A 45651-nucleotide genomic window follows, 5' to 3' on the forward strand; every position below is an offset into this window, starting at 1 on the left:
AATAGCTGTCGAGACTTTCTCGACAGCCTGGCTGTCGGTATCCGACAGCTTTTCCCACTCTTTATACGTAATCCATTATTCCCTTTTCTTTGTAACGATTTTCAAGGTACCGTAAATGAACAATCCTCGAACATAACTTTAAAGCTGTACGCACAATTACAATTGTCTAATCTCGTACGATAACATCATCATATACATCACAACGTTATGACTTGGCCATCTTCCGGAACGAGGATTTGATCCGCAATCCCTTTCTCTTGAGCATAACTACGCAACTCCTGCCTCGACAGCAAGCAGTGATTCACCGCCTCCATATGCGATGAAATGATGATAGATTCCGGCGATGCCTGATGTGTCCGATAAATATCTTCCTTAGTCATGAGGATTGGGCCACCGATAAGGAATTGAGCTGCACCTCCGTTAACAACAATGGCCTCCGGGCGATGCTGCTGGATCGCAGCGTCCACCTCATCGCACCAGATCGTATCTCCCGCGACATACAAGGTCTTCTCTCCCGAATGTGACAGAACGAAGCCGGATACCCTGCCCATCCGCTCTCCAATTTCTCCTGTGCCATGCCGGCCAGCTGTGCGCTGCAAACGAACTCCTCCTACGGAGGTATGTTCATTCATCGCCTCGGCATGATGGAACCCCGCATCGCGAATAGCTTGAGTATCCTGCTCGTTTTGGGCAATAATGCGAATCTCTTTAGGCAATACCAATTTTGCCGTGTCGTCGAAATGATCAAGATGAAGATGCGTCACAATGACGGCATCCACTTGAATGATCTCATCAATAGGAGTCGACAGCTCAACAAGCGGATTGCGAAGCTCCGCATGCGGTGTATTTGGGAATGCTGGGTAAGTCCCCTTAGGGGCCAAAAATGGATCAACCAGCAGCCTCTGACCTCCGTACTCTATAATCATCGTAGCATTGCGAATCTGTGTAATGTTCATCCAACATTCCTCCTGTGGCAAGCGAGCCTCTTTTGCTCTTCCTATGAATAGGATAATATGATTGAAGATAGGAAGACATATACAGAATCAAGTGTTAGACGTCAAATACTTGATTAATGAAAGAGGTTGTTACGATGCTGGATTCTACGGATCAACGCATTATTGAGGAACTGTCCCGCAATGGACGAGTTTCGATGAAGGAACTGGGACAGAAGATTCATATGACAGGTCAAGCAACGGCGAATCGCATACAGAAGCTGGAAGACGAAGGCGTTATTGAACACTATACGATTCAATTGAATCAAGCCAAGGCTGGGTATCCCGTACAAGCATTTATTCAAATCTATACAAAGCAGCCGGATCATCGCCCATTCTTGTCCTTTGTCGAGACACAGCAGACCTATATTCTTCATAATTATAAAATTAGCGGTGAATGCTGCTATATGATGGAGTGCCGCTTTCCCTCCAATGAGGAACTAGATGCGTTCCTCGTGGAATTGAATCAATATGCAAATTACAAGCTGTCGATCGTCATTAAGAAAAACCCTTAAGTAGAATCTCACCAAACTCCAACCCATCATTTAACGTCAAACATTCTAACCTTCTTCCACCAATGCTGATAGTAACATAAAAAATACAGCCGTCTTTAAGACGGCCGTATTCTTTGTCCTTTTTATCAGACATGACAATGATTATTTACGGCTTATCGATGCCATTGAACTCGGCACGAAAGATTTCATCATGGGGATTAGTCGGGGTTCCTGCAAACTGAAGTATATTGACATTAGCACTCATGACATGCTTGCCGTCAAGCGTCCCCCCGCTTTGCGAACCGAATCCATGAATGCCCCCGCTATGGCCCCATACCGACTCTCCGTCCGCACGCTTCGTTACTTCATAAATACCCAAACCATACCGACCGATAGGGCTCTCCACACCATCCAGCATTTGTGTCATCGATTCTTTTGACAATAGCTTTCCGCCTAGCAGTGCACTGAAAAACGCATTCAGATCCTTGGCGGTTGAAATCATGTCGCCCGCTGCGTTCCCCCATGAAGGATTGAGCTCCGTGAAGTCGACGTATCCTTTGGCTCCCAATGTGATATATCCCCGTGCATGTGGATCTGGCAAAGAGGACAGCGTGCCTGGAACGGAGGTACTTTTCAACCCCAATTTTGCAATAATGCGTGCCTCGATATTTTCGCCGTACGTTTTACCCGTAACCTTCTGGATAATAACTCCCGCCAATACATAATTCGTATTGGAGTAGCTCCATCCCTTGCCGGGCTCGAACAGCGGCTTCTGTTCCAAGCCAAGCCGAATCAATTCATCCGCGGAATACGTTTGATAAGGCTTCTCTACTATGATCCGCTTTATGAAGTCTTCTGATGTATAATTGGCAATGCCGCTCGTATGATTCAGCAACTGCCGAATCGTAATGCTGCTTCCATCATATCCATTCCCTTGAACGACGCCCGGAAGCCACTTTTCCACGGAATCATCCAGACTCAATTTGTTCTCCTCCGCCAATTGAAGCATTACAGTTGCGACGAACGTTTTCGTAATGCTGCCAATACGGTAATGGAATTCCGGATCCATCTTACGATCACTATAAATACTTGCCTGGCCCGCCCCATACGACCACACCTGTCCATCCTTTACAACCTGTGCTAGGATACCGGGAACTTCCTTACGCTTCACAAGGTCATCCATCGTCTGTTGGATAAGTGAATGCTTCTCATTGGGTAGATGGTTTACTTGACTTTCTTGTGTCGAAGCCCAATTGTTTCTCACATCCTGTGCCCGAGCTGCCGAAGTATTCAGCAGCATGGATCCTGCAAGCAGCATAGAAAAACTCGCCAATAAGCATTTTCGAAATAACATAGAATCCTCTCCTCTTCTTTTCTTGTAGAATCGCGGCATACCTCATGCACTCGGTAGATTCAGAAGCTTAATGCCCGCGAATTAATCTCAATCTATCTGAAAAATGTCATATTTCGTAGTAACGAAATGTCACTTATGACAAATTACTAGGCAATATGCTCGCGCAAAGGGGCATGACATGGGGTTCATATGACAAAATGTCATGATATGACAAGCGCTGTATCATCCCGTTCTGCCGTTAAATTCTAGTAACATGGATGACGTAATCGCCTCTTGACTGTCGTCATAGTTGTTATCAATACATTGCAGAATCTATCGGGACTATGAAATGAGGTGCTAACATTGAATATAGCAATGCCGTGGACGAAGCAGCGGGCGTGGTACGATTGGGCGATTCTTGTCACTCGAATCTATTGGCTGTTCAGCGCGTCGGTCATCGTACTAGCGTTCCGTGAAGAGTTCCCTCACGCGATGTGGATGCTCTGTACGCTAGCCTTGTTCGTCTATCCTCTTCCATTGCTGCTGCGCTTCGGAAGACAATGGCACATGCTTGTGGAAATCTTGCTTGTCGGCGTTTTCAGTATTTGGATAAGTGCCTACTTGCCTTTAGCTTCTTGGCAATTTCTTATGGCTGCCTTTGTATTCGGCTTCTTAAGCAGCCGCAATTCGCTATGGTGGACCGCTCCCCTGGTTGTGATCTGTATTCCCTTTAGTCTCGGCATGGCCGTTAATTCAGCAATGGATGAGATTTTACTCCGATACCTGCCGAACAACGGGTTAGCCTACTTTCTAGGCTTTGCTTTTCAATTGCTGGCACTCACTCATAAGCAAAGTCTCATCATTCAAGAGCAGAATCGCGTGCTCGAGCATCATGTGACCCAAGTAGAGAGGCTTACCTTGATCGAGGAGCGGAGCAGGCTGTCCCACGAGCTCCACGATACAATCGGGCACACGTTAACATCCATCATTATGGGATTGGAATCGATACGTCCCGCCATTCCTGAATCACACGGCGATAGATATGGAGAAATAATAGTACGGGCTCGCAAAGGGCTCGATGATATACGTACACATCTGCATGATCTATCCCCCGATCAGATGGATGGAACCCTAAGCGAATCGATAAATCAGCTGTCGAACGACTTCTATACCTCGACAGGCATCAAGGTAAAATTCCGCGTGTTGGGAACAGAGTGCCCTGTAACGAAGCACGTCAGTCTCTGCCTGTACCGATGCTTGCAAGAAGCCCTGACAAATGCTGTACGTCACGGACAAGCCACCTCCATAGATATTTCGCTATATTACGATGAAGAATGGCTCCGTCTGCATATCGAAGACAATGGCCAAGGGATGGAGCAGGTACAATACGGCTATGGACTTTCGGGTATGAAAGATCGCCTGCTTGCATTGAGCGGGAATGTGTCTATTCATTCCATGCCTAGAGAAGGTACGGTAGTCGTATGTAAGGCACCTCTCATCATGCCAGCACCGAACGCTGCAGTGCGAGTTCTTATCGTAGACGATCGGGAATCGATTCTGCATAGCTTGCATGTGTTATTGACCAAGCACCCTGAATTCGAAGTGGTCGGGGCGGCCTCCAATGGGCGGGCAGCACTTGAACAGTGCGAGCGGTTCCATCCAGATCTAGTGCTTATGGATGTAAAAATGCCGAAAATGGACGGGATTACCGCCCTTCAAACGATGAAGCAGCGGTGGCCTGACTTAAAAATTGCATTTCTGACTACTTTTCCAGACGTCGGGCAAGCGATGACGGCCCTTAAGCATGGTGCCAACGGCTATATGCTGAAGTCCGTCCATCCTAAAGAACTGATTGAGGCCATTAAATTGATTAACAACGGCGGGACGTGGATCGCGGAAGGCATTGCGGAGCAAGTATTTGCAGGCATGAAGCAATCAAAGACGAGCAACATAGAAAATAGCGCGGGTCATTTTCAAGACAATCCATATGGACTTACACAGCGTGAACACCAAGTATTGCACCATCTATCATTGGGCCTTAGATACAAGTCAATCGCGAAAAAACTCTTCTTAAGTGAAGGCACTGTACGAAACTATTGTTCTATCCTCTATTCCAAGCTGAATGTAGGCAATCGGGAAGAGGCTGTATTAAAAGGAAAACAGGAGAATCTTTGCTAATGACCCCAGCAACGCGAATGAAGGAGCAATAATTGCCCCTTCTTATTTTACTGTTCGACCTCAACTGCACACCCTTTAGGGGTCAGTCCATTAATCGGGGATGATCGAGAACGCGGTTCGTCCCTGTTCTTCTACTCGTTGCACGGTTGTCAGTCTCTGATCGATCTTGGTAATATCCGTAATCCCTTGTTTGTTCTTCTCAATCGTTAACGATAAGATCATCCCTTGCAGCGTCTTCGGGTTCTTCTTCAATCTCGTTGTCAGGAAATTTCCTAGCGAAGAAGCCGCCACCCGGAGCCGAGTGCGACCGTACCTATCCTTCATTTTCTTGGAGATGACGGGATGAAGGACATGTGGGTGAGCGCCCAGCACAGCATTTACACCGTGTTGGAACAGCAATTGCATGAGCCTGCGCTGCCTTGCCGTCGGCGTTGTTCGATATTCCTGTCCGAAATGCAAACAGGCAATGACCAGATCTGCTTGCTCTCTCAACGCCTTGACATCAGCAAGCATCTTGCTCGGATTCAGGCGATTGACCTGCCACGCCTTCGGGACAGGGATTGAATTTGTACCCAGCGTATACGCAGCAATGCCTAGCTTGATTCCCTTTACAGGTATGATCATGGATGTTTGCGCATCTCTCCTTGAACGATAGGTACCCGTGTGCTTCAATTCATGGCGATCAAGAACATCAAGTGTTCGGGCTAGCCCCTTCCCGCCCCCATCCATGCAATGATTGTTTGCAGTCGAGAAGAAATCAAATCCTGATCGCTTCAGTGCAGGTGCCAATTCATCTGGACAGCTAAAGATCGGATACCGTGTGACAGGATGTCTTTGCTCCTTCCAACGATTGCTTCCCTTCTGTTTCAAGATGCCGTCATCATGCCAGGTTGCACCCGAGAATGTCGTCTCCAAATTGCCAATCGCAAAATCATGCTCCTGTATATAAGGAGCTACTTGTTCGAAAATCGGTTCAAATCGATAGCCGTCAGGCTGCTTCGCTGAGCCAATGATTTCACTCTTCATCAATATATCTCCTACCGCGGCAATCTTGATTACCGTCAAGACGCTCACTCCTTCCTGCCCATAGTTTATTCAGCTACCCAACAATGTGTAAAAAAAACGAACAATACGGGCAAGGTCCCAGTCAGACGAATAGGATAGGGTAAACACCTACAGGAGGAGGATCAGACTCCATGAAGAGAAAGGCGAGAAAGACAGCAGCTAAAACACGTTCTGTAGTCGAGCCAAAGGGACCAAAGTGGGAACATCACCTCGCATTGATGAAGGATCATGAACTGCGCGGGCATTTGCCAGAGACATTGAGGCTGGATAAGGATTCTTTATCATTCATGCTATCTCTGTATCCAACAATCTATGTGAAGCCGAATCAGGGCGCCTTCGGTGAAGGGGTCATGAAGGTAAGCAGGTCAATGGATTCCTCTGGATCAGAACAGTTCCATGTCCATCACGGAACGAAGCAGCATACTTTCCATTCGGAAGAACAATTATATCCCTTCATTCTGGCGAAGAAGACAAGCAAAAAATATATTGTGCAGCAGGGGATTGATTTGATGCAATGGGAAGATCGCCCCTTCGATCTGCGCATTATGGTCAGGAAGCAGGAGGACGATAGCTGGAAGAACGAAGGCATTCTCGGCCGTGTCGCCCAGCCTAACAAAATTGTGACAAATATTCGCAGCGGCGGAAGCTCCATGTCGATTGAGAAGTTATTATCCTCGCATACCAATTGGGTCAGTCTGCGCAATGTGAAAGAGCAATTAAATCGGATCAGTGCGCGTACAAGTGAAGTGATTGAGACCAAATATCCCGGAGTGAAGATGCTCGGTATTGATATCGGTATCGATCAACAATTAAAGCCATGGATCATCGAAGTGAATATGAAGCCAGAGAAAATATGCTGGGATTGCATCGAAAAACTCTACCAGGAAAGTGAATCCGTCTAACCTATGGAAAGCAAAAGAGAGCCGACATAACGTCGACTCTCTTTGCCATTCTACCAGCCAAAATCCAATGTCTTTCCCGTTTCAGCCAATGTCTTAATGTTGCTTAGTATCATCCACCAATGTCCCTTCGTACTCTCATAGGATGGATGTCCTTCCGTCCAGTTGTCATTGACCAATGTTAACCGTGTACAGCCGCCAACCTCGTCAATCGTGAAGGTAATTCGAGTCTCCAGCTCTGCATGATTCTCACGATAAGAGGGCCCTGGATGCTCTGTATAGCTCAACACTTTGTTCGGTTCATAGGCCAAAATGCGTCCATACACATGCAGCGTCTCGTCGCCTTCATTGCCTGGACCTACATATTCATAAGGAGCTCCAATTTCGAAGGTCGATTTCAGTACACAACCGAAGAAAATTTTACGCGTTCCTTCTGGAGACGTGAGCGAATTCCATACACTCTCAGGCGATGCTCCAATATAAAATTCATACTTTAATGCTTCCATTTACCTTCACTCCTTTGCAAAATGACTGACTGCTCGTTCCCAAACTAAGCAGCATTGCGGTGATTCCCATCTATTGCTACTATGATTATAGATATTGCCCGTAAACTTGTATTGTAAAAACACGACAGTCCACAGGAATTAAGCACATTGTAACGGTTGGCACATAACAGGGGCTTGCTCAATCAACAAGTCCATTGTCCTTCAATCTTGATTTCGGGAGTGATTCGCATCGTACTTATGCAGCCCACAATCCATAAGCCTAGCATGGGCATTTTGAACATGAAGCAAGGCGAACAGAAATTCACGCTTGCGCGCCATGTACCCTCTGACCCATTGCGTGATGTTATTAAGCACTTCTGGATCATTCGCTGGGATCTAACCGATCAGCCTCCATACGAACAAGGGATTGTTCCTAACCCTTGCGTTAATATGGTCATTGAGCATGGTCAAACGGCTATCTATGGAGTTGAACAGTACCGATATTCCCATCGTCTGGAGGGCAAGGGAAAGGTATTGGGCATCAAATTCAGGCCAGGAGGATTTTATCCGTTCGCAGGCCAGCCCATCTCTCAGATCACAGGCCGTTCACTGCGTCTTGAAGATGTGTTCCAAGCTGATGCACGTCAACTTGAACAGGCTGTTCTATCCGAGGACGAGGATGAGGATATGGCCGCGGCAGCAGAAGCCTTCTTCCTAGCGCATCTTCCCGCTAGAGACAACAACGTGGCTTATCTCAATCGCATCATTGACCGTATTCAGGGCGATCGCCATATTACGAAGGTCGATCATGTATGTGAACAATTTGAGGTGAATAAGCGCAAGCTGCAAAGACTGTTCCAGCAATATGTGGGTGTGACGCCTAAATGGGTCATTCGACTGTATCGATTGCACGATGCCGCAGAAACAATCGACTACGGTTCCTATCAAGATTTGACGAGACTATCCATAGATCTTGGCTACTATGATCAATCCCACTTCATCAAGGATTTCAAGGGTATCATCGGCGCTACCCCAGAGGAATATACGAAGCGTGTTCTCCACGCAACATAGGAAAAGGCCGGATCCCCTCTCTGTATGGGTCTCCGGCCTTCTGTTATTGATTTATGATTCCAATGATTTCATTCCTGCTTCTAGCTTTTGTTATCCAGCTACATATCCTCTACTATCAAATGAACCGGGCAATGATCACTGCCCAAGATATCCGAGTCAATACGAGCATCTACCAAGAAATCGTTCAATCTCGAAGATACGAGGAAGTAATCAATGCGCCACCCGATATTCCGTTCACGCACCTTCGGCATGTACGACCACCAGCTGTACGCGTCCGCCCGATCCGGATAGAAATGCCGGAACGTATCTGTGAAGCCTGCGTTTTGTAAGATGGTCATCTTCTCCCGCTCTTCTGCTGTGAATCCGGAATTGCCCTGGTTTGACTTCGGATTCTTCAAATCGATCTCTTGATGAGCAACGTTCAAGTCGCCACATACGATGACCGGCTTGCACGCATCCAGCTGCTGCAAATAGCCGCGGAATCGCTCTTCCCACTCCAGTCGTTCTTCCAGACGGGAGAGATCACGCTTCGAGTTCGGCGTGTACACATTGACTAAGAAGAAAGATTCGAATTCAAGTGTAATGATGCGGCCTTCCGGCTCCTCATTCTCCTCGATGCCATAGCGAACCGTCAGAGGCTTCTTCTTCGTAAATACAGCCGTGCCGGAATATCCCTTCTTGAGCGCATAATTCCAATACTGCGAATATTCCTCCCCAAGATCAAGCTCAATCTGCCCTTCCTGCAGCTTCGTCTCTTGGACACAGAAAATATCTGCGTCCATCTCTTGAAAGTAGTCCATAAAACCTTTATTCACGCAAGCGCGCAACCCGTTCACGTTCCAGGATATAAGCTTCATCTTCTATATCTCCTTGCTTAGCTATCAATAGTTTAGATGGTACTATACTATGTAGTGTACCATAATCTAGTACGGCCCGTAGACCAATCAAGTAAGAGTATATTGGAGTAAATTACCACAACCCTCTGCCCAATAACAAATTCTATAATACTATTTTTCTATATTGAACCTCTTTTAATAGGCCAAAATACCCATGTTTAAACTATGAATCGTGAGTTAAAATAGTCACTAACCTTAATGGCAACATATGGGTCATATTACTTTTATAAGGGGGTCTGAATTCAGATCGTTTGCATCATTGATAGAGCGCAGGCACAGCACTAACCATTTCAAAAGGGAGGTTGCAGCTTGAAATTACATACGATACGTAGAAAATTAGCGGGAATCCTTAGCATCGCCATGGTAGCCGCCATGCTATTCCCAGCCTCATCACACACTTATGCGCAAGAAATTACTTCGAAAGAACAGGTTATACCAAAGGTCAATTCCAACCTGTCTCCACAGCTCCAACTTCCTGGCCAACCCGAATCACCAACCAAAACAGGCAACAACTTTGTTCCTCAGTCCGACAGCAATAAGCCGATAACCGTCATCGTCGAATTAAACACAGAACCCCTAGCCTTATCCCAAGCGGAGCAAGGGCAAAGCTTTGCTCCTTCCGCTGACGATCAAGAAAAGAAAATTAAACTCGAGCAAAACACCTTTAAATTGCAAGCCCGGATAAACTCGAAAGCGGTAATCCGCCATGAATATACGGCCGCACTCAATGGATATTCCGTGAGCATTCCAGCTAATGAAGTGGATCGCTTAGCGAAGCTTCCTAACGTAAAAGCCATCTATCCAAACTTGGAATATAATATACCTGTTGACGACGGGAGTGTATTCAAGCCACTCATGGATGTAAGCGCCCCCTATATTGGTACGAATGTATTATGGGACATCGGCGTCACGGGTGCTGGCATTAAGGTTGGAGTGTTAGACACAGGTGTCGATTATAACCATCCTAGCTTAAAGGATGCCTTTAAGGGCGGTTGGGACCTCGTAGATAACGACAAGGATCCGATGGAAACCCGCCCTGATCCGACGAAGCTACCTAGAGCGGACGGAAAGGAATACCATACAACACATGGAACCCATGTAGCAGGCACGATTGTGGGTCGTGGCAACCCTAACAACCCGAACGGAAAGACTGGATGGGTCAGAGGCATCGCTCCTGGAGCTGACTTATATGCATACCGGGTACTGGGACCATACGGCAGTGGATATACAGAGAATATTATTGCTGGTATTGATCGAGCAATTAAAGATAAGATGGACGTCATCAACCTGTCGCTCGGCGGAACATTCAACAACGCTTATACGGCTGATTCAGTTGCCGTCAACAATGCAGTACGTGCGGGTGTAACCGTTGTAATGGCAGCAGGCAACGAAGGTCCTAATCTTGGAACGCTTGGCTCACCTGGCGGAGCTCACCTTCCAATATCCGTAGGAGCTTCTACAACTCCGATGATTACGCCTTTCTTCAAGGCTCCAGGTATTCAACAATTGCTGTATGCCCAACTGCCTGCATACGCTCCAGAAATCACGAATAAGGGCACATCATTCGAGGCGGTATATGCCAACTTCGGCAAGCCTGAAGACTACAAATATATCAACGCATCCGGCAAGCTGGTGCTCGTCTCGCGCGGCGGCGATATTAGTTTCCGGGACAAAGCAATAAACGCAGCCAATGCTGGAGCTGCAGCGCTCATCATTTTCAACAACAAGCCGGGTGAGCTGGGGGCAACGCTTGGAGAAGGAGGTCAATACGTTCCTACCTACACCCTCTCCCAAGCTTCGGGTCAAGCACTAAAGAAGAACATTGATAAAGGGATAACCTCGGTTACCTTTGATACCGTTCCAGAGGAGGATCTATTAGCGGACTTCAGCTCCCGCGGGCCTCTTCTTCCGGACTATATGATTAAACCAGACATCACTGCTCCAGGTGTTGCGATACGTTCTTCCGTACCAGCGTGGGATGGAGACTATGCGTCGAAAGGCTATGAAGCTAATAATGGAACAAGTATGGCCGCCCCACACATCGCTGGCGCCGCTGCCCTGCTGCTGGAGAAGTATCATCACAAGATAGAAACAGACGAACTGAAAGCTCTCTTGATGAATAACGCTAAAACCATAGAAGACCGCGATCATAAATTATACTCCGTAACCGAACAGGGCGCTGGACGAGTGGATCTCAATCAAGTTATTCAAGCTACAGCCATTGCTCTCGTTGAAGCAACAACCAATGCAACAAGCGATGGCCAAAGTATCCCGTATGAGACAGGAAGTGTATCTTTTGGATTGGTTCCAGCAGGCACCCACTCCAAAGAAATTGTCGTTAAGGATATTGCAAATACGGATCAAACCTATACAATCAGCAGCTCCTGGAGCGGAACAAGCAAAGGTATCAACCTGCAGTTCACCTCGAATACGGTAACTGTACCTGCAAATGGTTCAGGAAGCCTACGGGTTAAGGTAACGGTTCCAGAAAATACTACCGGCAGCTATGAAGGCAGCATCACCTTAACTGAGCAAACAACCCATCACCAGCTGCACCTTCCTGTAAGCCTGTTTGTTGGGGATAACTATGGAATTGCACCAGTTACAAACCTTAAAATGGAGCCTATGTATTTATCACCAGGCGGCAAATCTTCTCCTGCTCAGACAGCAAAAGCTTATTTCGATGTAACCACAGAGCTGGATGATTTCAAGATTTCAGTAACAGACGCGGTATATGGAACATACATGGGCGATTTTTATGACAGCCAAGGCATGCTTCACAAGCCGAGTATCTATGGATATCAGAATTGGAATGGGACGGTATGGAAAGACGGAAAAGCTGTCTCCTTGCCGAATGGGCGGTACGAGTTCGCTCCAATTATCAACGGTAAGAAGTTCGAAGACCAGAAATCATTTTTTGTTATTGATCGTGAAGCACCAGAATTTACTCTGGATGATCCCTCTCTTATTAGGAACCAAACAAATCCAGGCACGGGTATTATCCGTGGGAAAATTACGAAGGACTTATTCATTGATTTATTCCCTAACGAGTTTAATGAATATATTTTCACAGCTGCATTAGATGGATCAGGCAAGCAGCATGACGGCGTTATTAACAAGGACGGAACATTTACAATTGAGGTTCCGTTGAAACCAGGCAACAATGATTTCTATCTATTCGTGTATGACGCTGCATTAAACGGTTCTATAGCTCCTGCCGAACATATCGTGTTCGACAATAAAGATATCGTCTATGCGGGAAGCAGCAGATCTAAAGTGCCGACTAGAAACCTATTTGACGTTAAGGTTAATTATTCTGTTGCAGAAGCTGTATACTCTGCTTCATTCAGTCTTACTTATGACAGCCAGGTAACGTTGCTGGGTGTGGAACCAAGTGTTACGATGGCTACTTATCAAGATAAGCACTATCCAGGTACGCCTCTGATCATTAAAGAGGATAGAGTTGAAGAACCTGGAGGCAAGATCAGATTGAATTACAGCGTCAGCCTAAGCGGCGGTGCGTCTGAGAAAGAGGGCGATATTGCAACGCTCGTCTTCTCTGGCAATCAAGAAGGAACTTATGAGTTTAACCTTGAAAATGTGCAGCTGTATAATGAGAACAACGAATTAATTCCAATAGACAAGGTCTTATCTTCTAAGATAGAAATCGCCAATCCATCCGAGCCGAATCCAGGGCCAGGGCCGGATCCAGGACCAGATCCAAGTCCAGGGCCAGCTCCGACTCCAGGGCCAACGCCGCCAGTTTCATCTTCTTTATCAGGGGGTTCTGCATCTTCAACTGCGCCTGTTCAGGTTCCATCAGGCAAGAAATTGAAGGCGGGATTACTGACAGAGACGAAGAAGGATAGTACGGTAAACGCAGTATTCGCGATAAATGCAGATGCTGTGAAAAAGCAGCTACAGGACAAGGATGCCAAGCAGGTCTCACTCGAAATCAGCGACTTACACACGAAAGATTATGGTGAGGTCGTATTAACACTGGACAAGTCGACTGCGAAGCAGCTGCAGGATTCAGGCAAGGACTTGCTTCTATCTGGAACTGATTTTGACATTGTCATTCCGAATAAATCGGTAGCTGATCTTATCGGCTCAAACGGACTTGAGCTTGTGCTTTCCCTGTCTGACCACAAGGATAAAGGGTTCGCAAAAGAGCGTGGCGAAGCTACCTACACCTCTCCAAAGCTCACCATCCGCGGCCCTAAAGATGCGAAGAGTGTGACGCTTGGAATTACACTCAAGCTGACAGATGGCGAAGGATATTCGCAGGGCAGGTGTCTATTCACTCGCGCAAGATACGGCTAACTCTTGGAAATACACATTGGCAGGAACACAAGCGGCCGACAAAAAATCGGTCACGTTCGAAGCAACTCAATACGGTACCTATACCATCGCAGAGCATGTAAGGCCATTTAGCGATATTGCTGTACATTGGGCGAAGGATGAAATCGAAGTGATCGCCGCCCATGACCTGCTGCATGGTAAAGACAGCTTAGACACGTTCAAACCGAACGATGTCATTACTCAGGCTGAATTCGTCTCCTTGCTTGATCGCTTGACGAACAGCGGCAAGACATGGGAGCAGCGAATTGCTGAGCCTGGGGCACGGAATCCAATTACGCGTGAGAAGCTGGTCGTCTTGCTGGCGCAAGCACTGCAGGCCGATCTCTCCCAAGTGAATGCATCACTTGGATTCAAGGATGAGGCCCGTATTTCACAAGATGCGAAGGCTGCCGTTGCATATGCAGTCAGCAAAGGGCTCATCAGAGGTTCTGATGACAATACGTTCAATCCGACTGGAACTTCCACTCGTGCACAAGCAGCTATCATTTTGTATCGTGTACTGAATCAGAAGTAAGCTTAGCGGTCCAAACTCAAGAAGCAGAATCCCTACGTTCTAGCGAAGGATTCTGCTTCTTTTTTATCAGGTTATGTTACCTCTACTGAAGCTCATTAAGCATGATAGTCTCGGAAAACAGCCGCTGAACCTGGTTCCAAAATTCATTTACCGAGGCAGCCATATCCGAAATGTACTGCCCTCGCCTATTCGGCTAACAACGTCTATCGTTCCACCATGTGCTTCAACAATTGATTTCGTAATAGCTAGACCTAGTCCTGAACCACCGCTTTTGCGATTCCGCGAAGACTCACTGCGATAGAATCGATCGAACAGATAAGGAAGATGCTCAGGTGCAATACCCACCCCATTGTCAGAGACGGATAGCTGAACTCCATTCTCCTTATTCATACCCTCGACGTGAATGTGCCCTAGTTCTTCATCGGTATGTTGAACCGCATTATGCACCAGATTGAGCACGACCTGCTTCATCTTATCGGGATCTTGCTTGCATAACAGATGAGGCTCTAGCATAATCGACACCGTTCTCTTCCCTGCCAGCATTGATAACTGCGGTTCCATGCTGCGAATGATTCCATCGAGAGATCCTTCAACCAGTTCAATGGAAGGCGCCCCATCTCGATCCAGCTTCGCCAGTAGAAGCAAATCATGAATCAGCTTACTTAGTCGCTCCGACTCGCTATGCATGCTGGTTAACGCCTTATGCAGCTGTTCGGGATGCTGGGCGGCCCCGCGAAGCAGAACCTCTAGAAATCCATGGATCGAAGTCAACGGTGTACGAAGCTCATGAGATGCATCGGCAACGAAGCGTCGCATCTGCTCCTTCATCTCCCGTTCCGCGTCGAAGGAAGTCTCTAGCCTCTCCAGCATGCTATTGAAGGAATCGGCTAGACGATCCACCTCAGATTGTCCCTGCGCGGTGGAGAAGCGCCGATCCAGATTGCCTGCATCGATTTGTTCAGCTGTACTCACCATTGCAGACAGCGGTCGAAGCGTCCTTCGGATGACTGGAAGCAGCACAATTACCCCTAGTAACATCGCTACAGTCGCTATCATGAGGAAAGTAAGCGTCTGCCCCATGAGCAAGTCGTTGAGTGGAGACGTTGGCGTACTAATCTGCACCGTCCCTATTTCCCTGCCAGGAGCTGATAAGACGGGATGCAGTACAACCAACTGTTCATTTCCGTTCGAATCATTTGCAATGTGGTAGGATGGACTGCCCAGAGGGGCCCTTCTTGCCTTCTCATATTCCTCAGCATTCAATTGTACGGTGGCAAGTTCACCTTGCCCATTCGGCAGTGAATGATAGTTCCCTGCTTGATCAATGAAGGCCACATGGGTATCCGGCATAAGCAGCATCGGCATCGAGGGTTCGGCGACACGCTGTCCCGACTGTTCAAGCTGACGATGATACTGTCCCACCCGCTTCCAGACGAATCCAGGAATGCTCATGACATGACTTTGAAGACTCGCTGCTTTATTCTGATACACAACCTCGCGCATAAATATATACTGCAGCATGCCGACGATCACCAGCAGGATAGCAATGACAAGCAAAGAGCGATACAGCAATTGGGTACGTAATGAATACAAATTTACGATTCTCTCAAGACCGGAACGCCATCGATTCCTCATGGGATATCTACCCGATAACCAGCTCCACGCAGCGTTCGAATTAACTGATGTTCCTTGTCGTTCAACTTTTCCCGCAAAGAGCGAATATACACCTCGACAATATTGTCCTCTCCCCCAAAGTCATAACCCCATACCCGATCCAAGATAACAGACTTGCTCAACACCACGCCACGATTCAGCACGAGGAACTTGAGCAGATCATACTCCGTTGGCGAGAGCGCCAGCACATTTCCGCTATACTTCATTTCCTTGCGCTTGTCATCGATCACAAATGGCCCTACCTGCACATCCCCGAACATCGTCGGGAACTGATTGCGAATCCGCGCTTGGATTCGTGCCAATAGCTCAGCGAAGCTGAATGGCTTGACCATGTAATCGTCTGCCCCCAGATTCAAGCCCTTCACACGGTCATCCACCTCATCCTTCGCCGTAAGCATAATAACCGCCACATCTTCTGACTTCTTCAGCATACGGCACACTTCATACCCATCCATCCCCGGCATCATCACATCCAATATAACGACATGAGGCTGGAACTCGGTAAATCGGGCTACGGCAGTAACGCCGTCCTGTGCAGCCTGCACATCAAACCCCTCATTTACCAATCCCAGCTCAAGAAATTGTAAAATATTCGGTTCATCATCTACGATGAGAATTCGAATCCCTCTGCTCCGATACATCCACGCCTCTCCCTCACTGCTGCGATATATTCCCTGTTCCTTCTATTATCCTATTATTAGCTGAAATGCAGCTGAGCGTTCGCTTAAAATTTATTGAGGCTGCGCGAATGCATGGAGTCCATTCACTACTACGATAAATCGATCAAGTGAATTTAGCGAATATCCTTCTGGATGTTCCTATACCATTCGATCGTTTCGTCTATTCCTGCCGACAAACTATACTGAGGCTGCCATCGCAATTCCTGCTTCAAACGCCCAGCATGAGCGCCAACATACAAGGGTCCATCTACGGGATCAGGGAGTGCCCCGAATCGAAGCAAACGTTCACGCCCCAACTTCTTGGCAATCATCAGGGCGATCTGCTTCACCTGAACCGGCTTCCCTGAACCGATATTCAATGCGCCCTCCACCTTGCTGAAGAGAAAAGAAACCAGCGCATCCGCCACATCCTTAACAAACAGAAAGTCTCGATACTGCTTGCCTAGTGAGCAAGCCGCCTCTCGTCCTTCCAGCAGTGAACGAATGATGGAGGATACGAGACGGTTCCCTTGCTCATAAGGGCCATATAAATGAAAAATACGTGCCCAGCCGCTGCTTATCCCCCGTTGTTCCGTATAAGACTCCAGCCAAGCACGCAGCGAGTTTTTGCATACCGCATATAAAGTCTTCTCCGATAATGAAGAATTGACCTCTGACAATAATCCCGGCGTCCATTCATATTCAGCACAAGAGCCAGCAACGATTAATCTTTGTCCTCCACTTTGAATAAAATGATCAATAAGCGTCTTGCTGGATTGCATCCAGTTATAGTTGCTCAGAGAAGTATAGCATTGCGGCGGAATAGCATCCCAGGCAAGGTGAATAAGGTGTGTCGGTCTTACCTGTTCGATAAGGGCCTTCACTTCTTCCTCATCCCATAAATCTATCTGGTGCCACGTACAGAAGAAATCTGCTCTATGCGCTCTCCGATATATAGCATGGACATCGTACCCTTTCTGGAGCAGGATCTGAACGACGAAGCCGCCGATCCACCCACTGCCGCCCGTAACCAGTATTTTATCCATCCTTCACACCACTTCAATCTCTGGAACAAGGATGACGAACTTACCGCCCCATTCTCGGATATAAGCGCACTGCTCCATAATCTCTTCTTTCAAATTCCAAGCCAGTATAAGCACATAATCTGGACGCACTCGCTTCAGCTCCTCGGGACTGCGAATAGGAATTCGCGAACCAGGCAAATACAGCCCCTGCTTATATGGATTCTGATCCACAGTAAATGGAAGCCATGCCGTGTGGAACCCGCAATAATTAAGCAGCGTATTGCCCTTCGCCGGTGCCCCATAACCTGCCACCAGCTTGCCTTGATTGCGAGCTTCCATCATGAATCGGACAATATCCTCCCGCATCTGTTCTACCTGCTGGGCAAACGCAGTATATGCCCGCCAGTCGTGCAGTCCGTTCTGCCGTTCCTGTTCCAGAACCTTCTGCACAGCTGCTGCAGCCAATTTGCCCTTGTCCTTATGCATGATATACAAGCGCAATGACCCCCCATGTGTAGAAAGTACTTCTACATCTGTTACTTGGAGGCCGTGCATGGAGAATAGCTGTTGAGCCGAGAACAAGGAGAAGTAAGAAAAGTGCTCATGATAAATCGTATCGAACTGCTTATATCGAATAAGATTGAGTACATGCGGAAATTCAATCGTAATGGTACCTTCCGGATGGAGCAGCCGCTTCAGACCAGCGACAAAATCCTGCACGTCCGGGACGTGAGCCAGCACATTGTTCGCTACGATTAGATTCCCGCTAATCCCCTCGTCCTTAACGAGCTCTTCCGCCAGTCGTTGTCCGAAAAACTCTGCCTTCGTCGGAATTCCCTTATCCCTCGCAAGTTGAGCCACATTGCTTGCTGGTTCTATGCCCAGTGTCCGTATACCCTGCTGATGGAAATACTGCAGTAAATAACCGTCATTGCTCGCAATCTCGATGACCTGTGAATCAATGTTCAGTTGAAATCTGCGAATCGCCATGTCTGTATATTGTTCTGCATGCTTCAGCCAACTTGTAGAATAGGAGCTTAAATATAAGTAATGCTTGAATATACTAGCCGGGCTCGCGAACTGATCAAGCTGTACAAGACAACAAGTATCACATACATACGAATGGAGCGGATAATGGGGTTCGGCATTCCCCAATTCCTCTGGTGTTAGGAAGGCATTTGCAAATGGAGATTGTCCTAAATCGACAAAGGTGTGCACAAGCTGTGTACCGCATATCCGACAATGTGAGTTCATTTGCCTTCTCTCCCTCCTTCTCTGCGAACATAATCGACGATCTGCCGCTCTGATAGCACTCTAGCGTTAATTCCTGCACGATACTGCTGATGCCAGGAGATCGTCCATGCTACAGCCTCCTTGATAGACAACTTCGGATGCCAGTTTAATAGCTGTGCAGCCTTGTTGCTATCCAGAAATAGTCTAGGCGCTTCATAGCGAGAGGCTGCTTGTTCTAGCACCACTTGTATGTCTACCTGCCAGATCTCTGCTGCCATTTGAATGATATCTTGAACGGTTGTGTTTGGCTGTTCCAGCGGCCCGAAGTTCCATCCATCTGCGTACTGCGGATGATCCCACAGCTTCTCCGCCAGAAGCAGGTAACCGTGCACGGGCTCCAACACATGCTGCCACGGTCGTACCGCGTTCGGGTTCCGAACAAGTAGTGGTTCAGAGGCGGAACAAGTTCTTATTACATCCGGCAGAAGACGAGATTCTGTCCAATCCCCGCCGCCAATGACGTTGCCTGCCCGAACGGACGCCATTCTAGGCCCTTGACCATCCTCGCTGCGAAAATAGGAATCTCGATAGCTTGCTGCAATGATTTCGGCACAAGCCTTGCTTGCACTATAAGGATCATGACCGCCTAGCGGATCTTCTTCGCGAAATGGAAGCACCGATTCCCCTGTATTGCGATAGCACTTGTCGCTCGTTACGTTGATAACAGCACGAACGCTAGCTGTATGACGAACCGCCTCCAGCAGATACACCGTTCCCATTGCATTCGTGTGAAAGGTGCTTACCGGATGTTCATAGGACGCTTGTACGAGCGGCTGTGCAGCCAAATGGAACACAATCTCCGGCTCGTGCTCCGACATCACCTTCAGCAGAGCTGAATAATCATTCACATCTTTGATAACGGAGTGCCTACACACTGCTTGAATATCGGCAGCAGCATACAGATTCGGCTTCGTACTCGGTGATAAGGCATATCCGACAACCTCCGCACCCAACATGGACAGCCATATCGTCAACCAGGATCCCTTGAAGCCTGTATGTCCCGTAACAAGAACCTTCTTTCCCTGCCAAAAAGCTTCATTGATCACGCCTGCCACACCTTCCATGGCGCTTGTCCCCGGCCCCACAAGTCCACCAATTTCTTCTTATCCCGCATCGTGTCCATCGGGTGCCAGAAGCCATGATGCTCATAAGCCATAAGCTGCCGCTGGCGTGCTAGTTCGGTTAAGACATCCGTCTCCCATACGGCAGCATCGTCAAGAATATATGAGAACACGTCAGGCTCCAATACAAAAAAGCCTCCATTTATCCAGCCGCCATCCCCTGCAGGCTTCTCTGTAAAATCGATGACCTGCTGCTGCGCCAAGGCAAGCGAACCGAATCTTCCTGGGGGCTGAACTGCCGTTACTGTCGCATATTTGCCATGGGATTGATGATACGCAACCAATTCAGCAATATTTACATTACCAACTCCATCTCCATAGGTGAGGCAAAAGGTAGAGTCGCCAACATACGCTTGAACCCGCTTAATCCGTCCTCCCGTTTCTGTGCCCTCACCAGTATCGATTAGTGTAACCTTCCACGGAACAGCATTGTCCCCATGATAGTCAACAGTGTTACTACCCATATCTAACGTAAAATCCGTATGCCGCATATAGTAATGGATGAAATACTCTTTAATGGCGTGGCCCTTGTATCCCAGACAAATGATAAACTCACGAATCCCATAATGGCTGTACAGCTTCATAATGTGCCACAGTATCGGCTGGGGGCCAATCTCGATCATCGGCTTCGGCTTGACCTGCGTCTCCTCACCGATTCTCGTTCCGTATCCGCCTGCAAGTATGACTGCCTTCATACAGCTCCCCTCCATAGACGCTGATAAACAGGATGACGACTTAAATCGGTCGCTTGGTTCACATAACTGTTATATCTCCGCCCTAATTCTTCGCGGGTAACGAGATGCTGTAGCCCCATGCTTCGATAAATGCTGCCTTCCGAAAGGGTTGGTCCAATTTGCAACTTTCGAAGCCGTGTCTCCTCTGTCCATGGGCTATAGAAAAACTTGATAACAATGGCCGGATACGGATTATCATTGAAGGGGTAATCGATAAACGGATGGGGAGAGAAGTGTCTTCCTGGAGCATAATTCCCCCGAGGGTACTTATGAATGAATCGGCCGGTATCAGGCAAAATAAAACCATGATGGCGCTGCTCTACTAAAGGCTTGGCTGGATCCGGCTCATCATAGCCGTAGTTAGGGTCATCAACTAGCATAATCGTACGAATAGAATACATACTGCTGCCCATCTCATCCAGCGAAGAAAAGAACTTATTCTTATCAGGGAAGCATAGAAATTCCGTTGTATTCAACGCCATTTTCCAGCCCATGCACTCTTCCTCGATTTCCATGACCTCTATATCAACCTGTTCTGCGTCAAATGTAGGGACTTTGGAATCTCGAACCTCCCAATGGGGAACCAATTGTCGGCAAATTTCAACAGAGCGATCCGTCGACCCTCGATTGATGAGAATTCCATGATCAAAAAGTGAAGCATGATGCTTCAGCCACCATGGCAGTAAATATTCCTCATTGTAGAAGTGAGAGATTACAGTTCTCATGTTTTTCATACCTCCTTTTCCTATTACTATATGAATCTCAAATAATAGAAGCCTCTCATAATCGTTCCTACATACATACCTTTTTTCATCGCAATTGTCTGGTTCTGCTTCTTCCAACAACGCTAATACGATAAAAAAAGAGGCGGCCCTTGGTTGGACCACCTCTGAATCATTCCGTATGCAACTAGTTCCCTGCTTATTGTGTAAAGCTATGTTACTGTTAAGATTTTCTTGCCAGTATTTCTCGCAGCACAGGCTCCAGTCCATCTGCCATCTGCACAAACCCTAGATCGGTAGGATGAGTGCCGTCCACGAAGCATTCAAGAGCATGCTGTGGAAGAAGCTGTTCACCATCACAGAAGTAGATATGACGATCCCCTGCTTGCCGCAAGGATTCCACTAACGTCATCTGCATGTGCTTGCGTACTTGATGCAGTCTGGAGTCCTCCTCATCGAAGCGTGTGAAGGAGAATGCAAGTCTCGATAATATAAGAATCGGAACTTCTGGATGCGCTTTACGATAAATCCGTACGAATCGCGGCAGTGTCTCCGCATATCGTTCTGGAGAGACGCTGTTCGCTTCGTAGTCCAGAATAAGACAAGCTGGATCGGATATAGATGCAATAATATGAGCTAGCTCGGCCTCTCCTTTTCCATGGCCAGAGAAGCCTAAGTTAATGAATTCACGATTGATTCTTCGACTAAGAATGTTCGTGTAACACATTCCAGGACGCATGGCGCATGCCCCTTGGGTGATGGAGGTTCCGTATACAATAACCTTGCCTGGATCCTCATAAGCAGGCGGGGACTCCACGATGGCATCCCTTTTCAACCCGACCATGATCTCCTCTACCCCTTGATACAGCGGGAAGTTCAGAACGACAAGCCTTTTCTGTGCTTCATCTCGGAAAAATAGGACAGACTCATACTCAGAATCTCTAGGATTCCATCCTGCCGTCGTACTTCGGTAGTGGAGATGTCCATCCGCTTCCACATAGCAATCGAAGCCGCACTGCCCCGTCGCCGACATATGATACATGTCGTGTGGGCCAGACAACTTCACCCGCAGGAACAGCTTCGAAGAGTCCGTCACGAAGCGGATCTGACCACCTGCTGTATGATCCGCCAGCCAGTCGACTCCCTCTGGAATCTTGTGTTCTGGCGAAACGGGGAGACGTCGATATTTCCCCTCCGTAGACAGCCAGTGTAATCCAGCAATTGCGAACGGTGCTTCAAGCGGCGAATACCAGATCACATCGGATGTATTCGTCCTCTGCTGCTCCACCGTTAACTCTGCTTCCTTCACTTGTACATCTTGATAATCCGAATCCATTTGCAAGCTCCTCTCGAATGGTGTGCTTACCCAAACAGACACTTACTCACTGGATTAATTCTCCATAGTATATCCCTACTCCTCTTCACTTCTTACATAATTTCGATTGGGAGGGGGAATGTATGAAGAGTATTAATTTTGAAGACACAGGAGGAACAAGGTTATGTCCCGAAGAAGTCGGCGAAAGTTGCTTGTTACAGGTGCCGAGAACAGTGTCAATGCTTTTAAAGCTGAGGTCATGCGCCGCGAAGGATTTGCAGTAGATCCGAACCGGCCGAATGATGTCAAATATGAGGTAGCTAAGGAACTGGGTGTGCCGTTGCAAGAAGGGTACAATGGACAGTTGTCAACGGAAGATGCAGGCCGCGTTGGCGGACGAATCGGCGGCTCGATGGTGCGGGAGATGATTCGCCTTGCTCAGGAGAATTTAACAAAGCAGCAGGGGAAGTAAGATAAAGATCTCTTTCTTGGCATGCCAGGCATTATTTCATGAAATAATCATTCAGAAACGGTAGGAGTGTCTGCTTATGTGCTATGAGAGCATTATTATCGGCGGCGGCATAGCCGGGCTGCAAGCTGCCATTCAGCTGGGGAGATACCGACACCGCGTGCTGGTGATCGATAGTGGTTATGGCAGATCTACGATATGCCGCTCCTACCATAATGTGCTCGGATGGCCTGAGGGAGTGTCCGGTACTCAGCTTCGTCTTTTGGGTAAACGGCAGGCCACATCGTTAGGCGTACATCTACTTAAAGATACCGTGACGAGTCTCGCACCTAATGGCGAACATGGCTTCACCGTGACGACAACAGAGAACGGCCTCTTCACAGCAAGTACACTCCTGCTCGCCACTGGAATCATGGATCGGCTTCCATCCTTGCCCAATCTCATGCCCTGCCTAGGCCTTACGGTGTATGTGTGCCCTGATTGCGATGGTTATGAAGTGAGCGGTCGGCGAACCATTGTGCTTGGTTCTGGCTCTACCGGAGCTGATATGGCACTAACGCTATTGTATTGGACCCGTGACGTCGTCTATGTGAATCACGAGCAGAAGCCCTTGTCTGCTGATCAAATGCACCAATTGGACGCTCAGCAGATTGAAGTAATTGAAGCACAGATTGAAGAAGTAGTATGTAAGGAAGAAGGTGTCTTCAGTGGCGTGAGACTTTCCGATGGAAGGATCATTAATGGAGAGCGTGGATTTGTTGCCTTCGGAGGCAATGAGGTGAAGTCCTCCCTCGCAGAACAGCTTGGGATAGAGCGGCATGAAAATAAACACATTATGGTGGATCCACGTACGAAAATGACCAATGTCCCCAACGTATGGGCAGCAGGAGATGTATGTGTGCATTCGGAACAGGTTACGATTGCAATGGCGGAAGGTTCACAAGCTGCCATTTGGATGCATAAAGCAATCCTTCAGCAGGTTTCCCCTAAGGAAGGATCCTCATCACCTTAGATTGCTAACGCCACCTTCCAGCATCAGATTGCTGCAATTGAGTTTCACTGTTGCTATCCGATTCCCTACGAACCGCACCTACCATCATGGTGGGTTATGGAAAACATATTGCTACATACGGTACAATAGAGGCACAGACATAGTGCGTTAAGGGGGTGCCTCTTATTACGAAGAAGAATCAAAACATGTCCAGATTGCTTGGTTTCACGGCTCTATTGTTTCTCTTTGCTGGGTTAGCTCTTATCCTATATCCGAAGTGGAATCAATACAACGAACAACAAAGAGAGCTTCGGCTTCTTACTGAGTGGGACAACTTGCCGCAAGACAGCATTCAAGTAACCTCCAAGACACAAACCGATTCAATCACACCAAAAAAACGGGAGCCTAAATCCATTGACGGTCTCCTTGTATATGGGGCAATATCGATCGACAAAATCGATCTGCGAGAACCTATGGTAGAAGGAGCCACACCTGCTTCTCTCAAGGTTGGAAGTGGAATCGTTGTCCCCGGCCGAATGCCGGGCGAGATCGGCAACTTTGTATTGGCGAGCCATCGCAGTCTGACATTCGGCAGACACTTCAACAGGCTCGATGAGTTGAAAAAGGGGGATAAAGTTCAATTAGAAACGTCGGATCAGACCTACACGTATACCGTGCAATCGAAATCCGTCGTGACCCCAGAAGATCTGTCCGTTCTCGATCAGAATCCAACGGATCGGGAGCTGACACTCATCACCTGTGATCCAATCGACACAGCCACACACCGGCTTATTGTGAAGGCTGTCATGGAGAAGACTCCATAACGCCGCATCAATTAAAGACGCCTCCAAACTACTGTTTCTGTTGGATTGAAGGCGTCTTTTTACCACGGCCTGCTAGCTTCGTGGTGTATAGAAGTTTTCCGTATAGTAGACTTTCGATTTACCTCCGAAAAATACGCCCACACCCATTCGCGAATAATCTCCTAATATGTTAGCACGATGCCCTTCCGAGTTCATCCAGTTCTCATGAACGAAGATGGCACTCGTCTGGCCAGCGGCAATATTCTCTCCTGCGGACTTATATACGATTCCGTCTGCCTTTATTCGATCGAACGGCGACTTGCCATCCGGATTATTATGATCGAAGAAGCTTCTTTCTCCCATATCACCGCTATGCTTGCGTGCTGTTCCTGCGATTTTATCGTTCCATTGCAGCGGCTTCTTGCCATTGCGTACGCGAACTGCGTTCGCTAGATCGAATATTTGCTGCTCGAAGCTTGTCCGCAATTGCTCGCTAGGCGTACCGAAGTAACCCTTGAACGACAACTCCACAGCTTCAGCAATGAATTGGACAGCTGTTACCGTGCCGCGCTGACTCACATCATAGAACACCGTCGCATAAGCGTCGCCTACCTTGTGCATACTGTATGTTCCGCCGTTATCCTTGTAGTTATAGATGGTATTGCCTTTCTTAATTCGGCTGATGGAAGACCCGTAGGCTGCTGTAACTTCCTGCTTCGTCGAACCAAATCCAATGCTGCCATAATCAGCCTTAGCATTCGAGTATAGAGCTACAACTTTCTTGTTGAGCACACCGACCTGCACATACTGCTTATAATCCTTGTTATAGATGTACCACTCGAACCCGTACTCGCTTACGTCTTTGCGTGCTGGTTGTCCCAGTCGCTCGAAGAGCTGCTTCTCACTCATACCGAGCGAAATGCCCTGAACCTTGACTCCTGCCACCTGTGGCACATTCAATTCTGATGCAGCAGCTCCGCTTCCGCTTGTTTCATCCGCTGCATAGAGAGTTGGCTGTGGCATGAACATGCCGAACAGCAATGCAGCACTAAGCCCTATTGCAATTCGTCGCTTGGTGCCTACCAATGATTGTTTTGCTTCTACTTGCCAGTTTGCGTTGTTGTCAGTTGTTGCCGTACAACGTGTCCGCATTCTTACCATCTCCCATTCTTTGACGTTATCCGCTCGAATGAGATGAACACCAGGGGCGCTTCTTATATATACAAAAAGCGCCACCCTAATGGCGGCGCACTTAAATAGACGCTCGTATTGTCGCAATTAGGGCAACCCGGCTGTCATCGCATTGTGTAAATGCATTAGACCCGTGGCTTTGCGTCCCCTGCTTTCGCGAGGGTTTGCCATTATCCAAATGTAACCGTTATATGTCTATGGTAACATGCAACAGAACTGCTTGTACACTCCTGAACGATTGTAATCTTCTGTATGTGGACAGAATAGTAGGATACCCGCCAAGGAACTCTCCTTAGCGGGTCATCACATCAACGTCTTACAAATAATCGCTTCCGAGCAATCCACATGAGTGCTGCGGCAGTGATTAGAATCATACCGACGATTGGCGATACAGGGGCTTCTTCACCGGTCTGCGGCAGCTTGCCGCCCGGCTTAGGATTCGGCTTCTTCGAATCCGTCTTGCCCCCTAGATCTGCATCATCAGGATTTCCTTCATCATCCTTGTCACCGTCTGGATTGCCCTTGCTTCCACCCGGCTCCGTCGTATTTCCTGTGTCGGGATCTGTCGTCTCCCCAGGTACCGTAGGCTGATCAGGGTCAGTTGTCGTTCCAGGATTTGTTGGCGTTGTTGGCGTCTTTGGATCTGTAGGATCGACGATCTGCCCAGGGATCGTTGGAATGTTCGGATCTGTCTTAGGAGGTGTCTTGTCGCCTGGCTTGCTTGGCTCCCACGGTTCGTAAGGATCCGTCTTGCCCCCTCCCCCTCCATCGGTATAACGAACATTCTCGACCGTAACGACAGTCAACTGCCCTCTCGTAATTTCGAACCCATTCAATGTAGTGTTGCGAATATAACCGCTTGGAGCCTCTGTTTCCTCGAAGAAGTATTTACCCGGCTTCAAGGCTGGAAGGGATGCTTCTCCGTTTGTATCCGTCGTTAAGATCGGAAGCTCTGCTCCTGCCTCATCTTTAACCGGATGCTTCTCCGTATCCAGAAGGCGGAACTTGGCACCAGACAGCTTTTTCTCTTTATTCTCATAAGCAATCTTAATCAGCTTCACTGAACCCGTCGGCGGCAAATCGAGTGTATTACGCACAATGACTACTGCTTCCTTGCCAGCGTTCACATCAAACTCGATTAATTCCGTGTTCAACACAAATCCGGCTGGAGCCTTTGTTTCTTCTGCATAATACTTGCCCGGATACAGGTTCGGAATCGTGACTTCGCCATGCTCATTCGTGATAAGCGGCGGCAATTCCACGCCTGCTTGATCCTTGACTGGCTGCTTATTCGCATCCAGCAAACGGAACTCCGCACCTGGCAATTTCCTTTCTTCATTGGCCGCATCAACTTTAACCATCTTAGCAGTTCCGGTCTTAGGCACTTCAGGCTCACGTGTATTCGGTACCTTCACTTCAGCTACTGCCTTCTTGCTTACTGTGAATTCGAATAAATCACCGTTCAACACATACCCTACCGGTGCCTTCGTTTCTTGCGCGAAGTATTGGCCTGGATTCAGATTCGTAATGATTAATTGGCCATGTTCATCCGTTACCAACTGTGTCAATTCTTTGCCTGTTTGATCCTTGGCTGGCTGCTTATGTGCGTCAAGGATACGGAATTCTGCACCAGGGAGTGTAGTATTCGTACCTGCCGCCACTTTAATGACTTTCACCGATCCTGGAACCAGTTTGTTCAAGACGGTAACCGGTGTGTCCGTTCCGTTCTTGACTTCAACTGTAATCGGCTGAGTATTGAGCACATACCCTTCTGGCGCTGTCTTTTCTACTAAATAGTAGGTGCCGCTCTTTAAATTTTCGAAGTTCAGGATACCATCTGCAACAGTTTGCCTCGTAGCAATGATATTTCCTTTCGCATCTTTAAGGACAAATTCCGCACCAGAGAGCAACGCACCGCCAGCTTCATCTTTCTTAGTTACAGTAATGGAGCCAGGAAGTGGTGTGTTCTCAACCGTACGCGTTGCTAATGTTGTCTGATCCTTTTTAATCTCAAATTGTATTGGCTTTGGATTTGAATCCAACTTATATCCCTCAGGAGCCCTTACCTCAATAAGTTGGTATTTGCCTCCGGGTTGGAGTTCTTTCAGCCTAAGCTTCCCGTTTTTATCCGTCTGCTCATCCGTTCTACCAGGAACATCCTGATACACGTCATGTTCATCCTTTAATTGAAGCTTGAAGATGGCACCCTGCAGCCCCTTGGATGGATAATCCGCATCGACCTTGGTCAACTCGAATTCCCATACGCCTTTCGTGTTTTTGATGACTTCTATTTGCTCGTCTTTTTTGAACGAAACAGAGCTCCAACCATCACCTTGAATAAAATATCCTTTTGGCGCTTCTACTTCTTTGAGCTTATATTTTCTAAATCTCTTATCTGTAAAAGTTGCCTCACCATTCTTATCAGTAACCAATTTTTCTAGTAAGACAGTTCCCGATTGATCATAGAGTTCAAATTCAACTCCTGGTAGCGTGATTTTCTCATTGTTTGCATCTACTTTTTTAATAATTAATTTACCGCGTCCAGAAGGAATTGCTCCTCCTCCAGCTCCAGAGAGGCTCACCTGAATTTGTGCCTCTTTGTTGCCTTGACCCACTGTTTGCCCCTTAAAAGACACATCATTGGTAATGACATCACCGTCATTAGCATCAATATAGGATTGATACTCCAATCGGTACGATGTTTCCAGACTGTCTGGGAACGTAAGCGTGAAGGTTTGCCCGTTAAATTCGAGCTTCGCTACGCTGTCCAGAGGCTCAACCAGTGTTCCGCCAGTCTGTGCTCCTGCCTCTCCCGCTCCAAGCTTATAGAGCTTAATCGATTTTTGATCCAATGTGTGACCCTTTGACAAGGTATCTGTTAGAACCGCACCTTTGTCAATAAAGGACTGGCTTCGGTTAATGAAAACTTTCCATAATGCAAGATCAGACTTCTCACCTTTGCCTTGCTCGCCTTTCTTGGATACATACTCTCCGCCAAATGCCGGTGGAACTTCTGCCGACTTCTCGAATACTTTCTTTCCGGCATCGCCCATATCATACACTTTTGCATTATTCTTATAAGTTTTGTATACCTGTTTACCTTTCAAACTAGTTTCATACGTAATACGGTATGCCGTTTTTAAGGGCTTCTTCGTGAAGGTAATGACGATACCGTCTTGACCGTTTTCACTCACATTTTGGTACGTATAATCGTTGATTTCATTTCCTTTCTCAACGTCATCTACGCCGCCCTTAAGATTTAATTCATACACCTTCAAGGAACCCGTTACAAAATCTTGCCCCTCTGTGTAGAAGTCCTTAACGACCGCTTCCTTAATCTCATTCAAATTGTAATTGAAGTCAATTTGCCATGTGATCACTTTTGTTATCGCATTGTAGCTGCCTGCTTTGTCTCCATTTGCAACCGTATATTTATCCGGTTTCGCTTTTCCAGTTACTTTGATGTAAGGAATCTGAGGATCTTTTTCATTCCAATCCACAAGTTTTGCCGTGTTGATTTCTTCCTTGGTAAATTTATTAGGATCAAACTTTGTTACATATGTGATTTTGTGCTTTGTTTTGATTTGCTCGATGAGAATTTCAAAGCCTGCAGCCGTCTTTGTTACGGTGTAATCATTCCCAGCTACCAGCTTCTTCTGTGTACCAACCTCTTCAATTACAACGCTGCTTGGTACAAAATCAAATACATTCGTACTGAATGTGTCCTCAATTTTAACTTTATTCATTTCTTTACTATCAGAGTTAATTGTTAATGTCCAAGTAACCTCTTTATTCTTAAAGTCAACAACACCGTCAGATTTGCTGAAAATGACCTGAGCAATCGGTTGTTTTCCGACTTCTGTTGTACCATCATGTATTTCCACACTATTCGTAACCTCTGTGCTGTCGTACACGCGGTTAACAGATTTCGTTTTGTATTCAATTTTATAGGCACTGCTAATCGATTTGTTGAATTTCAACTCGAAACCGTCCGCTGTAGATGCGACGATGTAATCTTTCCCTTGATCAAGTGCAGGGACTGATTTCTCCACAGCTGCGCCTGAATCCTTGATTGTCATCTCTTTAACGACAAATGACGTCTCATCCAGCTTTTGAGGATTATTCTTATCGAAGATATCCTTAATCCACGCATCCTTTTGATCAATGGTTCGCTCATTATAGTTGTACTCAATTGTCCATGTAATCGTCTGTGTACTAGAATCGTAATGAACTGATTTCTTGTTCAACGGTTTGCTGAATGTAATTTCCACTTCTTTTGTAACTTCATAGGGCTTGGGAAGCGTATCTCCTGTCAGCTTCGCTGAATTTTTAAATGATTTTGCTCGATAGTTTGTACCATCTTTATAGCCCGACAAATCAGTAATTATCGTTGCATACTCAACTCGATAAGCCTGATCAATATCGCCAAACGCAATACTGAATTTGGAATCATCAGGATTTATCGTAAACTTGCTAGTAACATCGGCTCCCTTTATCGCTTCACCACCATCACGACGAACGTTGACTTCGTATATTTTGATGGAGGATTTGTCTAATACTAAGCCATTTGGAAGCTCATCTCCCAATACTGCATTTATCATTTTTTCACTGTTTCGATTCAGTTCGATATTCCAATTGATATTTTTCGGATTTCTCGTCTTATCTGGTGAGCCAGATTTGGTCATATTGCTTTCATTTTTACTTTTGAAATTAATTACGAAGGAAAATCCGATATCATCAAACTTGATTTCTTGCTTCGTTCCTCCATCGAATTTGCTTTCGTCAAATTCTCGCCAAACTTCGAAGAAACCGTTCAAACCTTGACCATTATCGATTTCATCATTAAAGGTGAATGTCACTTCACCATTTTTCGTTACAACGTAAGTACCTACAGTTCCGCTTCCTCCTTCAAGTTCACCAACTAACTCCCGATCCACTCCAAATTGATCAGGCAATTTGAACTTGAATGTTGAACCATTTCCATACTTATGTCCATCATCGAGCTTCCAGTCAAGAATGATTTGTACCTTATCGCCGATATCAGGGCGGACTTTGGTAATATTGTTACCATCCTTATCCTTTATGGTTACTTTCGTTATAATATTTTCCTTGATCTCCCCATAAGTTGCCTTCGCCACACTAGGGGCATTGCCGTAAGTCGCATCTGTCACACTCTGCGTCAGACTATTAGAGCTATCATCTAGCAATCCATCAAATGCACTCACCATAGTAGGTGGGAACACAAGATTTAATAGCAACGCAATTACTAAAAATACATATAAGGTCTTTCTACGTTCTTTCATGTCTCGTAACATTCACCTCTTCAGCTTTAGTTCGAGCTTCAACTTCATTTCCCGTAATCGGTTAATAAAGTGCAGCTCCCCCCTTCCTTACCGGCTCTATGTATAGGCTGCTTCTGCTTCAACGATTAGGCGAGAGTCTACTTACACAATAATCCATGATTCTGAACAAAAACTGAAACATACGCGGTTCACTCTTTAAACGAATTTTAAACGAACGATCGACCTCTCCTTAATCTTCACCCTTTACGCTCAATAGACAGAGGCAAGTACGCTCTGAAGAACGGGAGGAATAGGAACGTTATGCGGCTCTATGAAATATTGCTGGCTTTCTCTTGCTTTGCATTATTGATAAGTACTCTACTTACACGCAAACTGCCCCGGCTAACCGGCATCGTAGCCAGTACAATCAGCATGTCCATTCTCACGCTGCACTTGTGGCAAGAGGGTTATCGATGGCAGATGTTCGGCGTGTACAGCCTAACTATCGTAATAACGGGGAGTCTATGTTGGAAAAGTATACGGTCATCCAGCACGTTCAATCTGTGGAAATCTGTGCGCTATACTTTATTTGGCCTATCCTGCGTCGTAATCACATTGAACGTCTTGTTGTCGTCATGCTTGCCTGTTTTTCAGCTGCCGAAACTGGAGGGACCCTATCAAGTAGGCACATTTACGATGTCGCTAACGGATAACGGACGAGAGGAGATCTATACGGAGAACGGTGGAGATAAACGTAAACTCCTCGTTCAATTCTGGTACCCCGCACGAGTAGATAATGTGGAGAAGACCGTATCCGTCTTTCCTGAGGATCCAAAGATGATCGCTGCTTATAAAAAGGGATTATCATCATTTATCAAGCTCCCTGAACCGATCTTCGATTATTGGAAGTACATCCGCAGCAATGCCTATGAAGAAGCAGCAGTACAGCATTCTTTAGTTCCCTATCCATTAATAATCATCAATCATGGAATGGGGACAACCCGATTGCTTCATGTGTCTCAAGCCGAGCAGCTGGCCAGCCACGGTTATATTGTCGCTTCCATCGACCATCCGTACAGCACAGTAGCTACAGCGTTTCCAGATGGCACAAATACAGACTATCGAACCACTTTCAACATGGATAATTTCTATACGGTAGGCAAATCCATCGGAACGGTATGGACGGAGGATGTGAATTTCGTCATTTGCCAGTTGGATGGCTTGAATGCTGGTCACATGCCAAGCCCACTTACGGGCGCCATCGACATGGACAAGATTGGTGTCATGGGCCATTCCTTCGGGGGCGCGACCGCATTTAACGTCTTGAACACGAACCCTCGCGTCAAGGCGGCGGTCAATATGGATGGCTCTCTCTATGAATTAGACATCAATAGACTAGCCGACAAGCCCGCCCTGTTCCTGAAGGCTGATAAGTTCACCGAGATGAAGAAGCAGCAGCGCAAGGGGCTTATTACAGATGCGAAGATGAGCAGCATCATTGCACAAGAGCTTGCCATAATGGAGAAAGTAAAGCAGCACGGCGGAAGCATCATTCAATTGGAAGGTGCGAAGCATTATAATTTCACCGACCTGCAGCTCTATTCGAATCTCCTGCAATACGCCGGTATTACAGGAACAATCGACGGGTACAGAGGGTCATCTGTCGTCAATCATTATGTTCTGGATTTCTTCAGTAAGAACCTGAAGGGTACTGGCGGAGCGCTGATGAACGGCGCCAGCAGTGAATATCCCGAAGTTACGTTTCATTGATACACAATAGTAACGCTACTAGGCCGGGAAAGGCAGTCTTCCTTCCCTTCCCGGCCCCAGTCTAATGAAGATAAAAAATCAATTACAGGGTAAGGAATCGATTTAATCATAAGTAATATACCGACGGTTGGTATCTATTTGTGCAAAAAAAAGTTATTCTACTCCTTACTTGAAATTCGGTGGACATTCCATACATTGATACCTGCAACCACAATTCCGGGGCCGAGCAAGCTTAATCCCCATCCCGTCTGACCAAGCCCAAGTACGACTCCTCCTACAGTCAGCAGCAACAGTCCAATACCACCACTTATTATAGCACCTCTGTATGCCGCCTTCCGAGATGGATGTGCAGCTTGATAAGCCTGATTCATTGCTCTCTTGTAGGTGCTGTCAGACAGCCTCTTCGTAGATTCAAGCAGCCTCTTATTTCTCATATTCATGCGCTCCCCCTCTCCAAGTTCCTCCTCATCTTCATCACAGGCTCCCCTCATTCTCACTTTGCAATTCCTAAGTTAATGACTGCGCTTGCTAAAGCACATACGCCAAACAGAACCGCCCAGCCTGCCCAAGTACTTGTATCGCCACGCCGCTTGCTCAGCACGAGTCCGATGATTCCCGCTATTAGAACCACACTCGCGATGACAGATCCAACGATAAATCCTACATGCGTTTGCAATGTCATCTTTCTCCTTCACTCTACATTCAGGAAAGCCCCCATGTTCTTGTATTGCTCCATCACTTTCTGAATCAAGCTGTCGCTGACGACATCCACGCCTAATTGCTTCATCATCAGCTGCAAAAATTGCAGACGTTGAACGGTTCCCTCGATATCCCGCATGAACAGTACTGGGTTCATCCATACGTTCAGCAGCAGCAAGAACACTTCCGCACATTCATCGGGATATTCGGTCATAATCGATCCGTCTTTCACCCCCTGCTTCATAAGAGAAGCAAGCTGCGTCGCATCCTGCAGCACACTATCTTTGATCCCTTTCACGACAAACTGTGGATTATGGATCTGTGAGCATAGTAGAGCATCAAGAGAGTGCGCATCGTGATCAGCTGCAAGAGCTTCCAATAGGGAAATGAGCTTCTCGCGGGCATTCGCTGCTTGAGTACTCTGTATTAGGGTCTGGAACATGTCGACTGTACGATCTGAGTGCTGCTTCATAACCGCCTCCAAAATCTCTTCCTTGGACGTAAAGTGATGATAGATCGCGCCTTTGGACATCCCTACTTCATTGATAATGTCTTGAATGCTCGTTTTGTCATAGCCCTTCTCTAGGAAGAGCTTTGCGGATACCGCCATAATCAGCTCAAGTGTCTGTTCTGGATATTTGTTTCTTGCCATGGTGTAGGCCTCCCTCATTTTAAATACCGACCGTTGGTATCTATAATGATAATGTCACAATCAAACTCTTTCGTCAATGTGGTGGAGGCTATTTCCCTACTAGTTCGACTCCATTTCCACTCAGATATTGACTCTCCCCTGACTGGAGACTTTATACTCGAAACAAGATGAAGGGAGACATCAGGATGGAAGGCTACTACTCAATCGGGGAAGTATCGAAAATGACAGGCGCAACAATTAAGACGATCCGCTATTATGATGAAGTTAAGCTGCTTCCAGCCTCTACAATCAGCTCGACCGGTTACCGCTACTATAACGACGAAGATATTGCACAGCTGGAGCTTATCTTATTATTGCGTTACCTTGGTTTCGCTGTTCAGGATATCAAGCAGATGCTGCAGCATGAAGTTCCCGTATCCACCTCCATTCAATGGCAGCTGGAGGCCATCGAACAGCAGATTGTATATTTGGACAGAATGAAGAAAATTCTCGTTCAAGCCCAAGAGCAGCAGCATCGGGAAGCTCCACTCGCATACTTGCATGACATTGCAGATGTCGTCCATAAGAGCTCCCGTCAGAGGCAGCAATTCATCGCCAGTAAAATGCAGCAACATTTAGGTACAGAAGGACTTCCCTGTCAATGGCGTGAACATATCCTAACCACCTGCATTGGGTTCGTCCCGAAAGAGCAGGAGCTGAGCGAGAGTCAGCTTCATGCATGGTCAAGAATTAGTACTATGCTGGACGATCCTGCCTTTGCCCTCGAAATGAAGCAAAAGCTTGAGCCCTATTGGGAGGCAGTATCCAACCAGCAGTTAGATCACTCTCTATGGGGTAAGCCGTATGCCGCGCTCACAAGTACAATCCTTGCGCTGATCGAAGCAGGGGAAAATGAACGCAGTGCGAATATGCAACAAGCCGCATTAGATTACGTCCAACTCGTCACCGGTTCTGTGACACCAATCACGCGAGAACAGGTACGCTCCTTCCTGGAGCAAGCGGAAGCCATGACATCAGAGCGAATCCAGTTATGGTGGGAGCTTATTATAACACTCAATCCATCTCTTGCCCCCGGGGCGCAAGTTCAGCACATGATTGCGAGAACATTGGCCTATCTAGTTCGTGAACCTGATGAACAATGGATAGCTGGAGGTGTATCATCAACATGAACTTGACTGCTGCATGGAAAGTCCCTGTTGAAGAAGGGGATATCCATATTCAAGCGTATGGCATGAATCACGATGTGCCTGTCATGCTGCTGCATGGCACTGCTACCTATCACTATTGCTGGCGCAGCGTTGCTGCACAATTAGCGTCACAGTATCGCGTTTATTGTCCCGATCTGCTCGGCTACGGAGTTAGTGATAAGCCACGGACTGTCCTATACAGCAAGCAGGCACAAGCAAAGCGTATTCAAGCTGTGATAGAAGCATTAGACTGTGAAGCTGTCCATCTTGTTGGCCACTCCATGGGCGGTGAAATCGCGGCACACATTGCCTTGCAGTCTCCGCATCTATTGCGCAGCTTAACTCTGGTTGCCCCTGACGGCTTCCGCCGTGGTGTAGCCTCCCCTGTAAAATGGGCAGCCCGTAAGGGCTGGATGGACGGCATATTCCGCGGCGCGATGAACCGAAAGATGAAGCCGACTACGCTTGCCCGGATGCTGAGCTTGCCGCTGGAACATATTACGCCCGAATTCATGGACAGATGGACGAAGCCATATCAAGATCCGAATACTCCTTTCGTCATCGCCAAGACATTAGCAGACGACGATACTGGTATCATTGCACATCGGATCTCAGAGATTCATGTCCCTACCCTGCTGATCTATGGAACGATCGATAAAATGATTCCAATGCAAGTATTCCGCCAATATGAACAGACAGTGCCTAACCTGTGCACTGAGCTATATGACGACTCCGGGCATGTTCTCATGGAGGAATGCCCTGATCGTCTAGCCGCATCCATTCAATCCTTTATCGTCAGGTGCTGTCCATAGAGTAAATGTTGTTGAACTTTTTTGCCCCCCACATTGGTGTGAACGCACATAAAAAAGGCAGACGCCCCTATTCCCACACAATTCAGTGGTTTTGGAGCGTCTTCGCCCTTCTTAAGGGACTGACTCATATGGTTGCTGCCCTTACAGAGTGGTTACTTATGGAATTGCATACACCGTACACAACTTATTCAATGATATAAAAAAGTGCTGTCCAAGCTACGATTTTAATGGAATCACATTTTTGTCGATTTGTGCTTTGGATGCTTCCCCGATGAGCCCTAATCTCCACAATGCTGTCCCTTTCAACTGATGGCGCTTCGCAAGCCCAATTACACTGCTAATCGTCTTCTCGTTCTCGCTCCAAGTCGAAATGCCCAAGACCAGCTTCTCCTTCGGCACTTCCTTCAAGGCAAGCTTAATGGATTCGTTTACCTTATTCAACGGCTCCGGTGCTTTCTTTCCTGTATACTCATAGGCCATAATAATGAGATCATCCGCCACTGTTGCCAATGTCTTATAGTCATATCCTCGGTAAGCTCCATTCAGTGGATGAAGCGCCAGGGACAGCTTAAGATTAGCTGCCTTGGACTCTTTGGCAAGACGAGTCACGAATTCATTGTAATCCCGCTTTGCCTTCCCAATATCTCCAGACAAGCCCAGCCCTTCAAAATCAAGCACGATGCCGGAGAAATTTTTGTCCGTTGCAAGCTGCACAATATCCGCAATCGCCTTATCGCGAAGCGCCGAATCCTCTAGCATTTTCGTCAGCTCGTTCTTCCGATCTGAAGCAAATACCATAAGATACGGACTAGTTGCTTCCTGCTTTGCCTGATCCACTATCCCCTCAGGTGTTATTTCTCCTGCAGCTTGGGGCCAATAGAAGTCTTTACCGCTCGTTGTGATCGTTCCATCTTCTTGAAGCCTTGCCCAGCCAAATCCCACAGTATCAAATTGAGGGATATACTGGCGCTCGCCGAAAGCTTTTACCGCATAAAAGGCCATACTGTACATCTTCTTCGGCGGTGACTGCATGGAGACGACTTTCGTTTTCTGATTCCAGGATACTTGTGCACCGAACTGCTTACTGAAAAAGCTGAGCGGAATATAGGTCGTTCCGGTACGGGCAAACGGCGCTGCACTCAACTGCATGGCCTGTCCATTCACTTTGGCTGTCTTCTGGTTCAATTGCAGAACTACTACCTTCTTCCCATCTGTAGCCATTTGATTCGCCGTTACCGTCTTATCTTTCGCATTCCACAGCACTTCGATGCCGAGCGCTTCTGCGATTCCACGGAATGGAACCATCGTATTCCCCTGTACAATAATGGGCTCTGCCTGAAAATCTAGCGGATAGTTATCCAGCATAATCTTCGTCTTCATAGATTGACTGTTCCCAGCCGCCTCTGCGATGCCTACTTGCTGCGGAAGAAGCAGCGTAGAGGTCAACAGCATAGACAACAGCGAACAGATAAGAAATCGCTTCTTCAAGAAAGCTCCCTCATTTCTTACAAGATTATGAGAGCGATTGCTCTATTACTCTCTCATTCGGATCTATTTTAACTTATTTCTCAATAGAATTCCTGTACTTCCTTAATGTTCCAGTTCATTCACAAGCCTGTCGCACCACATCTGCAAATCAGTCTCTATTTACATCAAAGATATCTCAATGGGAATGATTCGCTGATCGCAAGAATACATATGAGATGTACAAGTTATTAACCACTGTACCAATTCCAAATAGAAGGAGTGATTGCATCTTGTCACAGATTCAGATCAGTCCTAAGGTAGAAGCATTCTTGCAAGGGACGAAAAAGCTGTTCATCAATGGAGAATGGACAGAATCCGCGAAGAATAACGTATTCTCCTCTATGAATCCCGCAACTGGTGAAGTGCTGGCTGTCGTTGCCGAAGCGCAGGAAGAAGACGTCGACAGAGCTGTACAAGCTGCTCGCGATGCCTTCGATCATGGTGAATGGTCCCGCATGAGCGGGGCTGATCGCAGCCGCCTTATTTACAAGCTGGCAGACTTAATTGAATCGAATAAGCGAGAGCTTGCGGAGCTGGAAACGCTGGACAACGGCAAGCCGCTCCGTGAAACACTTGCTGCCGATCTTCCTCTCACCATCGAGCATTTCCGATACTATGCTGGCTGGGCAACCAAAAATGTTGGACAAACGATCCCGACGGCCGGCAACTTCCTCACCTATACGAGACATGAGCCTGTAGGTGTAGTAGGACAAATCATTCCGTGGAACTTTCCACTGCTGATGGCTGCTTGGAAGCTGGGCGCCGCGCTGGCCACTGGCTGTACGGTTGTCCTGAAGCCAGCTGAGCAGACGCCGCTGTCAGCACTCTATCTCGCACAGCTTATTCAGGAAGCTGGCTTCCCGCCGGGTGTCGTGAACGTCATTCCAGGCTTCGGCGAGACAGCTGGTGCTCCGCTTGTCCAGCATCCACATGTTGATAAGATTGCCTTCACAGGATCAACAGTAGTAGGCAAATCTATCATGCAGGAAGCTGCCCACTCCCTGAAGAAGGTTACCCTTGAACTTGGAGGCAAGTCGCCGAACATTATTCTGCCTGATGCTGATTTGTCCCGTGCAGTCCCTGGAGCGCTCAGCGGCATTACCTTCAACCAAGGGCAAGTGTGCTCAGCAGGCTCACGGCTGTACGTGCAGAAGAAGCTCTATGATAACGTTGTTGCTGACCTCGCTTCCAAGGCGAAGCGCATTCGTGTTGGCGCTGGCTTGGACTTAGACACGGAGATGGGGCCTCTCGTGTCCTCCGAGCAGCATGATGTCGTCCAGCGCTACATCGAAGCAGGCAGAGCAGCTGGCGCTGAATTAGTGACGGGCGGAAGCGTACCTTACAATCAAGGCTACTTCGTCGAGCCAACGGTGTTTGCACAGGTTGATCCGCAGATGACCATTGCTCGCGAAGAGATCTTCGGCCCAGTTATTGCAGCATTGCCGTATGATACGCTGGATGACTTGATTGAACAGGCTAACCAGTCCGACTACGGCCTTGCGTCTGGCGTATGGACACAGGACTTGAAGAGCGCCCACTATCTTGCAAGCAAGCTTAGAGCAGGAACCGTATGGATCAACTGCTACAACGTATTCGACGCAGCCGCTCCATTCGGTGGCTACAAGCAGTCAGGAATCGGACGTGAAATGGGCTCCTATGCGCTAGACAATTACACCGAAGTGAAGACGGTATGGGTGAATCTTGATTAATGCTGCATTTATAACCCTTGGCATGACATGACAGTTATCCAGCTGCCAGCAGCTAAATAAGAAGGGAAGGCCGGTCTCTAGGAGCCGGTCTTTTTCCTACTGGTCTGACAAGCTGGGACGGCTCATTCTATTTCAGCAGTCGAATTCAGATTTTGTTCAGCCAAATATGGTTGAATAGAACTAACGAGTACGACTATGACTGCTGGAGGAATGCGAACATGCTATTATCCATCATTCAACAAGAGGCACTTGAGCAGGCAAGACGACATGGAGGACGGCTCATTCGCTGGAGTGGAGGATGTTGGACATATGAGGGAGCTGCTATTTTAGAAGAAGATGATCATAGCAAGGCATTCCCCGAATGGCATTGCACCACCAATACGATCTTCGCCTTGGTACGGCGCGGTTACCTGTTGATGGAAGACTGGCGGAGCTGTACACTTGTTGAGTCACTCCCAAGCTTGAAGTCTATTAATATGCGGGCTATTCTGGAACATAGGCACTTGAAATCGTAACACGGCTATTCACTATTTGTAGAATCAGCTTATATTATCCCTGCGTATTCAGGAATAGAAATAGAATGGGGGCTATCTTAACAATGGGACTGCATGCCATAATTGTTGATGATGAGCGACTCGCTCTAAAGAAAATGGAAAAATTGCTGACGGAACAGACCGGAAGAAATAAAATTGAGCGATTAATGGCTTGCTATAATCCCTATGATGCAATTGAAATTGCACAGCGGGAGCAGCTCCACGTAGCATTTCTAGATATTGAAATGCCGGAGATTAACGGGTTCGAATTAGCCGAACGTCTGCTGCAAATTCATCCAAAACTACATATTATTTTTGTGACGGCCTATCAAGAATATGCGGTCAAAGCATTCGAGCTTAATGCGCTGGATTACCTACTAAAGCCGGTCCACCACAATCGGCTGGCATTGACCTTGCAGCGGCTTACCTCAATGAATCCGCATAATGGGACAGCTCCTGCAATCAGTCATGAGCGAACACCCCAGCTGACATTATGCTGTCTGCAAAGCTTGCACTATATCGATGCGAACGGCGCTGCACAACGATTCCCTTGGAAGACGTTGAAAGCTCAAGAGCTATTCGCGTATCTGCTCTATTACCGAGAGAAAACCGTGAATAAGCAGGTACTGATGGATCTGCTGTGGCCGAATTATGATACGGAACGCGCTACGACGCAGCTGCACACGGCCATTTATCAAATTCGAAAAATGATCAAAACCGCAGAACTCGATATAGAAGTCAAATATAAAGACGAAGGATATCGTCTGGCTTGGGGCGCATTGCGACTTGACGTGGAAGAATGGGAGAACTCTGTTCGCGAAGCTCCCTTACTGCAGACGGATACCTTAGCGCAGCATCTTGCCATCTTGAATGCATACACAGGAGACTTCCTAGAAGAGCATCGATATGGCTGGGCCGAATACGAATGGGAGCGCATACGAACGATCTGGTTGAACCATGCCGAGGCAATTGCTCAATACTACCTTTCGGATGAAATGTACTCAGAAGCTACTCTGATTTATCGCCAAATTATTGACAAGTTCCCTCATATGGAGCATGGTTACTTCGCGCTAATGAACATTTATGCCTCTCTGAATCACTCAGCCGAAGTACGCAAACTGTACAATCTTCTGACAAGCAAGCTCGAAGAGGAGTATGATACGGCCCCTAGCAAGGAAATTACCGACTGGTACCATCAGTGGATGATGGAATCTGCACAAGCTAATGGATCTGCAATCTAGCAGCTGCTCAGCACATACACCGACCAGCGCCTTACCCATCCCGATAACCTATCGGGATTTTTTTGTGTAAATTATGTCTCTTCATCTTAATATAGTCACCATATAATCATCGTACGCACCTCCACCTTTCTCATTTCCGCACAAAAAAATGTCAAGCAAATCTGTTTAACATACCATTTCGTTGGGTAATTTCACATGTCAGGAAATGTTTTCTGAAACTTTCATTTGGTTTGACAAAACTGAATCTTTTAGTAGACAATGATTCAGTTGCAAAAAAATTTAAAAAATAGGAGATTCTAAGAATGAACAACCTTAGAAAGACATTATACGGTCTCTTAGTAGTCGCTATTATGTTGAATCTTGTTCTGCCTCCCACACTTGTTCAAGCGTATGATGGGTTGCCGAATGCATTGTTCAATACCGGAGATCGTAATGCCACAAGCGTTACCGACCTCACCTATGGCAAGGATCCGAACAATGGCCAGGATCCGAGCAGCGTGACGAAGGTTACTTACGGGGCAATTACAGACAATATTCTTACTTCCGTCTCTATAACGGATGCGAAGGGGAATAATATTTCATCTATTCGTCCAAATCTGAATGAATATGTGAATATAGACTATACTTGGAAGCTTCCGGCCGGTCACCATTACGGCGCTGGCTCGACCTTTACATTCCGACTTCCAGACAAGTTCCAGTTATCGGCTCCAATTAAGAATCAACCTTTGAATAAAGGTGGAATCGAATACGGCATTTTTGACATTACATCGGACGGTCAAGTAACCTTCACGTTCAATGATGAAATTGAGGATGGCCAAGAGCTAATCGGCGATTTCTTCGTATGGAGATATTTCGACGAGAAAAAGTTTGAAGGTGGAACCCAGCAAGAAATATCCTTTGATATTCAAGGGAACTCCAGCTTCGAAATTCCAATTCATTTCAACAAAAATCCAAACAGCAAAGAGATTGCAAAGCGTGGCACGGCCAATCGAACGATCAATCCTACGGAAATCGAATGGGTTGTAGACTTCAATACAAGTGAAGACAACATCAATAACGCTATCTTCACCGACATGCTGCCAGACGGCTTGGAAATCGATATGAGTTCTATTACAGTACATAAGCTTGACGTTCAATTGAACGGAACCGTTAAGGAAGCTGAGCAAGTAGCTTACCTCCCCGTACGTGAAGCCAATGGCTTCAAAATCGAGCTGGGCAATATACAAAATGCCTATCGAGTGAAATACAAAACGAAAATTACCAAGACAGAAGACAAACGCTATACCAATGCTGTTCAGGTCACAGGAGATAATCACAACCCTCTAACGATCTCTTCGAGTGTGGATGTACGATTCAGCAAACCGCTAGAGAAACAATCGACCGGCTACGATCCTTACACGCAAACGATCAATTGGAAGATAGAATACAATTACAACGAGCGTGAAATCGACCAAGCGAAGGCGTGGATTGCGGATGTTCTTGACACGAAGGTTCAAGAACTCAATGTGGATTCATTCGTAGTGAACGAGATGTCTATTGACGATAATGGAAAAGCAACCGTTGTCAGACAACTGGGCAAAGATGAATATACGGTCGTAAAAACAACTGACGGATTTAAGCTGCAATTCAAAAATAAAGTAACGAAAGCTTATACCATCGAGTATTCAACCAAATCCATTGACCGAGTTTATGAAAATGGGAAAATCAACAATAAAGTCACGATGCATGACAACACCTCTAAAGAGGCATCGAGAGACATTTACCCTGTCATCTTCTTCAAGGGCCATGACGATGTTAACTATGCCAACAAAACGATTGGTTGGTACCTCACCCTGAATCAAGATAATAAGATGATGGAAAACGTCGTCGTTGAAGATATATTCAAGACGAGAGGTTTGACCATTGATGAGAAAAGCCTCGAGAAGAGCTTAGCGGACGCTGGATTCATCAAAGATACGGATTATACGGTTGATTATATCGTGGATCGTGTAAATCCCAACTATCATAATGGATTCACGATTAAATTTACAAAGCCCCTTACTTCGAGTGTGGTCATACGGTATCAGACAAAATTCGATCCAACCCTGAATACTACTAGCTATACAAACGGCGCAACCCTGAATTGGGAAGAAAAAGGCGTATCTCAGAAGCCTATCACGAAAGAAGATACCGTTACACCAGATGGCTATACGAAGAACAACGGGAATAAAAGAGGCATTTACGATGCCCGCACGAAGGAAATTACGTGGACGATCGATATTAACTACAACCTTCACCACATCGATAAATCCGTACTTCGTGACTTCTATACTGGCGAGCAGACATTCGTTGACGGATCTTTGACTGTACACGAATTGATCTTGTCAGGTGGTGCAAATGGTGTTCAAGAAGGCAGCATTACAAACGATTATACATTCGAGAAGAAAACGGAAAATAATAAATCCGGCTTCGAATTAACGTTCAACAACCCAATTGACAAGGCCTATCGAATTACGTACAAGACAAGCCTTAACAATCAGTCTGTCGTCAAATCCTACAGCAATGGAGCAACATTGGAGGATAAATCGACATCAAACAAAGTATTCGACGGCTCGGCTTCTGTATCACCGCAATACGGCGATGAGTATGTATCCAAGACAGGTGTCCAAGGTAAAGGGGAACAATCGGACATCGCGTTCTGGACCGTCAACATTAATCGCAGCCAATCGCACATCAAGGCCGGTTCGGTTCTGACAGATACGTTGTCTGCCAGCCAAAAGCTTGTGCCAGAATCGATTAAGCTGTACGAAACGACCGTGTCACAGAACGGAACCTTGACTAAAGCTTCCGCGCCAATGGATTTGGAGCAAATTGCGGAATTGAAGGTCGATGGCAACAAACTTACGCTTACCTTCAAGACAGAACTGGATAAAGCTTATGTTTTAGAGTATCAATCCTTTATTGATGCCGATAATGGTGAGAATTTAAGCAACAAGGTATCTTTTGAAGGTCAGTCCTCCGGTACGGTAAACGGCAATGAATCATCAAGCATCAAAGTTGAATTCGCGGGAGCAGGAGGCGGAGCAAGCACCTCCAGCCGCGGAGATTTGAAAATCAAAAAGGTCGATGCTGCTACAGCAGCGCTGCTGGAAGGCGCGAAATTCGGGCTGTACGATAAATCGGGAACGATTCTGCTGCAAGAAGCTGTAACGGATCAAGACGGAATCGCAACATTTACTGATTTGCGATTAAGACAATACAAGATTAAAGAGCTGGCCCCTCCTCCAGGCTACTTGCTGCCGCAAAAGCCGGAGCAGGTCATTACACTGAGCAAGGATGGACAGGTCGTTACAATTAAGAACATCAAAATCGTAAGAGATTTTGAGCTTACGAAAGTAGATGCTGAAAATAGATCTAAGCTTCTTGAAGACGCTGTGTTCAAGCTCCAGCGGTTTGATGGGGTCGGATATGCAGATGTCAATGGATATACGAACCTTCCTACGAAAAAGAACGGTAAGGTGAAACTGACGGATCTTTCTCCAGGTCAATATAAACTGGTCGAGGTTCAGGCTCCCGCTGGGTATAAGCAGGAAGCTAAAGAAATTCCATTTACGATCGATGAAAACCAAACCGTACAAAAAACGGGGACTGTGACAAATAACCGAATCAAAGGCTCTGTTGAACTGACAAAGGTAGATGACGGCAAGCCTGCTTCACCTCTTGCCGGGGCTGAGTTCGAGATTCAAGATGCTAAGACAGGTAAAGTCGTACGCAGCAAGCTGATTACCGGAACAGACGGTAAGGTGAGCACGGGCAACCTGGATATCGGAAGCTATCAATTTGTCGAGAAGGCTGCACCTAAGGGGTACAAGCTCATTACGACTCCATTGAAATTTGATATAAAAGATGAGAGCAAAATCGAGCTCAGATTTGTAAATGAAAAGCTTCCGGGCTCCTTGAAGCTCTTGAAGATT

35 protein-coding genes and 1 riboswitch are annotated in these 45651 nt (G+C 46.9%); of the genes, 16 read left to right on the forward strand and 19 right to left on the reverse strand.

Annotated elements, in window-relative coordinates; genetic code table 11:
- Window positions 1-197 precede the first annotated feature (197 nt).
- Window positions 198-956, reverse strand: coding sequence for an MBL fold metallo-hydrolase (locus BBG47_RS16770; protein ID WP_065292637.1), 759 nt, complete (start codon window positions 954-956; stop codon window positions 198-200).
- Window positions 957-1090: 134 nt separating this feature from the next.
- Here BBG47_RS16770 and BBG47_RS16775 point away from each other — a divergent pair, with 134 nt between their 5' ends.
- Window positions 1091-1507 (forward strand): Lrp/AsnC family transcriptional regulator, encoded by a 417-nt coding sequence (locus tag BBG47_RS16775; protein ID WP_065292638.1) that lies wholly within the window; start codon window positions 1091-1093, stop codon window positions 1505-1507.
- Between the two features lie 145 nt (window positions 1508-1652).
- Here BBG47_RS16775 and BBG47_RS16780 read toward each other — a convergent pair whose 3' ends face one another.
- A complete protein-coding gene (locus BBG47_RS16780; protein WP_065292639.1) occupies window positions 1653-2840 on the reverse strand; it encodes a serine hydrolase domain-containing protein in 1188 nt (395 codons plus the stop codon).
- Between the two features lie 342 nt (window positions 2841-3182).
- Here BBG47_RS16780 and BBG47_RS16785 point away from each other — a divergent pair, with 342 nt between their 5' ends.
- Window positions 3183-4997: a helix-turn-helix transcriptional regulator gene (locus BBG47_RS16785; protein WP_083189375.1), complete on the forward strand. Its 1815-nt coding sequence runs from the start codon at window positions 3183-3185 to the stop codon at window positions 4995-4997.
- A 90-nt stretch (window positions 4998-5087) separates the two neighbouring features.
- On the opposite strand, the gene BBG47_RS16790 is transcribed toward BBG47_RS16785, so the two are convergent.
- Window positions 5088-6071 carry a CapA family protein gene (locus BBG47_RS16790; RefSeq protein WP_254659842.1) on the reverse strand — a complete coding sequence of 328 codons (984 nt, stop codon included), beginning with the start codon at window positions 6069-6071 and terminating at the stop codon, window positions 5088-5090.
- A 122-nt stretch (window positions 6072-6193) separates the two neighbouring features.
- Between BBG47_RS16790 and BBG47_RS16795 the strand changes: the two genes are divergently transcribed.
- Complete coding sequence (locus tag BBG47_RS16795; protein ID WP_065292641.1) at window positions 6194-6964, forward strand: YheC/YheD family protein; 771 nt, start codon at window positions 6194-6196, stop codon at window positions 6962-6964.
- A 50-nt stretch (window positions 6965-7014) separates the two neighbouring features.
- Here the strand turns inward: BBG47_RS16795 and BBG47_RS16800 are convergent, their stop codons facing one another.
- Complete coding sequence (locus BBG47_RS16800; protein WP_065292642.1) at window positions 7015-7467, reverse strand: SRPBCC family protein; 453 nt, start codon at window positions 7465-7467, stop codon at window positions 7015-7017.
- Between the two features lie 279 nt (window positions 7468-7746).
- On the opposite strand from BBG47_RS16800, the gene BBG47_RS16805 reads away from it, so the two are divergent.
- Window positions 7747-8517, forward strand: a complete 771-nt coding sequence (locus tag BBG47_RS16805) for an AraC family transcriptional regulator (protein WP_254659843.1) — start codon at window positions 7747-7749, stop codon at window positions 8515-8517.
- A gap of 98 nt (window positions 8518-8615) precedes the next feature.
- On the opposite strand, the gene BBG47_RS16810 is transcribed toward BBG47_RS16805, so the two are convergent.
- Entirely contained in the window at window positions 8616-9374 is a 759-nt protein-coding gene (locus BBG47_RS16810) for an exodeoxyribonuclease III (RefSeq protein WP_065292643.1), read from the reverse strand.
- Window positions 9375-9722: 348 nt separating this feature from the next.
- On the opposite strand from BBG47_RS16810, the gene BBG47_RS31085 reads away from it, so the two are divergent.
- Both BBG47_RS31085 and BBG47_RS16820 read left to right on the forward strand, forming a co-directional pair.
- The gene (locus BBG47_RS31085; RefSeq protein WP_065292644.1) at window positions 9723-13736 is read left to right on the forward strand and encodes a S8 family serine peptidase; all 4014 of its coding nucleotides are present in this window, start codon (window positions 9723-9725) and stop codon (window positions 13734-13736) included.
- Between the two features lie 16 nt (window positions 13737-13752).
- Window positions 13753-14289: an S-layer homology domain-containing protein gene (locus tag BBG47_RS16820; protein ID WP_175400555.1), complete on the forward strand. Its 537-nt coding sequence runs from the start codon at window positions 13753-13755 to the stop codon at window positions 14287-14289.
- A 147-nt stretch (window positions 14290-14436) separates the two neighbouring features.
- Here the strand turns inward: BBG47_RS16820 and BBG47_RS16825 are convergent, their stop codons facing one another.
- The 8 genes from BBG47_RS16825 to BBG47_RS16860 all read right to left on the reverse strand — a co-directional run bounded on the left by BBG47_RS16825 (window position 14437) and on the right by BBG47_RS16860 (window position 22853).
- On the reverse strand, window positions 14437-15924 hold the full coding sequence (locus tag BBG47_RS16825; RefSeq protein WP_065292646.1) for a sensor histidine kinase: 1488 nt from the start codon (window positions 15922-15924) through the stop codon (window positions 14437-14439).
- Window positions 15921-16604 carry a response regulator transcription factor gene (locus tag BBG47_RS16830; RefSeq protein WP_065292647.1) on the reverse strand — a complete coding sequence of 228 codons (684 nt, stop codon included), beginning with the start codon at window positions 16602-16604 and terminating at the stop codon, window positions 15921-15923. The genes BBG47_RS16825 and BBG47_RS16830 overlap by 4 nt, the downstream gene beginning before the upstream one ends.
- 152 nt (window positions 16605-16756) lie before the next feature.
- Window positions 16757-17668 carry an NAD-dependent epimerase/dehydratase family protein gene (locus BBG47_RS16835; protein WP_065292648.1) on the reverse strand — a complete coding sequence of 304 codons (912 nt, stop codon included), beginning with the start codon at window positions 17666-17668 and terminating at the stop codon, window positions 16757-16759.
- 3 nt (window positions 17669-17671) lie between these two features.
- Complete coding sequence (locus BBG47_RS16840; RefSeq protein WP_065292649.1) at window positions 17672-18901, reverse strand: class I SAM-dependent methyltransferase; 1230 nt, start codon at window positions 18899-18901, stop codon at window positions 17672-17674.
- Window positions 18898-19986: a CDP-glucose 4,6-dehydratase gene (gene rfbG, locus BBG47_RS16845; RefSeq protein ID WP_065292667.1), complete on the reverse strand. Its 1089-nt coding sequence runs from the start codon at window positions 19984-19986 to the stop codon at window positions 18898-18900. Before rfbG ends, BBG47_RS16840 begins: the two co-directional genes overlap by 4 nt.
- Window positions 19983-20756, reverse strand: coding sequence for a glucose-1-phosphate cytidylyltransferase (gene rfbF, locus BBG47_RS16850; RefSeq protein WP_065292650.1), 774 nt, complete (start codon window positions 20754-20756; stop codon window positions 19983-19985). The genes rfbG and rfbF overlap by 4 nt, the downstream gene beginning before the upstream one ends.
- Entirely contained in the window at window positions 20753-21520 is a 768-nt protein-coding gene (locus BBG47_RS16855) for a glycosyltransferase family 2 protein (RefSeq protein WP_065292651.1), read from the reverse strand. The genes rfbF and BBG47_RS16855 overlap by 4 nt, the downstream gene beginning before the upstream one ends.
- A 220-nt stretch (window positions 21521-21740) precedes the next feature.
- A complete protein-coding gene (locus BBG47_RS16860) occupies window positions 21741-22853 on the reverse strand; it encodes an SGNH/GDSL hydrolase family protein (RefSeq protein ID WP_065292652.1) in 1113 nt (370 codons plus the stop codon).
- Window positions 22854-23016: 163 nt separating this feature from the next.
- Here BBG47_RS16860 and BBG47_RS16865 point away from each other — a divergent pair, with 163 nt between their 5' ends.
- The 3 genes from BBG47_RS16865 (at window position 23017) to BBG47_RS16875 (ending at window position 25116) form a co-directional block, all read left to right on the forward strand.
- Window positions 23017-23304, forward strand: coding sequence for an alpha/beta-type small acid-soluble spore protein (locus tag BBG47_RS16865; protein WP_028533490.1), 288 nt, complete (start codon window positions 23017-23019; stop codon window positions 23302-23304).
- Window positions 23305-23380: 76 nt separating this feature from the next.
- Window positions 23381-24313, forward strand: a complete 933-nt coding sequence (locus BBG47_RS16870) for an NAD(P)/FAD-dependent oxidoreductase (RefSeq protein WP_065292653.1) — start codon at window positions 23381-23383, stop codon at window positions 24311-24313.
- A 185-nt stretch (window positions 24314-24498) separates the two neighbouring features.
- Window positions 24499-25116, forward strand: a complete 618-nt coding sequence (locus BBG47_RS16875) for a class D sortase (protein ID WP_251487710.1) — start codon at window positions 24499-24501, stop codon at window positions 25114-25116.
- 72 nt (window positions 25117-25188) lie between these two features.
- Here BBG47_RS16875 and BBG47_RS16880 read toward each other — a convergent pair whose 3' ends face one another.
- Window positions 25189-26247 (reverse strand): CAP domain-containing protein, encoded by a 1059-nt coding sequence (locus tag BBG47_RS16880; protein WP_065292655.1) that lies wholly within the window; start codon window positions 26245-26247, stop codon window positions 25189-25191.
- 127 nt (window positions 26248-26374) lie between these two features.
- A riboswitch (cyclic di-GMP riboswitch) is annotated at window positions 26375-26465 on the reverse strand.
- Between the two features lie 129 nt (window positions 26466-26594).
- Window positions 26595-31589: a SpaA isopeptide-forming pilin-related protein gene (locus BBG47_RS16885; protein ID WP_065292656.1), complete on the reverse strand. Its 4995-nt coding sequence runs from the start codon at window positions 31587-31589 to the stop codon at window positions 26595-26597.
- A 300-nt stretch (window positions 31590-31889) separates the two neighbouring features.
- Here BBG47_RS16885 and BBG47_RS16890 point away from each other — a divergent pair, with 300 nt between their 5' ends.
- A complete protein-coding gene (locus tag BBG47_RS16890; RefSeq protein WP_065292657.1) occupies window positions 31890-33338 on the forward strand; it encodes an alpha/beta hydrolase family protein in 1449 nt (482 codons plus the stop codon).
- Between the two features lie 158 nt (window positions 33339-33496).
- On the opposite strand, the gene BBG47_RS16895 is transcribed toward BBG47_RS16890, so the two are convergent.
- The 3 genes from BBG47_RS16895 to BBG47_RS16905 are packed head-to-tail and all read right to left on the reverse strand — an operon-like array spanning window position 33497 to window position 34689.
- Window positions 33497-33778, reverse strand: coding sequence for a hypothetical protein (locus BBG47_RS16895; protein ID WP_139070714.1), 282 nt, complete (start codon window positions 33776-33778; stop codon window positions 33497-33499).
- A gap of 53 nt (window positions 33779-33831) precedes the next feature.
- Window positions 33832-34014: a hypothetical protein gene (locus tag BBG47_RS16900; protein WP_251487703.1), complete on the reverse strand. Its 183-nt coding sequence runs from the start codon at window positions 34012-34014 to the stop codon at window positions 33832-33834.
- Window positions 34015-34029: 15 nt separating this feature from the next.
- Window positions 34030-34689, reverse strand: coding sequence for a TetR/AcrR family transcriptional regulator (locus tag BBG47_RS16905; protein ID WP_065292660.1), 660 nt, complete (start codon window positions 34687-34689; stop codon window positions 34030-34032).
- A 185-nt stretch (window positions 34690-34874) separates the two neighbouring features.
- On the opposite strand from BBG47_RS16905, the gene BBG47_RS16910 reads away from it, so the two are divergent.
- Together BBG47_RS16910 and BBG47_RS16915 are read left to right on the forward strand one after the other, a co-directional pair.
- The gene (locus BBG47_RS16910; RefSeq protein WP_065292661.1) at window positions 34875-35858 is read left to right on the forward strand and encodes a MerR family transcriptional regulator; all 984 of its coding nucleotides are present in this window, start codon (window positions 34875-34877) and stop codon (window positions 35856-35858) included.
- Window positions 35855-36688 carry an alpha/beta fold hydrolase gene (locus tag BBG47_RS16915; RefSeq protein ID WP_065292662.1) on the forward strand — a complete coding sequence of 278 codons (834 nt, stop codon included), beginning with the start codon at window positions 35855-35857 and terminating at the stop codon, window positions 36686-36688. The genes BBG47_RS16910 and BBG47_RS16915 overlap by 4 nt, the downstream gene beginning before the upstream one ends.
- Window positions 36689-36904: 216 nt before the next feature.
- Here the strand turns inward: BBG47_RS16915 and BBG47_RS16920 are convergent, their stop codons facing one another.
- On the reverse strand, window positions 36905-38140 hold the full coding sequence (locus BBG47_RS16920) for a stalk domain-containing protein (RefSeq protein ID WP_065292668.1): 1236 nt from the start codon (window positions 38138-38140) through the stop codon (window positions 36905-36907).
- Window positions 38141-38391: 251 nt separating this feature from the next.
- Between BBG47_RS16920 and BBG47_RS16925 the strand changes: the two genes are divergently transcribed.
- The 4 genes from BBG47_RS16925 to BBG47_RS16940 form a co-directional block, all read left to right on the forward strand.
- Window positions 38392-39924, forward strand: a complete 1533-nt coding sequence (locus BBG47_RS16925) for an aldehyde dehydrogenase family protein (protein WP_065292663.1) — start codon at window positions 38392-38394, stop codon at window positions 39922-39924.
- 218 nt (window positions 39925-40142) lie between these two features.
- Window positions 40143-40439, forward strand: a complete 297-nt coding sequence (locus tag BBG47_RS16930) for a hypothetical protein (RefSeq protein ID WP_021252770.1) — start codon at window positions 40143-40145, stop codon at window positions 40437-40439.
- Between the two features lie 65 nt (window positions 40440-40504).
- A complete protein-coding gene (locus BBG47_RS16935; RefSeq protein WP_251487692.1) occupies window positions 40505-41698 on the forward strand; it encodes a response regulator in 1194 nt (397 codons plus the stop codon).
- A gap of 302 nt (window positions 41699-42000) precedes the next feature.
- On the forward strand, window positions 42001-45651 hold a 3651-nt coding region (locus tag BBG47_RS16940), incomplete at its 3' end, for a collagen binding domain-containing protein (RefSeq protein ID WP_065292664.1).

The sequence above is a fragment of the Paenibacillus sp. KS1 genome (assembly GCF_001680695.1).
Taxonomy (GTDB): Bacteria; Bacillota; Bacilli; order Paenibacillales; family Paenibacillaceae; genus Paenibacillus_B; species Paenibacillus_B suaedae.

Coding starts and splice junctions, on each gene's coding strand:
- BBG47_RS16770 (WP_065292637.1), bottom strand. CDS start 956: ATGAACATTACACAGATTCGCAATGCTACGATGATTATAGAGTACGGA.
- BBG47_RS16775 (WP_065292638.1), top strand. CDS start 1,091: ATGCTGGATTCTACGGATCAACGCATTATTGAGGAACTGTCCCGCAAT.
- BBG47_RS16780 (WP_065292639.1), bottom strand. CDS start 2,840: ATGTTATTTCGAAAATGCTTATTGGCGAGTTTTTCTATGCTGCTTGCA.
- BBG47_RS16795 (WP_065292641.1), top strand. CDS start 6,194: ATGAAGAGAAAGGCGAGAAAGACAGCAGCTAAAACACGTTCTGTAGTC.
- BBG47_RS16800 (WP_065292642.1), bottom strand. CDS start 7,467: ATGGAAGCATTAAAGTATGAATTTTATATTGGAGCATCGCCTGAGAGT.
- BBG47_RS16805 (WP_254659843.1), top strand. CDS start 7,747: ATGAAGCAAGGCGAACAGAAATTCACGCTTGCGCGCCATGTACCCTCT.
- BBG47_RS16810 (WP_065292643.1), bottom strand. CDS start 9,374: ATGAAGCTTATATCCTGGAACGTGAACGGGTTGCGCGCTTGCGTGAAT.
- BBG47_RS16825 (WP_065292646.1), bottom strand. CDS start 15,924: ATGAGGAATCGATGGCGTTCCGGTCTTGAGAGAATCGTAAATTTGTAT.
- BBG47_RS16830 (WP_065292647.1), bottom strand. CDS start 16,604: ATGTATCGGAGCAGAGGGATTCGAATTCTCATCGTAGATGATGAACCG.
- BBG47_RS16835 (WP_065292648.1), bottom strand. CDS start 17,668: ATGGATAAAATACTGGTTACGGGCGGCAGTGGGTGGATCGGCGGCTTC.
- BBG47_RS16840 (WP_065292649.1), bottom strand. CDS start 18,901: ATGAACTCACATTGTCGGATATGCGGTACACAGCTTGTGCACACCTTT.
- rfbF (WP_065292650.1), bottom strand. CDS start 20,756: ATGAAGGCAGTCATACTTGCAGGCGGATACGGAACGAGAATCGGTGAG.
- BBG47_RS16855 (WP_065292651.1), bottom strand. CDS start 21,520: ATGAGAACTGTAATCTCTCACTTCTACAATGAGGAATATTTACTGCCA.
- BBG47_RS16860 (WP_065292652.1), bottom strand. CDS start 22,853: ATGGATTCGGATTATCAAGATGTACAAGTGAAGGAAGCAGAGTTAACG.
- BBG47_RS16865 (WP_028533490.1), top strand. CDS start 23,017: ATGTCCCGAAGAAGTCGGCGAAAGTTGCTTGTTACAGGTGCCGAGAAC.
- BBG47_RS16870 (WP_065292653.1), top strand. CDS start 23,381: ATGTGCTATGAGAGCATTATTATCGGCGGCGGCATAGCCGGGCTGCAA.
- BBG47_RS16875 (WP_251487710.1), top strand. CDS start 24,499: ATGTCCAGATTGCTTGGTTTCACGGCTCTATTGTTTCTCTTTGCTGGG.
- BBG47_RS16880 (WP_065292655.1), bottom strand. CDS start 26,247: ATGCGGACACGTTGTACGGCAACAACTGACAACAACGCAAACTGGCAA.
- BBG47_RS16885 (WP_065292656.1), bottom strand. CDS start 31,589: ATGAAAGAACGTAGAAAGACCTTATATGTATTTTTAGTAATTGCGTTG.
- BBG47_RS16890 (WP_065292657.1), top strand. CDS start 31,890: ATGCGGCTCTATGAAATATTGCTGGCTTTCTCTTGCTTTGCATTATTG.
- BBG47_RS16895 (WP_139070714.1), bottom strand. CDS start 33,778: ATGAATATGAGAAATAAGAGGCTGCTTGAATCTACGAAGAGGCTGTCT.
- BBG47_RS16905 (WP_065292660.1), bottom strand. CDS start 34,689: ATGGCAAGAAACAAATATCCAGAACAGACACTTGAGCTGATTATGGCG.
- BBG47_RS16910 (WP_065292661.1), top strand. CDS start 34,875: ATGGAAGGCTACTACTCAATCGGGGAAGTATCGAAAATGACAGGCGCA.
- BBG47_RS16915 (WP_065292662.1), top strand. CDS start 35,855: ATGAACTTGACTGCTGCATGGAAAGTCCCTGTTGAAGAAGGGGATATC.
- BBG47_RS16920 (WP_065292668.1), bottom strand. CDS start 38,140: ATGCTGTTGACCTCTACGCTGCTTCTTCCGCAGCAAGTAGGCATCGCA.
- BBG47_RS16925 (WP_065292663.1), top strand. CDS start 38,392: ATGTACAAGTTATTAACCACTGTACCAATTCCAAATAGAAGGAGTGAT.
- BBG47_RS16930 (WP_021252770.1), top strand. CDS start 40,143: ATGCTATTATCCATCATTCAACAAGAGGCACTTGAGCAGGCAAGACGA.
- BBG47_RS16935 (WP_251487692.1), top strand. CDS start 40,505: ATGGGGGCTATCTTAACAATGGGACTGCATGCCATAATTGTTGATGAT.